This window comes from Parafrankia sp. BMG5.11 (assembly GCF_004337455.1).
The window spans coordinates 1-42,512 of sequence record NZ_SJXI01000109.1 but is presented as its reverse complement, the minus strand read 5'-3'; the positions used below and the strand labels follow the sequence as shown (position 1 = coordinate 42,512).

General features: G+C 69.5%; 36 protein-coding genes and 2 pseudogenes. 19 read left to right on the top strand and 19 right to left on the bottom strand.

Annotated elements, in window-relative coordinates:
• Window positions 1-145: CoA transferase (locus E0504_RS44850; RefSeq protein ID WP_207974618.1), on the bottom strand; the 145-nt coding region annotated here is incomplete at its 3' end.
• A 572-nt stretch (window positions 146-717) separates the two neighbouring features.
• On the opposite strand from E0504_RS44850, the gene E0504_RS44845 reads away from it, so the two are divergent.
• Both E0504_RS44845 and E0504_RS50955 read left to right on the top strand, forming a co-directional pair.
• Entirely contained in the window at window positions 718-1,521 is an 804-nt protein-coding gene (locus E0504_RS44845) for a TetR/AcrR family transcriptional regulator (protein WP_112108037.1), read from the top strand.
• Between the two features lie 449 nt (window positions 1,522-1,970).
• Window positions 1,971-2,168 (top strand): hypothetical protein, encoded by a 198-nt coding sequence (locus tag E0504_RS50955; protein WP_207974702.1) that lies wholly within the window; start codon window positions 1,971-1,973, stop codon window positions 2,166-2,168.
• Between the two features lie 436 nt (window positions 2,169-2,604).
• Here the strand turns inward: E0504_RS50955 and E0504_RS44835 are convergent, their stop codons facing one another.
• Window positions 2,605-3,366 (bottom strand): protein phosphatase 2C domain-containing protein, encoded by a 762-nt coding sequence (locus E0504_RS44835; protein WP_112108036.1) that lies wholly within the window; start codon window positions 3,364-3,366, stop codon window positions 2,605-2,607.
• A 274-nt stretch (window positions 3,367-3,640) separates the two neighbouring features.
• On the opposite strand from E0504_RS44835, the gene E0504_RS44830 reads away from it, so the two are divergent.
• Entirely contained in the window at window positions 3,641-5,320 is a 1,680-nt protein-coding gene (locus E0504_RS44830; protein ID WP_131627544.1) for a GGDEF domain-containing protein, read from the top strand.
• A 123-nt stretch (window positions 5,321-5,443) separates the two neighbouring features.
• On the opposite strand, the gene E0504_RS44825 is transcribed toward E0504_RS44830, so the two are convergent.
• Together E0504_RS44825 and E0504_RS53020 are read right to left on the bottom strand one after the other, a co-directional pair.
• Complete coding sequence (locus E0504_RS44825; RefSeq protein WP_112108976.1) at window positions 5,444-6,331, bottom strand: helix-turn-helix transcriptional regulator; 888 nt, start codon at window positions 6,329-6,331, stop codon at window positions 5,444-5,446.
• 64 nt (window positions 6,332-6,395) lie between these two features.
• A pseudogene (locus E0504_RS53020) lies at window positions 6,396-6,533 on the bottom strand (IS5/IS1182 family transposase); the annotation flags it as partial.
• 204 nt (window positions 6,534-6,737) lie between these two features.
• Here E0504_RS53020 and E0504_RS44815 point away from each other — a divergent pair.
• Together E0504_RS44815 and E0504_RS44810 are read left to right on the top strand one after the other, a co-directional pair.
• Window positions 6,738-7,154: a hypothetical protein gene (locus E0504_RS44815; protein ID WP_131627542.1), complete on the top strand. Its 417-nt coding sequence runs from the start codon at window positions 6,738-6,740 to the stop codon at window positions 7,152-7,154.
• Window positions 7,155-7,204: 50 nt separating this feature from the next.
• Window positions 7,205-8,569 carry a sorbosone dehydrogenase family protein gene (locus E0504_RS44810; protein WP_131627540.1) on the top strand — a complete coding sequence of 455 codons (1,365 nt, stop codon included), beginning with the start codon at window positions 7,205-7,207 and terminating at the stop codon, window positions 8,567-8,569.
• Window positions 8,570-8,632: 63 nt separating this feature from the next.
• Here the strand turns inward: E0504_RS44810 and E0504_RS44805 are convergent.
• Window positions 8,633-9,522: pseudogene (locus E0504_RS44805) on the bottom strand (SAM-dependent methyltransferase).
• A 219-nt stretch (window positions 9,523-9,741) separates the two neighbouring features.
• Between E0504_RS44805 and E0504_RS44800 the strand changes: the two are divergent.
• Together E0504_RS44800 and E0504_RS51670 are read left to right on the top strand one after the other, a co-directional pair.
• Window positions 9,742-14,283 carry an HAD-IC family P-type ATPase gene (locus E0504_RS44800; protein ID WP_131627538.1) on the top strand — a complete coding sequence of 1,514 codons (4,542 nt, stop codon included), beginning with the start codon at window positions 9,742-9,744 and terminating at the stop codon, window positions 14,281-14,283.
• 101 nt (window positions 14,284-14,384) lie between these two features.
• On the top strand, window positions 14,385-14,810 hold the full coding sequence (locus E0504_RS51670) for a hypothetical protein (RefSeq protein ID WP_198541182.1): 426 nt from the start codon (window positions 14,385-14,387) through the stop codon (window positions 14,808-14,810).
• Between the two features lie 31 nt (window positions 14,811-14,841).
• Here the strand turns inward: E0504_RS51670 and E0504_RS44790 are convergent, their stop codons facing one another.
• Genes E0504_RS44790 through E0504_RS44775 form a run of 4 tightly spaced genes read right to left on the bottom strand, consistent with a single transcriptional unit; the run spans window position 14,842 to window position 17,296 of the window.
• The gene (locus E0504_RS44790; RefSeq protein ID WP_112109274.1) at window positions 14,842-15,252 is read right to left on the bottom strand and encodes an arsenate reductase ArsC; all 411 of its coding nucleotides are present in this window, start codon (window positions 15,250-15,252) and stop codon (window positions 14,842-14,844) included.
• Window positions 15,253-15,312: 60 nt separating this feature from the next.
• The gene (locus tag E0504_RS53015) at window positions 15,313-15,999 is read right to left on the bottom strand and encodes an arsenate reductase ArsC (RefSeq protein WP_112109275.1); all 687 of its coding nucleotides are present in this window, start codon (window positions 15,997-15,999) and stop codon (window positions 15,313-15,315) included.
• Window positions 15,996-16,781 (bottom strand): MIP/aquaporin family protein, encoded by a 786-nt coding sequence (locus E0504_RS44780; RefSeq protein ID WP_235015058.1) that lies wholly within the window; start codon window positions 16,779-16,781, stop codon window positions 15,996-15,998. Before E0504_RS44780 ends, E0504_RS53015 begins: the two co-directional genes overlap by 4 nt.
• An 8-nt stretch (window positions 16,782-16,789) precedes the next feature.
• Complete coding sequence (locus E0504_RS44775; protein ID WP_112109276.1) at window positions 16,790-17,296, bottom strand: ArsI/CadI family heavy metal resistance metalloenzyme; 507 nt, start codon at window positions 17,294-17,296, stop codon at window positions 16,790-16,792.
• 95 nt (window positions 17,297-17,391) lie between these two features.
• On the opposite strand from E0504_RS44775, the gene E0504_RS44770 reads away from it, so the two are divergent.
• Window positions 17,392-17,790, top strand: a complete 399-nt coding sequence (locus tag E0504_RS44770; RefSeq protein ID WP_112109277.1) for a metalloregulator ArsR/SmtB family transcription factor — start codon at window positions 17,392-17,394, stop codon at window positions 17,788-17,790.
• A gap of 456 nt (window positions 17,791-18,246) precedes the next feature.
• On the opposite strand, the gene E0504_RS44755 is transcribed toward E0504_RS44770, so the two are convergent.
• From E0504_RS44755 to E0504_RS44745, 3 genes are all read right to left on the bottom strand, one after another.
• On the bottom strand, window positions 18,247-18,447 hold the full coding sequence (locus E0504_RS44755) for a DUF3073 family protein (RefSeq protein ID WP_112109278.1): 201 nt from the start codon (window positions 18,445-18,447) through the stop codon (window positions 18,247-18,249).
• A 539-nt stretch (window positions 18,448-18,986) separates the two neighbouring features.
• Window positions 18,987-20,210 carry a malic enzyme-like protein gene (locus E0504_RS44750; RefSeq protein WP_131627536.1) on the bottom strand — a complete coding sequence of 408 codons (1,224 nt, stop codon included), beginning with the start codon at window positions 20,208-20,210 and terminating at the stop codon, window positions 18,987-18,989.
• 40 nt (window positions 20,211-20,250) lie between these two features.
• Window positions 20,251-20,592, bottom strand: a complete 342-nt coding sequence (locus E0504_RS44745) for a helix-turn-helix transcriptional regulator (RefSeq protein ID WP_071060311.1) — start codon at window positions 20,590-20,592, stop codon at window positions 20,251-20,253.
• 175 nt (window positions 20,593-20,767) lie between these two features.
• Between E0504_RS44745 and E0504_RS53840 the strand changes: the two genes are divergently transcribed.
• The 5 genes from E0504_RS53840 (at window position 20,768) to E0504_RS44725 (ending at window position 27,386) form a co-directional block, all read left to right on the top strand.
• Window positions 20,768-20,896 (top strand): hypothetical protein, encoded by a 129-nt coding sequence (locus E0504_RS53840; RefSeq protein WP_255565713.1) that lies wholly within the window; start codon window positions 20,768-20,770, stop codon window positions 20,894-20,896.
• 312 nt (window positions 20,897-21,208) lie between these two features.
• The gene (locus E0504_RS44740; protein ID WP_112107079.1) at window positions 21,209-23,023 is read left to right on the top strand and encodes a phosphoenolpyruvate carboxykinase (GTP); all 1,815 of its coding nucleotides are present in this window, start codon (window positions 21,209-21,211) and stop codon (window positions 23,021-23,023) included.
• 298 nt (window positions 23,024-23,321) lie between these two features.
• A complete protein-coding gene (locus E0504_RS44735) occupies window positions 23,322-23,654 on the top strand; it encodes a helix-turn-helix transcriptional regulator (protein ID WP_020461889.1) in 333 nt (110 codons plus the stop codon).
• A gap of 326 nt (window positions 23,655-23,980) precedes the next feature.
• On the top strand, window positions 23,981-25,183 hold the full coding sequence (gene rpoD / locus E0504_RS44730; protein ID WP_131627534.1) for an RNA polymerase sigma factor RpoD: 1,203 nt from the start codon (window positions 23,981-23,983) through the stop codon (window positions 25,181-25,183).
• A 433-nt stretch (window positions 25,184-25,616) separates the two neighbouring features.
• Entirely contained in the window at window positions 25,617-27,386 is a 1,770-nt protein-coding gene (locus tag E0504_RS44725) for a SulP family inorganic anion transporter (RefSeq protein WP_112107080.1), read from the top strand.
• A gap of 161 nt (window positions 27,387-27,547) precedes the next feature.
• Here E0504_RS44725 and E0504_RS44720 read toward each other — a convergent pair whose 3' ends face one another.
• Complete coding sequence (locus E0504_RS44720; protein ID WP_112107081.1) at window positions 27,548-28,159, bottom strand: hypothetical protein; 612 nt, start codon at window positions 28,157-28,159, stop codon at window positions 27,548-27,550.
• Window positions 28,160-29,138: 979 nt separating this feature from the next.
• On the opposite strand from E0504_RS44720, the gene E0504_RS44710 reads away from it, so the two are divergent.
• Window positions 29,139-29,432: a hypothetical protein gene (locus E0504_RS44710; RefSeq protein ID WP_112107082.1), complete on the top strand. Its 294-nt coding sequence runs from the start codon at window positions 29,139-29,141 to the stop codon at window positions 29,430-29,432.
• 927 nt (window positions 29,433-30,359) lie between these two features.
• On the opposite strand, the gene E0504_RS44705 is transcribed toward E0504_RS44710, so the two are convergent.
• Window positions 30,360-31,064, bottom strand: a complete 705-nt coding sequence (locus E0504_RS44705; protein WP_112107083.1) for a TetR/AcrR family transcriptional regulator — start codon at window positions 31,062-31,064, stop codon at window positions 30,360-30,362.
• Window positions 31,065-31,192: 128 nt separating this feature from the next.
• On the opposite strand from E0504_RS44705, the gene E0504_RS44700 reads away from it, so the two are divergent.
• The 4 genes from E0504_RS44700 (at window position 31,193) to E0504_RS44685 (ending at window position 34,384) form a co-directional block, all read left to right on the top strand.
• On the top strand, window positions 31,193-31,870 hold the full coding sequence (locus tag E0504_RS44700; RefSeq protein ID WP_112107084.1) for an SDR family NAD(P)-dependent oxidoreductase: 678 nt from the start codon (window positions 31,193-31,195) through the stop codon (window positions 31,868-31,870).
• An 80-nt stretch (window positions 31,871-31,950) separates the two neighbouring features.
• On the top strand, window positions 31,951-32,322 hold the full coding sequence (locus E0504_RS44695; RefSeq protein WP_112107085.1) for a DoxX family protein: 372 nt from the start codon (window positions 31,951-31,953) through the stop codon (window positions 32,320-32,322).
• Between the two features lie 114 nt (window positions 32,323-32,436).
• Window positions 32,437-33,219, top strand: a complete 783-nt coding sequence (locus E0504_RS44690) for an SDR family oxidoreductase (protein WP_112107086.1) — start codon at window positions 32,437-32,439, stop codon at window positions 33,217-33,219.
• A 58-nt stretch (window positions 33,220-33,277) separates the two neighbouring features.
• The gene (locus E0504_RS44685) at window positions 33,278-34,384 is read left to right on the top strand and encodes an integrase core domain-containing protein (RefSeq protein ID WP_165938831.1); all 1,107 of its coding nucleotides are present in this window, start codon (window positions 33,278-33,280) and stop codon (window positions 34,382-34,384) included.
• 350 nt (window positions 34,385-34,734) lie between these two features.
• Here E0504_RS44685 and E0504_RS44675 read toward each other — a convergent pair whose 3' ends face one another.
• From E0504_RS44675 to E0504_RS44660, 4 genes are all read right to left on the bottom strand, one after another.
• Window positions 34,735-36,381: a GMC oxidoreductase gene (locus E0504_RS44675; RefSeq protein WP_131627530.1), complete on the bottom strand. Its 1,647-nt coding sequence runs from the start codon at window positions 36,379-36,381 to the stop codon at window positions 34,735-34,737.
• A 168-nt stretch (window positions 36,382-36,549) separates the two neighbouring features.
• The gene (locus E0504_RS44670; protein WP_112106890.1) at window positions 36,550-38,103 is read right to left on the bottom strand and encodes a HAMP domain-containing sensor histidine kinase; all 1,554 of its coding nucleotides are present in this window, start codon (window positions 38,101-38,103) and stop codon (window positions 36,550-36,552) included.
• Between the two features lie 6 nt (window positions 38,104-38,109).
• Window positions 38,110-38,793, bottom strand: a complete 684-nt coding sequence (locus E0504_RS44665; protein WP_112106889.1) for a response regulator transcription factor — start codon at window positions 38,791-38,793, stop codon at window positions 38,110-38,112.
• A gap of 88 nt (window positions 38,794-38,881) precedes the next feature.
• Window positions 38,882-41,080 (bottom strand): MMPL family transporter, encoded by a 2,199-nt coding sequence (locus E0504_RS44660; protein WP_112106888.1) that lies wholly within the window; start codon window positions 41,078-41,080, stop codon window positions 38,882-38,884.
• A 306-nt stretch (window positions 41,081-41,386) separates the two neighbouring features.
• Here E0504_RS44660 and E0504_RS44655 point away from each other — a divergent pair, with 306 nt between their 5' ends.
• Complete coding sequence (locus tag E0504_RS44655) at window positions 41,387-42,004, top strand: TetR/AcrR family transcriptional regulator (RefSeq protein ID WP_112106887.1); 618 nt, start codon at window positions 41,387-41,389, stop codon at window positions 42,002-42,004.
• 139 nt (window positions 42,005-42,143) lie between these two features.
• On the opposite strand, the gene E0504_RS51660 is transcribed toward E0504_RS44655, so the two are convergent.
• The coding region (locus E0504_RS51660; protein WP_207974701.1) for a MarR family winged helix-turn-helix transcriptional regulator at window positions 42,144-42,512 on the bottom strand (369 nt) is incomplete at its 5' end.

Below are 42,512 nucleotides of genomic sequence, written 5' to 3'. Positions count from 1 at the left end.
CCAGCGCGCGCATCGCGTCCCCACGCTCGACGTGCTCGATCTTGATGACGTCGGCACCCCAGTCGGACAGCAACGCGGACGCAGCGGGTACGAACGTGTGCTCAGCGACCTCGAGGATCCGTACACCCTGCATCACCGCGGTCATGAACACTCTCCTGCCTCATCGCCGGTGGCGGTCACCGGCCACATCGTGTACGCGGGGATCGGCGGATCACCTTTTCGCCTGGGTGGATTCCCTGCGCGCTGGTGGGCGCGCCGCGGGCGGCGGTGAGGAGCCCTGCCGGCCGGGGCGCCGGTGAAATCCACCGAGCTGGTTGGGCGCGGAATCTTCCCGGCGGGCTGCTTGAGATCAAGCTGAAGGTCGCCTGCCTGTTCGCCGGGCCGGGCGGAGAAGCCTTTCCGGTGATGTCCGGAGAACGCCGACAGCGCGGGCCAGATGGCGCGCGTCGGGAGAAGGCGTGACGTTTGCCGGTCAGCCGGGTGGGTGGTGGCGGGGGTGGGCCTGGTCATGCGACCGGCCAGGGTGCGGCGACGACGTCGGTCGCGGTACCCCGCCGCTCTCGTGGCCGGCGGTTGGGACCCATGTCGGTAGACACAAGTAGGTCCGCGCTGTAATCGTGGCCGCACACCCACTCCTTATGCGACTGGCGGTCGCTTGCCAGTGGATGAGTATGCGGGCGATGCTCGCATACCGTCAAGACGGAACTGGAGGGCCCTGTGACATCTTCACCACCCGTGGTGACCGATGGTCTCCGGTCGCCTGCTCACGACGACGGAGCCGCACCGGCCGAGGAGACGGCGGTACCCGCTGAGCCCGGATCCGCCCGCTGGTGGACGGAGCGCGCCCTGGTCGACCGTCGCCGCAGGCCGCGAGCCGGCGGACTGTCCACCGAACGCATCGTCGAGACGGCCCTGGAGATCCTCCGCGAGGAAGGGCTGGAAGCGCTGACCGTGCGCTCGGTCGCCGAACGGCTCGGCACCAGCAACGCCTCGCTTTACCGGCACATCGCCAGCCGCGACGAGCTGATCGCCCTCATCGCCGACCACGTGATGGGCGACATCCGACTCGATCGCACCGGCCGCGGCTGGCGCGCCGACATCGAGGCACTGATGTTCGAGATGCGCAGGGTCACCCTCAGCCAGCCGCTGCCCCCGTCGGCTGGGCGGAGCAAATCGGGATCCGGATCCGGGCCGAACATGCTGCGCCTCGTCGAATTCGCCCTCGCCCTGTACCGCGAGGCCGGACTGACCGACAGACAGGCGGTCTACACGACCATAACGATGATCGAGTTCGTTGGCGGTTCCACCAACATCCGACGCAGCCCCGCCGGTCGCGGCTCGAACGGAGTGGCCGGAGCAGCCGACCTGCGTCAACTTCTCGACGGACTACCCGCCGACGACTTCCCGGCGCTACGTACGGCCGGGAATCTCTACACCGCCGCCTCCGCCGACGACGTCTTCACCCACGGCATGACCCTCTTCCTCGACGGCGTCGCCAGCCAACTCCCCAGCAATCAATAACCGCACCGCAGATACCCGACCCCTGAGAGGCCAAGCTTGAACAGGGCGGCTGCGCCGACCCAGGGGATGCTGCGAGCTGCGTGGCGCTCGCCGTTCCAACAGTGTTGGTGCCGCCTTTTCGTCATGCCGTCAAATTTGTCATGGGCTTGGTGGGCTCGCTGAGCAGATCACGCCCGTACAACTCGCCGCGTCCGTGAACAGGTAACACCCCGCCGACTACCCTCAGTACAGGCCGAGGAACTGTGGATCAAGCGCTAAGAGGGCGCCTCGCGTGGCTTTGATAGATCTTTGAGGCCATGTTCGTCGACAACCTTCTGTCAGCAGCTCGAGGTGCTGGACGAACTGTCCGAGCTGCTGCTGGACGAGGAACTGTCGTAGCTACTGCTCGACGAACTACCGGAGCTGCTGTGGCTGTCGGAGCCGCCCCAGGAGTCCGAACCCGAGTGACAATGATCGTGATGACCGCCGTGAACATGATGGTTGTGGCCGTACTGGTCGCCGTGGCGGTGGCCGTAGTGGCCGTGGCTCCAACCGCCGTCGCCGTCGTCGGAACCGCCACTGCTTCCCCTCGGTTCGGCCCCGAGAACGGTGCCGAACCGAGGGGTGAAATCGCGACCCCGGCCGCCGAAGCCGAAACGTCCGGGTAGCGGCGGCGGGGCGCCCCCGCGGCCGTGCAACTCGTCGAGCCTCCACCGGGTCAGGCGCGGCAGGAGCAGGAGGATCGAAATCATCGTGACCGCCGTCACGCCAGCGATCATCGGCGCAAGCAGGAATCGCTTGTCCGCCGGGAGCATGAAGGAGACCGAAAGGGCCCCACCTATGAGAAGCACCGGGACCGCGTGCAGACCAGCTATCACACGTGACATGTCCTGAGTTGTAGCGCGGCCGATCAGCCTCCCACCGCGATCGACGCCGACCCGACAGGTGGGCGCGAGCCGGGGTTCGCGCCACCGAACCTGACCCCGGCCGGCGCACCTGCCAGGGCGCCCCGGCCCCGGCTCCCCGCCGGCGACGGGTCTGGAGCCGCGGACGAACATCGACCAACGGGCCGGGTCGCGATCTCGTGCCCGGATCAACACGCCTCTACCTGCGGAGCAGGATGGCGGTCGCGTCATCGTGGCGCTTCTCCTGGCGGCGTGCAGCCATCTCGGGTGCCTCGGCGCGCTCCGCCGCGCGGGTCCGGCGAATCAACTCGGCAGGCCCCGGCTTGTCCAGAAGATCCACCAGGCCCAGCCAGTCCAGCACGCCGAACTGTTCGACGAGCCGGGACGCGCCGTCCGACAGCAGGGCCGCGCGGTGGACCTCGTCAGCCGGCACCGAACCGGTGACGGCCTGATATGCGGCGTCAGGGTTGGTGGAAGCCACCCAGAACCCGCCCGGCTGGTTCCGGGAACGGGCCACCCCGTCTGCCGAGTAGTCCGGCAGGTGCGCTATCCGGTCGTCGATGATCGGGCGGATGGTTCCACCGAGGTCGAGGATCAGCGGCGAGTCGGCAAGGACGAGGTATTCGAACTCCTCGGATGTCCACCGTGCGATGACGGCGGTAGAGCTGGGACTGTTGGGGTTCGACAGGTCGCAGTCGGGGCCGTGCCGGCGGCAGGTTGCCTGGATGGACTCGGCAAGCAGGTCTGGGAGAGCTGGGAGAGTCTGCTGCGAGCCGAGTAGCCGTTGGGCGAGCTCCCCGGCGAGGGTGCTGGCGAGCCAGCGGACGTCGTGCACGCACCCGGAGACCACACCGGCACGGGCGGTCGCGCCGTCGAGGATGAACGCCCAGCCGTCGCCGACGGCGACCGCGTCCTCGTTGACCCGGCCGGGGGTGTGCTCGGTGGCGAAGGTCGCGCGCATCAGTCTGGGATCCTGAAATGGTTGAAGGGCTGGGCCATGTCACCTGCGATCACAGCGTGCATACCTCCACCAGCCGACCGCCGACAGCGTAGGCAGGACGTCAGCCTGCCAGCGACGCTGGCATCGCCGCAGCCCGCGGCGACTGCACCCCGCTACAGCCGCTTCGTCACGACATTCGCCGTGACGGAGCCCTCCTTGTTCAACCCACCCTAGCCGAATCGTCACTGTACGAATCTAAATGATTGCGATAAGCTTCCTTGCGGGGGTGTGGGTGATGCTCAAACTCCGCAATGTCGTCGTTTCTGCACATAGTCCGTGGCGTCTGACCGGTTCGGGTCGTACGCCACGAGTGTTGTGGTGCGCCATCATCGCCTCCCTGGCGCTGCTGGGGCTGGATGTTGCTTTCGCGGTGCTGCTGGACCTGCGCTCCGCCCGCGTCGCCACGGACCTCGTCTCCACCGCCGCCCAGTTCGCCGCCGCGGCCGCCTGCTTCTGGACCGCCCGGCGGGTACGCGGGGCGGAGCGCCGCTGGCGGGTGCTCGTCGGTCTCACCGCCGCCGGGGCGATGCTCGCCAGCCTCTCGATCGCACCGACGTTGCTGGCCGGAGACCTGCCCCACAGGCAAGGCATGTCCCCGGCGTATGCCGTCTTCCTCAGTTTCTACGGGGTGGCCCTGGCCGGGCTGCTGTCCCTGCCCACCGACCCGGTGGACAGCCGGGCCGGGAGTGCTGGCAGGCGGTGGTACGGCGCCCACCGCTGGCATGCGATCACCCTGCTGGACTGCCTGCTGATCGCCGGCTCGCTCGTCCTGCTGCAATGGGGGACGGTGCTCGCCCCGCTCGTCCAGACCGGCCCCGGTCTCAGGCCGTTCCGGTTCGCTTTGACCCATCAGGGTGCCGGTCTGATCCTCGCCACCGCGGTCGTGCTGATCGCCTGCTTCCGCCGACCCCGTGCCCCGGCGACGCTGGCGCTGCTGGGCACCGGCCTGCTGGCCTACGGACTCACCACCAACGTCATGGCCTACGTCGCCGCGGAGTACGGGTTCCACCTGCCACCCTGGGGCCTGATCGGGTTCGCTCTCGCCTTCCTGCTGGTCTTCCTCGCCGCGTTCGTCCCGGTCCCGACCCCCACGCCCCCCGAGGGCCCCGCTCCGCCCAGCCCGCGGGCGATGTGGGCCCACGCCGCGTTGCCCTACGCCGCGCTCACCGCCGCGGGCCTGCTGATCCTGGGCAAGCTGACCACCGGTGCCCGCCTCGACCGGTTCGAGACCTACGGCATGATCACACTGCTGGTGCTCGCCCTGCTCCGGCAGATGGTCACCCTCGCCGAGAACACCCGGCTACTCGCCGAGATCCGGGAACGCGAACGGCAACTGCACCACCAGGCGTTCCACGACCCGCTGACCGGCCTGGCGAACCGGACACTGTTCACCCGCCGGCTGCAACGAGCCCTCATCCAAGGCACCGACAGCGACACCACCCACACCCCCGCCGTCACCTCCGGCGAGGACACGGTGTCCGTCCTGTTCCTCGACCTTGACGGCTTCAAAAAGGTGAACGACACCTTCGGCCACGCCGCCGGCGACGAACTCCTCCAGATCAGCGCCGACCGGCTACGCGCGGAAACCCGCGCGATCGACACCGTCGCCCGCCTCGGCGGTGACGAGTTCGGCGTCATCCTCGACGGCGGCGGCCCCGACGACCCCCGCCGCATCGGCGAACGGCTCGCCACCGCCATCCAGGCCCCCTGCCTGCTGGCGGGGCGGCCCTACACCCCCCGCGCCAGCCTCGGCCTGGTCACCCTCGACAGCACCAGCACCAGCACCCGACCCGCCACCCCCGACATCCTGATCCACCAGGCCGACCTGGCCATGTACACCGCCAAACGCGCACAAACCGGCGGACTCGTCATCTACCAACCCGACCCGTCCACCCCCACGACCATCACCAACTGACCCATCACCGACCGCCACGACCGATCCACAGGTAGTCGGACACTCCGGCACCTGATCCTCCTCGCAGCGGGATCAGGCGCCGGTCGTCTGTCCGGCTCGAAGGGCACCGTCGTGGGTAACGTGTCAGTCTGCCTGTCCATGGGACCTGGCGCGGCTCGCACCGTCCTTCGCCGTTGCGGCCCAGGTGGCCAGCAGTTCGAGGCCGTCACCCGAGGGTGTTTCCGCCTCGGCGGTGTAGATCACGATAGCCAAGGTGTCCTCGCCGGGAAGTCCGAGAGCCTCGTGGGCGAGTTCGAGCTCGCCGATGGCGGGATGGCGGAAGCGTTTCGTGCCGTGACGGTGCACGAAGACGTCCTGCGCAGCCCACCAGGTGCGGAAGGGCTCGCTGCGCATGGAAAGCTCGCCGATGAGGTTCATCAGCTGCCTGTCATGAGGGTCCCTGGCTGCTGCGGTACGCAACGCACCGACGGACTCACGGGCCACCTTCTGCCATTCCGGGTAGAACGCCCGTGTGTACGGATCGAGGAACGCGAACCGCATAGAATTCACCGGCTGCGTCGCGGTGGTGAACACGGGCGAGTAGAGGGCCCGGCCCAGCGGGTTGGCGGCGAGGATGTCGAAGCGGTGGTTGCACAGGAGCGCGGGCACGCCGGTCATCGAGTCCAGGACGCGGCGGATGGCGGGCCGGATCTTCGGTACGCTCTCGCACCGGCGGGTGCGCGCCGCAGCCGGGCTGGCGGCGCGGGCCAGGTTGTACAGGTGCGCGCGTTCGACCTCGTCGAGCCGCAGCGCGCGGGCGACGGCGTCCAGGACGCTGTCGGAGACCCCGGAAAGGTTGCCGCGTTCCAGGCGGGTGTAGTACTCGACGCTGACGCCGGCGAGCACGGCGACCTCACCACGGCGCAGCCCGGCCACCCGGCGGTTCCCGTAGGCGGGAAGTCCGGCCTGACCGGGGCTGATCCTGGCCCGACGTGAGGTGAGGAACGCGCGGACCTCACTGCGGTTGTCCATCCCTCCAGGCTAAGTACCACCTCTGGTGGTTGGGGGTCTCTGCCATTACCCCCCTTGATGGTGACTCCCTCCCCGGGCGGCCATAAGCGATCCGGTCCCCACCGCGCTGGGCGACCAGGCGGACCAGCCGGCGGAACCGGGTCGGTTTCAACCCGGCGAATGGAAAGATCCACTGAGGGTCAGCAGCGGAGACGACCTGCACCCCAACATGATCCGCCAGGCAGCCCCGGGTCCCCGCACGAGGTTACGAAACAGCCTTTGGCCCGGCCTGCCAGGCTCTGACGGGGCCTCCCAGGGCTGTATCGAGCCGCCTAGCGTGGAATGGCGTGCACGCAACCACGTCGGCCCCTAGCCAGGTCCCAGCGTCAGCGTCGGCGCGCCGACGCCGCGGAAGGAGACCGATGCGATGAGAGTCCGCCTGCCCCCGGCCGTCGTCCCCCTCACCGCCACAGTCGGCTTTGCCCTGGCCACATGCAGCCCGTCCGCTCCCGACCCGGCCGCATCGCCGATTCCGCTATCGCAATCGCCTCCCGTAACGACATCCGCCAGGCCGGATAGCCTTGCGGCTCCCGTCGCGTCCACCACGCTCCTAACCGCCCTGGACACGCCCTGGACTGTTGTGTTCCTCGGCGGCACGCCCCTCATCATCGAGCGCGACGACGGCATCATTCCCGAAGTTCTCTACTACGGGGCCCCTCTCGTCGTGGAAACCGGGGAGTGCGCGCGGCACGCCGGCGAGTCCGGGCTGTTAGGCCTCGCCCTCGACGGGCAGAACCGGCTCTACGCCGACTTCACCAGCGCCGAGCGACCCCGACATCAATAAAGGTCATTTTCCGAATTCGCGGTGTGCTCTCCCTGGTCTGAAGGGGTCCTATGACGATCCGGCGCCTTCCGTTGCTCGCGATGGCTCTCGCCTTCCTTCTGGCCGCCTGCGGGTCGGACTCCCCCGCTCCCGCCGCAACCACTCCGAGTCAGGGTGACCCGGCGCCCTCCGCCGCCGTGTCGGGGCTGGTACCGGTGACCCTCGCCGTCCCGGAGGGAATGGACGCCGCCCCGCTGAACACGCAGCGGCAGGCGCTCGTGCCCCCCGGCTGGACACTGTCTGTGTTCGCACGGGTCCCCTCGGCCCGGCAGGCCGCATGGGCCCCGGACGGCACCCTGCTCGTCTCGGTGCCGGAGAACGGCACCGTCGTCCGGCTGGAGCCCGACGGGCGAGGCACCGCAACCGTGTCCGCGCTGCTGACCGGGCTGAACCAGCCGCATGGGCTCGCCTTCTCCGGCTCGGCCCTGTACGTAGCGCAGAGCGACCGGGTGAACGCCTTCGCCTACGCGGCGGGACAGGCGACGAACCCGCGTCCGGTTGTCACGGATCTACCCGATGCCAGGAGCCCGGACCTGCGAGGCAGATACGCCCATGCGTTGAAAAGTGTCGCCGTGAGTCAGGACGGATCGGTCTACGTGTCCGTCGGATCCACCGGCAACATCAGCGCTGACGATCTCACCGCGACGCCGCCGCGGGCCTCGATCCTGCGCGTGCCACCCGGCGGCGGGCCACCGGAGCCGTTCGCCGTGGGCGTCCGCAACGGCACCGCCCTCGCCGTCGCCCCCGACGGCGCGGTATGGACCGCGGTCAACAACCGGGACAACATCCAGTTCCCGTACGACCGCCCCTACGGCGACGATCCGGGGTCGGCGCGAGGGCAGGTGATCGACGAGTATGTGCGTGACCATCCCGTCGAGCCCTTCGCGAAACTCACCCCCGGGCGGAACCTGGGCTGGCCGTACTGCAACCCCGACGCCGACGTGGACCCCGGTGTCCGCGGCTCCCGCCAGGACTTCTCCGACGTCCCGTTCACCCGCGACGTCCAGACGAACCCGGACGGGCGGATGCTCGACTGCGCGACACTCCCCCCCGTGGAGCAGGCACTCCCCGGGCATTCCGCGCCGCTGGGCCTGTCGTTCGTCGACGGCGACCTGCCAGGCGACTACGCCTCCGGCGCGCTGGTGGGCATACACGGCTCGTGGAACGCGTCACCCCCACGCGCCCCGGAAGTGTCGTTCTTCCCCTGGCGCAACGGCGACCTGGGCGGGCAGCAGACCCTGGTCGGCGGGTTCCAGACTGCGGACGGCTCTCGGTGGGGCCGTCCGGTGGCCGCGGTCGCGGGACCGGACAGGGCCGTCTACATCACCGACGACCAGGCCGACGCCGTGTACCGGCTGGCTCCCCCGGCGCGCTGAACCAGCCGCAGCGTCATCTACCAGACCTGGCCGAAATGGGTCTCGTCGCTGGCCAGACAGCCCTTAGGGGACGCGGGCGATGGCGCCGTAGACGTTGACGCGGCTGTCGGCCAGTTCCTCAGGGACGTCCTTCTCGGCGTGCCAGCGGTGGACCGGCACGACACCCGGCTCGCCGAGGTCGAGGCCGGTGAGGGAGCCCTCGACCTCGACCCGGGAGCGTGGGGTCAGCGCGATCCCGCGTGCCTGGTAGACGGCCGAGACCCGCTCCGCCTCCTCCGGCGCGAAGTCCCCGGTGGCGTGGGTGAGCGCCACGTAGCTGCCCGGCGGGAGGATCTCCGTGTAGCGGCGGACCAGGCCGTACGGGTCGTCCGACTCAGGGAGAGCACGAGCGGCCGGTCGAGGTCGAGAGTCTCGGCCAGCTCGGGCGAGGCGAGGATCTTCTCCGGCTCGCGCAGGTCGGCGTCGAGGTAGGCGGTGCGGCCCTGCCGGGTACCGGTCAGCAGGGTGCGGGCGTGCGCGAGGACGATCGGATCGTTGTCGGCGTAGACGATCCGGGCGTCCGCGGCGGCCTCCTGCGCGACCTCGTGCAGGTTCGGGGAGGTCGGGATGCCGGTGCCGATGTCGAGGAACTGCCGCAGCCCCAGCTCCCTGACGAGTCTCCGGGTCGCGCGGTGCAGGAACGCCCGGTTCTCACGCGCCCCGGTCCGCATGTCCGGGAAGATGGCCAGCGTCTGCTCGGCGGCCTCCCGGTCAGCCGGGAAGTTGTCCTTGCCGCCCAGGAAACAGTCGTACACCCGAGCCGAGTGCGGAACATCGATCTTCAGATCGGCCGGGGTGAGCTGTTCTGTCACAGGCGTGAACCACGGCCTCGCACCGGACGCTCCGGCCTCGGCATCGGCCTCGGCATCGGCATCGGTCACCGTGCACAAACCCCCACGTTCCGGCGCAACCATCTGGAATCACCCTGACGGGCAGCCGGCCACCTTCCCCGCAAGACCACGGCAGACAGCGTGCGGCTCGCCGGGAGGCGTCGGGCTGTGAGGCGTCGGGCTGCACCCCTTGGCGGTGACGCGTGGTTAGCATCCACCCGGATTCGGGTAGCGGAATCTCAAGGGGATGCCCTCGCGGAACGGAGGGCTGACGTGGCATCGGCCTGACGAGGGGGTCCGCGGATGCGCCTTCCGGGCAGTCGATCGGTATGGCATCTGCCGGCCGCCGTCCTCCACACCCTCACCCCACCCCTGTTCGACCGGTTCGAACCGCGCACGGAACCCGGCCGGCGCGACCGCGTCGCCGGCCGAATGACGAGCTTCGAGGTAGGCGGAGCCTCCGGGCCGGAGGGCGAGACCCGCTGCCGGGCGCTGGAAGAGGCGCTCGGGCGTCACCCGGGGGTCGCCTGGGCTCGGGTGAACGCGCCGCTGAAGCGCGTCCTGATCGGCCTGGTCGATTCCGCGCCCACCGCGGACGAGCTGGCCACCGCCGTGAGGCAGGTGGAGGGGGTGACGGCCGAGCCGAGCGTTGACCTGCTGCCCGGCGGCTTCACCGGACCGGTCCGCCGGTCGGGGATGGCCCTGGCCGCCGACGCGGCGGCGCTGGCACTGGCGTCGGTGGGTCGGCTCAGCCGGTGGGCGTCGCTCCCCGCCGAGCTCGCCTCGCTGGTCACGCTCGTCGACACCCAGCCCCGGCTGCGCTGTCAGCTGGAACGGGTCCTTGGCCAGGACAATGCCGACCTCGCCCTCGCGGTGGCCAACGCGGCCGCCCTCGGCCTGACGCGGGGATATGTCAGCCTCGGTACCGACGTCGCCTACCGACTCCTGGCCCTCGACGCGGCACGCGCCCGCCGGGATGCGTTCGCGGCCGTGGCGGACGAACTGCTGGGCCGCCCCGAATGGGCCGGGGCGCGACCGGTGGTCGTCGAACGGCCGCGACCGCTGCCGGCCGGCCCGATCGAGCACTATGCGGATGTCGCCGTGCTCGGCGGGCTGGCGGCCGGTGCGGCCGCGGCCGGCCTCACCCGCACCCCGCGCCGGGCGGCCGCTCTCGCCCTCACTGCGCTGCCCCGCTCGACCCGGCTCGGCCGCGAGGGATTCGCCCTCCAGCTGACCCGCGTGCTCGCCCGACGCGGCGCGCAGGTGATGTCCCCGGCCGCACTGCGGTTGCTCGACCGCGTCGACACCGTCGTCGTCGATCACGACGTCCTGGTCAGCGGCCAGCACACCATCGGTGACATCGTGTCGTTGCCTGGCGCCGACCCGAGCGAGGTGGCCGTCCGCTCCCACGCGCTGTTTCGTCCCGCCGACACCACTGCCCGCGTGAGCCGGGACGGCTGGACGCTCGGCCCGGTGGAACGGTTGGCCATCCGGGGCCGCACCGGGGTGCGGGAGCGGCGCCGGCTGGCCGCGGCGGGGGCGGTGACCGTGCTCGGCCTCGCGCAGGGCACGAGGTTGATGGCGCTCGTCGGGCTGGTGCCCGAGCGTGTGGAGGCCAGCGAGCAGTTCCTGGCCGCCTGCCGCCGTTCCGGCTGCGCCGTGTTCGTGGCCGGCGGCCCGGAGGGTGGGCCGAGCGGGCGGACGCCCTGGGACGGGTGGGCCGGGTTCCGGCATGCCCCGGGGGGCACCCGGCTGGTGGCGACCGTCCGTGGTTTGCAGGCGGAGCGCGGCGGTGTACTCGTCGTGTCCCGGCAGCGGGCAGCGGTCGGCTGCGCGGACTGCGGGGTGGGCGTAGCCGGGCCGGACGGATCGCCGGCGTGGGGGGCTCATGTTCTGGTCGGCAACGACCTCCTCGCCGCGGGGCTCGTGGTCGAGGCTGCCGGTGTGGCGTCCCGGGTCAGCCGGCACGCGGTGCGCCTGGCGGAGCTGGGCACGGGGACCGCCGCCCTGGTCGCGCTGACCGGGGCCGGCGAGGCGCTGGCGGCCCGCGCTCAGCTCATGGTGACGGTTGCGGCCGCGGCCGCTCTGGGGGAAGGCGCCTGGGCGGCGCGTGAGCTGGGCCGCCGGCCGGCGCCTCCGACGATCCCGCATATCCCATGGCATGTGCTGCCGCCCGGGGCATGCCTGGACCGGCTCGGCAGCACCCGGCGAGGACTCTCCACCGGCCAGGTCGCCCAGCGGCAGGTCGGCGAGACGTCCGTGTCCGTGAACGCCCCCGGTCTGGCCCGGGCGTTCACCGCGGAACTGGCAAACCCGCTCACCCCGGTCCTGCTCGGCGGCGCCGCGCTGTCCGCCTCCACCGGATCGGTCCTCGACTCCGGGCTCGTCGTCAGCGTCGCGGTCGGCTCCGCGCTCATCGGGGCGGTGCAGCGGCTGCGCGCCGACCGGGCGCTGGCTCGTCTCTTCGCCGTCTCGGCCATCCCAGCTCTGGTGCGGCGGGACGGTGCGGACGTGGAGCTGACCGCGGACGATCTGGTGGCCGGGGATGTGCTCACGCTGGGGCCGGGCGACGTCGTCCCCGCCGACTGCCGCCTGCTGTCCACCGAGGCACTCGAGGTGGACGAGTCGTCGCTGACCGGCGAATCGCTCCCGGTGACGAAGTCGCCGAAGCCGGTCGCCGCCCGGGACCTGGCGGAGCGGACCTGCATGGTCTTCCAGGGCACGACCGTGGCCGCCGGGCGCGCCACCGCCCTGGTGGTGGCTACCGGCACCGCCACCGAGGCGGGGCGGGGCCTGGCCGCGGCCGCCGAGCCGGCGAGACCGGTGGGTGTGCAGGCCCGGCTCGCGGCGATCACGGACCTCACCGTCCCGGTCGCACTCGGCGCGGCCGGGACGTTGCTGCTGTCCGGGCTGGTACGTGGCCTCCCGATCCGGAACACGCTGAGTGCCGGAGTGGCGCTGGCCGTCGCGGCGGTCCCCGAGGGGCTGCCCTTCCTCGCCACGGCCGCCCAGCTCTCCTCCGCCCGACGGTTGGCCGGGCGGGGCGCGCTCGTACGCAACCCGCGCACCATCGAGACGCTCGGCCGGGTGGACGTGCTGTGCTTCGACAAGACCGGGACCCTCACCAAGGGGAAGATCCGGCTGACCGCGGTGTCGGACGGCTCCCGTTCCCGTCCGCTGGCGGACCTCGACGGGACCGGGCGTCAGGTGGTGGCCGTCGGCCTGCGCGCCACCCCGGACGACCAGCATCGCAAGCTGCCGCACCCGACCGACCGGGCGGTCGTGAAGGGCGCCGCCGCCGCGGGTGTGAGCCGGGCACCCGACGGGCGGGAATGGTCGCCGTTGACCGCCCTGCCGTTCGACCCGAGCCGCAGCTACCACGCCTGCCTGGGCCAGCTTGGCGCCGCCACGTTGCTCAGCGTCAAGGGAGCGCCCGAGGTGGTGCTGCCCCGCTGCACCCACCGCCGGACCGGCCGCCGCACCCAGCCGCTCGACGTCCGTGGCCAGGCACGTCTGGCTCGGGAACACCACCGCCTCGCCGCCGCGGGCTACCGGGTGCTTGCCGTCGCCGAGCGCCGCGTGGCGGCCGCGGGCCCCGCGGCGCGCCGGCAGCTGGCCGACGACGACGTCGCGGGCCTTGCGTTCCTCGGGTTCCTGGCGCTGTCCGACCCGGTCCGGGACACCGCGACCCCGTCCCTCGACCAGCTGCGCGCCGCGGGCGTGCAGATCATAATGATCACCGGCGACCATCCGAGCACCGCGCGGACGATCGCCGCGGAGCTCGGGGTGCTTGACGGCGATGCGCAGGTGGTGACCGGCGCGGAACTCGATGCCATGGCCGACGCGGAACTCGACGCCATGCTGCCGCGGGTGGCCGTCGTCGCCCGCGGCACACCGGCGCACAAGGTCCGGGTGATCGAGGCCTTCCAGCGGCTGGGCAGGACCGTCGCGATGACAGGTGACGGTGACAACGACGCGCCCGCCATCCGGCTCGCGGACGTGGGCATCGCGCTGGGTAAACGGGGGACCCCGGCGGCACGGGCCGCGGCCGACGTGATCATCACGGAGAACCGGCTGGACGCCATCCTCGCCGTGCTCGTCGAGGGCCGGTCGATGTGGGCCTCGGTCCGCAAGGCGCTGGGCATCTTCGTCGGCGGCAACCTCGGCGAGATCGCCTTCACCCTTCTCGGCTCGCTGGCCACGGGACGCTCACCGCTGTCCGCCCGGCAGTTGCTGCTCGTCAATCTGCTCACCGACCTCGCCCCCGGACTGGCGGTGGCGCTGCGCCCACCGGATCCGGAGGCGAGCGGCCGGCTCCTGGGCGAGGGGCCCGAACGGTCCCTGGGCAGTCCCCTCAACGCAGAGATCGCGGTGAGAGCGACCGCGACGACCCTGGCCGCCGCGGGTGCCTGGATCGCCGCCCGCCTCACCGGGCGGCGCCGGCGCGCCGACACGGTCGGGCTCGCGGCGCTCGTCGGCTCCCAGCTCGGCCAGACCCTGCTCGTTGGCGGGCGCAGTCGCATGGTGATCCTCAGCAGCCTGGTCTCGGCGGTCGTCCTGGCCGCCGTCGTGCAGGTGCCCGGGTTGAGCCACTTCTTCGGCTGCACCCCACTCGGCGCGGCCGGATGGACGATCGCCGTCGCCGCGTCCGCTGCCGCGACGCTGCTCTCGTTCCTGCTGCAGCGGCGTACCGAACGCCTGCTACAGCGGCGTACCGAACGGCCCGTCCCGGCTCGCGCCGACTTGACCCAGATCCTCCACGGCCTCGCCCGCGTTCCCCGGGCGGCGGTCCGGACAAGTGCGGCCGGCCCCGTCCCGGCACCGGCCGGTCGCGGAGCAGGATGACGCCGAGCGGGACATCGAGGGGAGCGGTCGATTTTGCCGAGCTCCCACCCGGGGGATGCTATTGCCGTCGTCCGAGGTGAGGAGGAACCATGATGAGCGGGATGAGTAGTCCGTCGCGGGCCCGCACGAGCGGCAGGCGGACGGCGAGCGGCAGGCGGACGCAGGACCAGGACGGCCAGCGGGCCGCACAGTCACCGGTCGAGCAGATGGGGGCGGACGCGAAGGAGCGGCACGAGACCCACTCGGCGATGCTGCGGCTGCCGTTCCTCAATGCGCGGTTCGAGATCCCCCACCCGTCGGGGGAACCGATGCACCTGGGCCCGATGACACTGCCATCACCGGGGAAGACCGCCTACTACGCGGGGCTGGGGCTGCTGGCCGTCACCGAAGTGATCGAATGGCCGGTCGTCGCCGCGATCGCGGCCGGTACCTATGTCGCCCAGCACACCGGCACCCCCCGGGGCGACCAACTCCGGGCCGAGCAGGCGCGCCACGGTCAGCGCGAGCCGGCGACCGTGTCGTCCTGACGCGGTCGCCGGGCTGACCGGGCACTCGGCGTCAGGTACCGGCGGGCAGGAGTTCGCCGATCAGCTTCTCGATGCGGGCACGGATGTCGTCGCGGATCGGGCGGACCGCGTCGATGCCCTGCCCGGCGGGGTCGTCGAGTTTCCAGTCCTCGTAGCGTTTGCCGGGGAAGATGGGGCACGCGTCGCCGCAGCCCATGGTGATGACCACGTCGGAGGCTTGGACGGCCTCGACGGTGAGGATCTTCGGGGTTTCGGCGGTGATGTCGATACCGACCTCGCTCATCGCGGCGACGGCGGTCGGGTTGATCTGCTCGGCGGGCATGGAGCCGGCGGAACGGACCTCGATCTTCCCGGCGGCGAGGTGGGTGAGCCAGCCGGCGGCCATCTGGGAACGGCCGGCATTGTGCACACAGACGAACAGCACCGAGGGCTTCTCGGACACGGACAGGTCCTTTCGCTACCAGGTGAGCCTGCGCGGCCGGGTCGGGCCGCGGCGTGAGGGTCAGCGGGGGGCGGGCAGGGTTAGGTCGGGGAGCATGCTGGCGATCAGCCCGCGGACCCGGTGGTCGATGTCGTCGCGAACGGCGGCGACCTGATCGGCCGGTGCGCTGTCAGGGTCGTCGATGGGCCAGTCCTCGTAGCGTTTGCCGGGGACATAGGGGCAGCGGTCCCCACAGCCCATGGTGATGACGACGTCGGCGGCGGCGAGGATGTCGTCGGTCAGCGGCTTGGGGAACTCCTCGTCCAGGCTCAGACCGATGTCCTTCATCGCCGCGATGACCTCGGGATGGATGTGCTCGCCGGGGTCGGAGCCGCCGGTACGGATGTGCAACGCGGACCCGGCGTAGTGACGGGTCAGCGCGGCGGCCATCTGTGAGCGGCCGGCGTTGCGGACGCAGACGAACAGCACTTCGGGGACCCGCTTGGCGATCAGTCCGCGGGTGGCGCCGAGGGCTTCGAGGCGTTCCCGGGTCAGTCGTTCCGCCAGTGTCGGGAGGAACAGGGTGACCCGGGCAGTGCGGGCGAGCTGGCGGTAGGAGTCGAGGAGCACCTCCTCGACCTCGCTCGCCGGGAAGGTGGTGTCGTAGTCGTAGGCGAGCCGGGCCGCACTCGCGGACAGCGCCCGTGCGGTCACCGGGTCCAGGCCCGGTAAGCCGCCGACGCCGGTAGAGCTGTCGAAATCGGTCATGAGACACCTCCAGGAAGACGTGGCTGGGAGGCACCGTTCGCCGCGGCGGCGGTGTCGGTGTGCGGGAGCAGGACCTGGGCGGCCTGCGCCGGGGTGGTCGGGGTCGGGGGGTAGAACAGCCGCACCAGCCCGTACCCGACCAGCCCTCCGACCGCCTGGACGGCGATGAACGCCGGTACGGAGGCGGGGGCGATCCCCGCGAAGGTGTCGGAGAACATCCGCCCGACGCTGATCGCCGGGTTCGCGAAACTGGTGGAGCTGGTGAACCAGTACGCCGCACCGATGTAGGCGCCGACCGCGGCCGGGGCCCGTTCACCCCGCTCGGAACGCACCAGCGCGAAGATCAGGAGGATGAGGCCGGCGGTCGCGACGACCTCGGCCAGCAGGTGTGACCCCGATGCCCGGTGATGCGTGGAGATCGACACCGCTGGCCGGTCGAACATCAGGTTCGCCAGCACCGCTCCCGCGATACAGCCGGCGATCTGGGCGGGCAGGTAGGCGGCGGCATCCCGCCACGACAACCCCCCGAACGCGGCATCGACCGCCGTGACCACGGGATTGAAGTGCGCTCCGGACACCGGCCCGACCATCAGGATGATCGCGTACAGGCCGGCGGCGGTCGCCGCGGCGTTCTCGACCAGTTGCAGACCGATCTGATCGGGGCTGAGCTGCTGCGCGGCGATCCCCGACCCGATGACCAGCGCGGCGAGCAGCATGCTGCCCACCGTTTCGGCGGCCAGCCGCCGCACCAGCGGCGGCTGACTCTCCCCGTTGTCCGTCACGTCCGGTGTCAGCGGGTAACGCCGGCGGGTGCCGGTTCGATCGTCACCGTGGGAGCGCACACCGGCCCGCAATCACACGCCGACCCGGGGCCGTCGCCCGGCTCGACGGTGCGCAGCTGCGTGCCGCTGTTCTCGGCGATGTCGGCGAGCACCGTGTAGATCTCCCACGGCGCGCCGTCCGGGTCATCGACCCACACCTTGTCCTGCAACGCATAGCAGCAGGCGGTGTTCTCCTCCACCGCCGTCACCAGCCCGGAGTCCTGCAGCCGGGTCGCGGCGGCGGACACCTCCTCCGACGTCTCGATCTCCACCCCTAGATGGTTCAGCGCCCCCGCCACCCCAGTGCCACGAGCGTCCGGGTTCTCGATCAGCACCAGCTTCAACGGCGGCACGTCCACGGCGAAGTTCGCGTACCCCGGCCGGCGCTTCGCCGGCTCCACCCCGAACAGCTTCGAGTAGAACTCCACCGCCGCGTCCACATCGGACACGTTCAACGCCAACTGCACCCTGGCCATCACAACCACCCTCACATCGACATCGGTCTATGCCTGTCGAGCCGAGGATGGACGTGCACATAGACGGCTGTCAATAGCTGAGGCATGCTGGAGGCATGGCGACCACCTCCCCACCGGCGGCCCTCCCCGTCACCGAGACCACGGGCGACCACTCGTCCAGCCTCGCGGAGACGATCGCCGCCTGCTGCACCCCGCTGGCCCGCGCACCGCTGTCCGCCGAGGAAGCCGACAGGCTGGTCGCCGTCCTCAAGGCCATCGCCGTCCCCGCCCGGCTACGACTTCTGTCGATGATCTACGCACGGGACGGCGGCGAAGCCTGCGTCTGCGAACTCACCGAACCCCTCGGCCTCACCCAACCCACCATCAGCCACCACCTCAAAGTCCTCGTCGACGCCGGCCTGATCACCCGCGACAAACGCGGCGTCTGGGCCTACTACCGCGCCGTACCCGAAGCACTCGCCGCCCTCGCCACCGTGTTCAGCCCACCCCAATAGCAGAGAACAGAACATCCCCACCGAACGGCGCGGCGCCACGGCGAACACTCACCGTGGGCAGCTATTCCCCTGCTGGTCTCGTGGGGCTCCAGAACCCCGATCTGGGCGGTGCCCTGCGCATTTGCCTGCCGGACGGGACCTGCGTCAGAAAGTCTGGATGATCATGGTGTGGTCCCTGCTCTACGCCCTGACACGCAACGCTCTCGGACTGAGTTGCTCCGGGTTCGTGGGGACACCACGAAGGAGGTAGAGCTCCTCGTCCTGCGACTCGGGTAGCGGTGTTGCGGCGGCAGGTTCACCGGCCGACGCCGGAACCGACGGATCTACGTGTTCTTCGTCGTCGAACACGCCACCCGCCGTGCCCATGTCCTCGGAGTCACGAGACACCCAACCGCGGCGTGGGTCGCCCAGCGGGCACGGAACCTTCTCAGGGATCCCGAGGAGCGTCGGTTGGGCTCAGCCGGTCGGCCTCCAGTTCCCGTCCGCCGGGTCGGGGTCCTGCGGGTCTGGGGGCGGGAGTTCGTCGCGGTCGTCGCGGTCCCGGGTGGGGGCGTCGCCGAGGTCTGACTGGAGTCGGTCGAGATCCAGGTTGAGGGAGGTGTATTTGAGTTTGCGGGCGACTTTCGTGTGTTTGGCTTTCGCTCGACCGCGTCCCATGGAACGACCCCTTCCGGCCATTGCGCACCCCCGCTGCGGTGCTCGTTGTGTGTGATGCCTTCTGAGAACACGAGGCGGCACGACTCCGCCACATTCTTCGGTATCGGCTTCATTACCCGAGGTAGTTCTGGATTCTGTGTGAGTGTGAGGGGTGACGCCGTTTCGCCAGGGTCCTCGACGCGATCTGCTGGATCCGGTCGCGACTTGACCGTCGTGGCGTCGATGGTGGGGAAGCCGAGCTGCCAGCGTGGCGAGGTTGTCGACCTTCTGTCACTCTTGACTTGGACGTCGCCGGGGAGGCTTGGCGGTGGCGTTGATACCGCGATACCTGCGCGTCCTTCGCAGGAGGCAGCGTGCTTGGCGGGAGGTTCGGATAGGCCGGCCGGCATTGACACAAGGTCGACATGACCCCATGTCCCCCACTCGGCCCGCCCGCCCGGCAGCGGCGGACATGCCGACCTCGCACATCGACGCACGCGCCCGACCTGTCCAGCTGTTTGACGCTCCGCTTGGCTTCGTCCCTGGCCCGTGGCCCGCGTCTACTCATGTGCGGTGAGGGCGTGGGTCGCGGCGGCGGCTATGGCGGGGGTGAGGCGGGGGTGGTCGAGGGGAGGCATCAGCTGTCCGGACGGGGTGTGCGCGGTCAGGGTGTGCACGGCGGCGACGCGAGCGGCCAGGGTGATGGGCTGCTGGGTGGTGACGGCTGCGGACAGCAGTCCGGGCAGGGCGTGTAGCGGCCGCGGGCCGGTGGTGGCTGCGGCGAGGGCCGGTGGTGTCTCCGGGCGGCTGTGGAGCACCGGGATACCGACGGGGGGAGCTGCCAGCCCGAGTAGATCGATGATCAGATCGATGTCGGGGGCGAGCCTGTGCAGGGGTTCGATGCCGTAGGCGACTGGGTCGTAGAGGGTCAGGTCGCCGATGCGCGCCGCGACCAGCAGGCCGGCGAGGTCTCCGCCACGAGGCGGATCGATCAGGACGACCCGGGCATGGTGGGGATCGATGGCGCGGGCTCGCAGGTGGGTGAGTGCTGCAGCGGCGACGCCGATGGCGAGGCCGTCGTTGACGGTGTCCAGCAGCAGGTAGGGCGCGGAGGTGAGGGCTGCGCGGACGGCGTTCACGTGTCGGATGTGAGTGTGGACTAGGACGGTGGCGGCGAAGCCTGGTGCGAGCAGCCCGATCGCGGTGGCGAGTTCAGCCGCGCCGGTGGCGGCGATCGGCAAGGGGAAGACGTCGAGTCCGGTGGCTTGATGCAGGTGGACGGCCTGGGATTCCAACGCGGGCAGGGCGGCCGCGGACGTGAGCTGCTCGAAATCGAGGACCGCGCTTGCATCGGTGAGCAGAGCTACTCGCCGTGCTCGGCCGGTGTATCGGTCGGTGTGCCGCGGATGTGCGGCCAGGTGGCGGATGATGCGGCGGTCCGCGTCGGCGTCCAACAGCGCCAGGTCGTGGCCGGTGCCGGTGGCGACGCCGACCCGCTGGGCGAGTTTGCCAGTGGCTGCCGCACGGAACGCGAGGTCCTCGGCGCCGAGGAGGTCAGCGCCGAGCCGGCCGCGCAGGGTGCGGGTGAGCCAGGTCAGAGTGCTGGACCCGTCGGCGTCGAGAATGATCCGGCGGGCACCGGTGGGGTCGGGTTCGTCGGCGTGGCACAGGACCGCACCGGGCGCGTCGGCGATGATCGCCTGCACCGTCACCAGCGCCGACCGCGGGACCCGGATCCGGATGCTGTACGCCGGGTTCGCCCTGGCCGATCCCGGCGTCAGCATCTCGCCTCCGCCGGCCGCCCATGGCCGGAGGTCGGACTGTTCATGCTGAGCTCGTCTCGGCCTTGTGCAGCTGGGCGAGTAGACCTTGCTGGCTGGTCAGCAACTCGGTGAGGATCCGCCGCGCGGCACGCATCAACTCGGCCACATCTCCGCCGGCCAGTGCGTACACCACCGTCGAGCCGTCCCGGGTCGCGGTCACGATCCCCGACCGGCGCAGCACCGCCAACTGCTGGGAGAGGTTCGAAGGTTCCACCTCGATCGCGGCCAGCAGTTCTCGCACCGGCGCCGGTCCGTCCGCCAGCAGCTCCAGCACTCTGATCCGGACCGGATGGCCCAACATGCGGAAGAACTCCGCCTTCGCCTGATACAGCGGTACCTGCACCAGCTCCACCGCCCTTCGCCGGACACCGCGTCACACCTCGATAGCCCACGGCGTACTCGACCCGGCGGACCCGGGGCCGACCCACCTCGCACGTGATCACGAGAGTCCCGCCAAGAGGGCACCGGGCGGGAAGATCCCGCCACGTCCGGAGCGCCCCGCACATGAGCTAAGCACAATGTCGCCAATTGACAAAGTCTTCAATTACTACATGATCGGCGGGAGCGAGGAGGGGCCCGCGCCGGCGATCGTGGGGCTGCCCGGTCTGTGGAGCGTCTTCGGGGCCGTGCCGCAGGCACCGGGATAGCAGGGGTGGCCCGTCGAGATCCTGCCCATCGCTACTCCCAGCTGCTGGAACAGGTCCGATACCTCCAACCCGACCCCGGGCACCAGCTCCTCGCCGGCCGCTCTCCAGCGCCCGGATGCCGTCGGGTGGCCAAGGGGCCGGAAGAACTCCGCCTTCAGCTGATACGGAGGCGTCGCGACACGCCTTGCCTGGGGCGCCCGCCGGCCGGCACGCGACGACATGTTGACGATCTTCGTCGTCGATAACCTGACAACTTCGTCAGATAGACGAGGTACAGTTCAACCATCTGACAGTCTGTCGAAGGAGTGGGAGATGCCCGTCACGATCCCGGGCCTACAGTCGACGCCGACGACACACCCGGCACTGTTGGAGTGGGTCGCCACGATCGCCGACCTCACCCGGCCCGACCGGGTTCACTGGTGCGACGGCAGCGACGCCGAGTACGACCAGCTCTGCGCGGAGCTGGTCGACAAGGGCACGTTCCTCCGTCTCGCCGAGGACAAGCGGCCCGGCAGCTACTACGCCGCGAGCGACCCCAGCGACGTCGCCCGCGTCGAGGACCGCACCTTCATCTGCTCGAGGAGCCGGGACGACGCCGGTCCGACGAACAACTGGACCGACCCGGACGAGATGCGCATCACCCTGCGGGGCCTGTTCGCGGGTTGCATGCGGGGCCGCACCATGTACGTCGTCCCGTTCTGTATGGGACCGCTGGGCTCACCGATCTCCGCACTCGGCGTCGAGATCACCGACTCGGCCTACGTCGCGGTCTCGATGCATGTAATGACCCGAATGGGTAGACCGGCCCTCGACCAGCTCGGACAGGACGGCTTCTTCGTCCCCGCCGTGCACAGCGTCGGCGCACCGCGCCAGCCCGGGCAACCCGACGTCGCCTGGCCCTGCAACGCCACCAAGTACATCGTCCACTTCCCCGAGACACGAGAAATCTGGAGCTACGGCTCCGGCTACGGCGGCAACGCCCTGCTCGGCAAGAAGTGCTACGCGCTACGGATCGCCTCGGTGATGGCCCGCGACGACGGCTGGCTCGCCGAGCACATGCTGATCCTCAAGCTCACCGGACCCGACGGGAAAATCCATTACATCGCGGCCGGCTTTCCGAGCGCCTGCGGCAAAACCAACCTCGCCATGCTCGTCCCGACCATCCCCGGTTGGAAGGTCGAGACCATCGGGGATGACATCGCCTGGATGCGCTTCGGAGACGACGGGCGGCTCTACGCCGTCAACCCCGAGGCCGGCTTCTTCGGCGTCGCGCCGGGCACCGGCCGGACGACCAACCCCAACGCCATCGACACGATCCACAGCAACACGATCTTTACGAATGTCGCGCGCACCGATGACGGAGACGTGTGGTGGGAAGGGCTGACCGAGAACCCCCCGGCACATCTCATCGACTGGCAGGGCCGCGACTGGACACCGCAGTCCGCGACGCCGGCCGCGCATCCCAACGCCCGTTTCACCGCCCCCGCCAGCCAATGCCCGACGATCGCTGCGGAATGGGCCGACCCGGCGGGCGTTCCGATCTCCGCGCTCCTGTTCGGTGGCCGTCGGGCCACCGCCGTTCCGCTGGTCGTCGAGTCCATTTCCTGGCAGCATGGTGTCTTCCTCGGTGCCACCGTCTCCTCCGAGACTACCGCTGCGGCGGCCGGGGCTGTCGGTGAGCTGCGCCGCGACCCGTTCGCCATGCTCCCGTTCTGCGGCTACAACATGGGCGACTACTTCACTCACTGGCTTGCCGTCGGCAGCCGTGCCGAGGCGCGGCTGCCGCGCATTTACCACGTCAACTGGTTCCGCAAACACCCCGACACCGGCGCGTACCTGTGGCCCGGCTACGGCGAGAACAGCCGGGTCCTCGCCTGGATCATCGGCCGACTCAACGGGACCGCGCAGGGCCGTGTGACACCGCTCGGCGTGGTCCCCCCACCCGAAGCGCTCAACGTCGACGGCCTGGACGTGACCGGAGACGACCTCAACCTGCTCCTGTCCGTTGACTGTGCCGCCTGGGAACACGAAACCGACACGATCCGTCGATACTTCACCGACCTCGGCCCCCGCATGCCCGACGCTCTCTGGGTCGAACTCGCGGCCCTCGCCGACAGGCTGCGCTGACACCACGTCCCACCCCTCACTCCCCATGAGCCAACGGGTTCGGCCGCCGCCACAGCCTGACAGCAATGCCGCCGACCGACGCTTCGTCCACGCCTCTGCCCCCGGCGCGCCTAGCTGGCTGTGTCCTGTCGGCAGCATTGGTTTGGCCACGTCGTCTTCCATCGACGGCTGTTAGAGAGCTGAACTACGCCGCTCCAATCTGATGAAGTTGTAAGGTTATTGAGTCGTGTGACGAGCTGTCGGACGGGCGTCGTGCCTGACGGACGGCTGGTAGTTGGAGGTTGGAGGGAGAGGTCGTATGGCGACGCCGCTGTACCAGCTGAAGGCGGAGTTCTTCCGGACCCTTGGCCACCCGGCGCGTATCCGGGCGTTGGAGCTGCTCAGCGAACGAGAGTGGTCGGTGAGCGAGCTGGTGCCCGAGATCGGGTTGGAGGCGTCGCATCTGTCCCAGCAGCTCGGGGTGCTGCGCCGCGCCGGGCTGGTGACAACCCGCAAGCAGGGCACGACCGTGTTCTACGCGGTGGCGTCACCGGAGATCGTGACATTGCTGGCGGTGGCCCGCTCAATCCTAACCGGCGTGCTACATGAGCAGGCCGACCTGCTGCGTGACCTACTCGCCACCGAGCCCTGAACATTCCGGCGGAGTCAACGACCACAGCAGATCACGACCATCGAAACGATAATCTCATCTCAAGAGGATCAAGAGGCTTTCGGTCACGACCCAGCCAACAACCAGTGCTTGGAATGACCGTCCACTTCTCACAGACATCGCTACATTTCGCCACGTGGAGAGGACCTGCTCGGTGGTCGACACTCTGAGCCCCTCGCGCCTTCCCGGACTCCGCAGGTGCCACGATCTGCGTTCTCGCTGCGGGCCCGTTCCCAGCGGCGAGTCAGAATATTGCTGGGTCTCCTGGAAAAATCTGCCGTCGACGCTGAGCATGGGTGCTGACTGACATGGGCCGGTCTTTCCGCGGACATGAAGATGCGCCGCCCACGGATCTGAGTGCCCCCGACGAAGCCGCGGAGGAAAAGGTCCGAGATCTCATCACCCGGGGTAAGGAGAACGGTTTCGTCACTCCGGAGGACGTTGTCGCTGCGCTACTCGCAGCGGAGCTGCCGCCAGAGAGCAGCGACGTTGTCCTACGGCTGCTCGCGGAGGACGGCATCGAGGTCCTCGATGAGGTGGGCGGGGACGCTTCAGACATGCCCAGCCGGCGTCGTGAGGGAGAGGAACTCGCGCTTGCGACGCCCCTCTCGGACCCGGTACGGATGTATCTCAAGGCCATCGGCCGGGTGCGATTGCTGACCGCAGAGGAAGAGGTCGACCTAGCGAAGCGGATCGAGGCGGGTCTGTTCGCCTCCGAGAAGCTCGCCGCCGTCCGAAGGACCTCCCCGCGGCTGCGTCGGGACTTGGAGGCGATCGAGCAGGACGGTCAGATCGCCAAGCGCAAGCTGGTGGAGGCGAACCTGCGCCTCGTGGTGTCCATCGCCAAGCGGTACGTCGGCCGGGGCATGCTGTTGCTGGACCTGATCCAGGAGGGCAACCTGGGCCTGATCCGGGCGGTGGAGAAGTTCGACTACACCAAGGGATACAAGTTCTCCACCTACGCCACCTGGTGGATTCGGCAGGCTGTCACAAGGGCCATCGCGGACCAAGGGCGCACCATCCGGATTCCGGTGCACATGGTCGAGACAATCAACAAGATCACCCGGATCCAGCGACAGCTATTGCAGGATCTGGGCCGGGAGCCGTCGCCGGAAGAGATCGCCACACAGGTGGACCTCGCCCCGCACAGGGTGGAGGAAGCTCTCAAAGTCGGACAGACACCGCTCGCCCTGGAGACCCCGATCGGCGAGGAGCAGGACTCCCAGCTCGGAGACTTCATCGAGGACAACGACGCGATTGTGCCGTTCGAAGCGGCAAGTTTCGTCCTCCTGCAGGAGCAAATCGACTCGGTCCTACACACGCTGTCCGAGCGGGAGAAGAAGGTCATCCAACTCCGGTTCGGTCTGACTGACGGCCAGCCCAGGACGTTGGAGCAGGTAGGCCGGGAATTCGGGGTGACCCGGGAACGGATCCGGCAGATAGAATCAAGAACCCTGGCGAAGCTAAGCCACCCGGCGCGTTCACAACGACTACGCGACTACCTGGTATAGCCCCGCTTCAGGCGAGACCGTAGTCACGGGGTCTGACGTCCGACTAAGGGCGAGGGCCCGCGCTGGTAGCCGGCGTCATCGACTGATGGGACGAGGTGGACTCCATCCGCCATTGACGGTACCGGAATCCGCGGCGCGCTGCTGCGGTCCGAGGAAACAGCGCATGCCAGGCCCCATCGGGCCGGCGGTCAGACGGCGACGGTCAGGAGTCTGCCGGCACCTCCAGGAGTAACCACCCAGAGACACGGATCGAGGTCGGTTCGGTCTTCTCCGCGCCGGTGGCACCGTCTCGCATCCATGGAATCACGAATTGAAGACATATTCGTCTTATCATCTCCCTCCCGGAAGGGGTGGAGATCCACACCCTGACGTTGATCGGATTGTTCATGTACCCGACCAACCCCGCCCGTCCCAGCGCCCTGGTCTTGCCACGATGAGTACCGCCTCCCTGCGGTGGGTGGCGTCGCTTGGTCGGCTCCTGCCCGGCCGAGCCGATGCGCTGGCCGTGCGCCGTCAACCGGCCCGCGATCTGATCGCGGGGATGACCGTCGCGGTGGTCGCACTACCCCTCGCGCTGGGGTTCGGTGTCTCCTCCGGCCTGGGCGCAGCCGCAGGACTCGCGACCGCCATCGTCGCGGGCGCCGTCGCGGCTGTCTTCGGCGGATCGAACCTGCAGGTGTCCGGCCCCACCGGGGCCATGACCGTGGTCCTCGTACCGATCGTGCACCAGCATGGTCCGGGCGGCGTCCTGACCGTCGGTCTGCTCGCTGGAATGATCCTGCTCGCGCTCGCCGTCCTGCGCGTCGGCCGCGCGATGCGTTACGTACCGGCTCCTGTGGTGGAGGGATTCACCGCGGGCATTGCCGCGGTGATCTTCCTTCAGCAGGTTCCCGCCGCGTTGGGAGTACAGCCACAGGACCGGGACGCGGTGACCGCCGTGGCCTGGGGAGCCATCACCGACTTCGCCCACCGGCCGCAGTGGACCGCGCTCGCACTCGCCGCCGCGGTCGTGGCGTTCATGCTGGTCGGCGCCCGGCTGCGGCCCACGGTGCCGTTCTCACTGGTGGCCGTGGCCCTCACCTCGATCCTGGTCACGGCGAGTGGGTGGGACGTCGCCACCCTGGGTGCGCTACCCGCGACCCTGCCCAGTCCCTCGCTCGGGTTCCTCGACATCGCCGCCATCCCGACCCTCGCGACGGCGGCGGTCGCGGTGGCCGCACTTGCCGCCTTGGAAAGCCTGCTCTCCGCCAGCGTCGCGGATGCGATGACCTCCGGCGAGCAGCACGACCCCGACCGGGAGCTGTTCGGCCAGGGCCTGGCAAACCTCGTCGTTCCGCTGTTCGGTGGAGTGCCCGCCACCGGCGCGATCGCCCGCACGGCCGTCAACGTCCGGTCCGGGGCATCCTCGCGCCTCGCGGCCCTCACCCACGCGGTGGTTCTCGCCGGGATCATGCTCGTGGCGGCGCCCCTCGTCGCACGTATCCCGCTGGCCGCGCTCGCCGGTGTCCTCCTCGCCACGGCCATGCGAATGGTGGAGGTCGCCTCGCTGCGTGCCCTCGGCCGCGCATCACGCTCCGACGCGGTCGTCATGATGCTGACCGCGGGAGCGACCATCGCTCTCGACCTCGTCGTCGCCGTCCTGCTCGGCCTCGTCGTCGCCGGAGCTCTCGCGCTGCGGCAGATCGCCCGCAGCGCGCGCCTGGAAGAGGTACCCCTGACCGCGGCCGATCACTACGACGCCGACCAGGCTCTGCTCGCCGACCACGCGCTGCTCACCGAGCACATCGTTGTCTACCGCATCGATGGACCCATGTTCTTCGCCGCCGCCCACCGCTTCCTTCCCGAACTCACCGCCATCGCGGACGTCAAGGTCCTCATCCTCCGGCTTTCCAAGGTCAGCGCGATCGATGCCACCGGCGCGATCGTCCTACGCGACATCATCGACCGTCTCGAACACCGCGGCATCACGGTCTATGTCTCGGGCCTGCGGCCCGAACACACAAGGACCCTGATTGCCATCGGCCTGCTCGACCGGCTAGAAAGACAAGGGCACGTGTTCGACTCCGCCGCGGCGGCCATCCAAACTGCCCGGGACCATCTTCACCACACCGACGCTCTCGCGGAAAAAGGAGGAACCGTAAATGCAACTGCCGGGTTTGTTGCGCCGGCGGATGCCACGGTCCTGGCGGGTCCCGAGGCATGATCGGGTGATGGCTCGCCGTACTGAGTCCGGCACCGCGGCGGCCGGACCGCCGCCCTGCGCGCCGGGCTGGCCGGCCGGCCACCAGCGGCCGGCTGCTGGCAGGCCCGCGGCCTGGACAAGCGGCTGCCGGGGCTAGGCGTCGACCTGGCTGCCTTGCCAGATCATCGACGGCCGGTCAGCGTCCGGGAGATATCGGCGACTGCCAGGCGGATCGGCCGCCAGATCGTGCGGTTGATCCAGCGGCACGGCTGGACGACGAGGAGGCGGAATGCGGCCGCGACCGCTCGCCAGCACCAGGCGATGGGGATGACGACCAGGATGCGTAGCACCGTGCTGATGGCCCGGACCACCGGGGCGAGGATCGTCCGCCAGCACCAGGCGAGTGGCACGACGACGAGCACCCGCAGTGCCGCCCGGACGCCCCGGAGGGTGGCCCGGACGAGCGCGGCGCACGCCCGCCAGGCCGGAACCACCAGCGTTCGGACGAACCAGCCGAGCGGACGGGCTATCAGCTGCTCGAAAAGAAACCCCAGTCCCCGCGCGAGCAGGAGGACTGCCTGCCAGACCGGGGTCAACAGCCAGCGGAGGAACGACCCGACCGCGCGGACCACCGGAGCGACGAGCCGCCGCCACATCCAGGTCAGCGCTCGTCCGATTGGCTCGATGACCAGCAGCCACAGGCCGCGGGCGATCAGCCGGGCGAGCTCGTAGAGCAGCCGGCATGGCAGGACGACGACGGCGGCGACCGCCCGCGCCGGCCAGACGACGAGCACCCGGACCGGCCAGGGAACCTGACCTGGCGGCTGCGGCTGCGGCTGCGGCGCCCGTTGATATGGAGCAGGCCCACCCGGCACAGGCGGCCGCGGCGGGCCCTGAAACGGGACAGGTCCATCCGGCACAGGAGGCTGGGACACACGCTGGTACGGGGCGGGGGCACCCGGCGCGGGTGGGCGCGGCGGCTCTGCCCTCGGTGGGAGACCCGCTCCAGACATCCCGCACCTCCTACCGACCGGTAATCGCTTGACTGTATGCCCTATACCAGCAGGTTTGGTAGGACTTGTCGCAGCGTTCGCGTCGATCCGATTATCAGTTGCGTGATAGTAGGTGATTGTTTGGATCGCTCGCTGCCATCCGGTGGGATCGACCGCCAGTCGGTGGCTCAGAGTCGTCCCGGCGTCGTCCCCGGCACGGTCATCCGGACAACAAGACGAGCCCCGTCATCTTCGACCCGTTGCACGACCTGGGCGAGCCAACCGTCTCCGGTGTCCGGACGGCCCACCTGTACAACAGTTTCGTCACAGGCGGGTTGATCACCGATATAGCCGAGTCGCACCACCTGTCCGAGTGAAGTTGGCCCGTTCCTGTTCACCCCTGGGCGCTTCGGGATAACGGTCCCAGGGAGGAGTGCAGGTGCCGAGATTACAGCCGCCGTACACGGAGGAGTTCCGCCGGCAGATGGTGGAGCGGCGCTGACGCCCTTATGTTCGTCAAGCTGCTGGGGTGGTTGGCGGTGTCGGCAGGGCGTGGTAGATCTCTCGTGTGACGTAACGTTTCAAGCAGCGAACGATCTCGCGGGGAGGGCATCTCTATGGCGTTGTCAAGCGACTCTGGCCTGTGGGGTGCCAGAACTCGACTATCGGCGTTGACCTGGGGTTTTAGGCGGCTCGTTCGTATTCGTTGATCAGGCCGCCGAGGACGGGTCGGCGTTTGACGTTCCTTGCATGTCAGGGCGTAGAGAAAGGAACCCGCACGATGACCGACCAGCCTGCCCGATCCGGGCCCCGTCCGGCGGTCCTCGTCCGCATCCGGGACAGTGGAGCCTCCCAGGTCGCGCTGTTCGCCGCTGAGCCGCCCGCCGACCGCCCGACGCCCCAGGGCACGTCAACGACCCGAGCCCGCACGTGCCAGGTCCCGGACGCCACCGACCCGGGCGGACACGTCGACACCCATCCCACCCCGCGATCGGCCCTGGCGGCCGTGAACGTCCGATCCCCGCGCCGCGATGGCCCGGGGTGGGACGGCGAATCGGCCGCCGTCAGCCGATGAACACCGTTCTGGCCACGTCCCTACCGCATCTCAAGGCAGCAGGCGGCACGACGGTAACGGAACGTCACCATCGCCGAGACGATGCCTCAACCGCGGGTCCCGGCCCTCGCGCCCTGAGGCGACGCCCCATTCATGATCGTCCCCTGCACAAACCCGCCGAATGTGCACCCAAACCCCTATTGATCTTGATGAGATGATCTATGACTTTGCAAAATCGCAGGTCAGGGGCTATCCGTCTGGAGCCGGCGAGGGGACTCGAACCCCTAACCGCTCGACTACAAGACGGAACGCTACGTGTCGGAACATGCCGGAAGAGCCGCGCAGTGCCGCAAAATCCCAGGTCAGGACGTTTTCGCTGTCGGGTAGTGCCGGCGAGTGTCGCGGCGTGCCGGAGCATCCGCGCACACAATGCGCACCCATGCCGGCGGATCTCGGCCATCGCCTGAGCGACGCTAACGCCTCACCAGCTCACGCCACTAGATGCTTCTCCCGTAGCGCTATGTAGTCGGTTGCGGGACAGGCAAGTCCGATCCGTGCCGTGACCTGCGGCGTAGAAGCCCTGCGCCACCAGAGCAGCTGCTGGGCTCGCCGGCTGATCACGGGGTGCCGCGTCATCGACGTCGAGTAGGCCCCTCGACTCGGGAACTGCGACAAGCCGCCAGCGTCGCGTGGCGCGAGGAGGACGTCGAACCCCGCAACCACGAATTACCAGTCGTCTCACGCTGCCCGCCGGTGCCGGAACGACGTGGTTGGCATCGTCCGATGGCGTCAGCCGCCCTGCGAGACCCCCGCGCGCGTGCGGGGACGACCCGGTGCCCGCGTAGCACCACGCCGAGTTGATGGGAAGATTGTCGGCGACTCCTGAACACTGGCCCCCTGTGGCGCTGAGACAAACGACTGATCACTCATCGTCTGTGCTTGACCACGTCAGCTGCCTTTTCCCGGTTCGGGTGAGGTGATGCCCTGGCTGGCGCGGAGCATGGCCTGGTAGAGGGCGGCTTCCCCGGGTGGGTCGGGCAGAGGGCCGCGGGCGGGGGCCTGGAAGGACTGGATCATCAGGGCGACGAGACGGCGCCAGGCGTCGGGCGCGGCGTCGCCGGTGGCGTTGACGACGCCGGCGTTGGCCATGAGCAGGAGGACCAGGTCCCGGCTGGTGAAGTCCTCGCGTAGGTGCCCGCTGTCCTGGGCGCGGGCGATGAGTTCGAGGAAGCCGTTGTACGCCTCGGCGCGGCGGGCTTCGAGAGCTTTGGCGGTGGGGAAGGTCATGGTCAGGATGTCGGCGAAGCCGCGGTCGGCGGCCTGCATCGCGCAGACCGTCTCGATGAACCCCGCGAATCCGTCCCACGGATCGGGGTGGTCCAGGGCCGCGGCGACCGCGTCGACGTAGGTGTCCATCCGGTCGGCGAAGACGGCGGCGACCAGTTCCTCCTTGCTGGGGAAGCGGCGGAAGATGGTGGCGATCCCCACCCCCGCCTCGCGGGCCACCGAGGCCATGGAGGCGTTCAGGCCGTCGCGTCCGAACACCTTCCGCGCGGCGGCGATGATCCGAGCCCGGTTGCGCTCGGCGTCGCTGCGCAACGGCTGGGCGGCGGGCTCGGCGGTGCCGTCGGTGTGCTGGGCCCCGGGGTTCATGCTCCCAGCCTAGCGAATCGGAATGGCCTATCCGGTTCTCGTGCTACAGTGGTCGAGCAAACCGGATAGGGCCATCCGGATCGCCGATTCGGATAGCCCTATCCATATAGCCTCTCGAAAGGTTCACCATGCCCGCCATCGCCATCGTCGGGGCCGGCCCCCAGCTGGGTCTGGCCATCGCCCGCACCTTCGGCTCCCACGGCCTCGACGTCGCCCTGATCGCCCGCAACCGCGCCAAGCTCGACGAGCTCGTCGGCAAGCTCGGCGCTGAGGGCATCACCGCCGCCGCGTTCCCCGCCGACGTACTTGACCGTGACGGGCTCACCCAGGCGTTCAAGGACGCCGCCGCGCAGTTCGGCGGGATCGATGTCCTGGAGTACTCCCCGGTAGGGACGCTTGGCTCCACCATCCTGACCAGTCCGTCCGAGACCGACCCGTCCCATGTGCAGCACGAGATGGGGTTCCAGCTGTACGGGGCCATCACCGCCACAAAGGCGGTGCTGCCCGCGATGCGTGAGGCCGGCGCGGGCACCCTGCTCTACACCACCGGGGCCGGCTCGATCGACCCCGTTCCGATGATCGCCAATGTCAACGCCGCCGCCGCGGCACTGCGTAACTGGGTGATCAACCTCCACAAGGAACTGGCCGGTACCGGCATCCAGGCCGCCCACGTCGGCATCGACGTGTCGATCGGCACCGCCGTCATCCCCGGCGCGCCGGTGGCCCAGCCCGAGGAGATCTCCCCCGTCTACTGGGAGCTGCACACCACCCACCGCGACGCGGCCGAGCGCGTCTTCAGCCGCTGACACCGCACCGGCTGCCCTGATCCGCCCCTCGTCGAACCCTGATCGCGCCGCGGCGTGATCTCCAGAGAAGGTCCCGCCCGATGAACGTGTTCCTGTGGATCGCGCAGGGCCTGCTGGCTGCGACGTTCGCGGCCGCCGGCGTCCTGAAGTCCACCCGGTCCCGCGAGCAGCTCATTCCCCAGCTGCCGTGGGTGAGCGATGTGTCGACCCCGGTGGTGCGTCTGATCGGTGCCGTCGAGTTCGCCGGCGCCCTCGGCCTGATCCTCCCGGGTGCCTTCGACATCGCCACCGTGCTCACCCCGCTGGCCGCCACCGGCCTCGCGGTCATCATGGTCCTGGCCATGGGTCTCCACGCCCGTCGCAAGGAGCCGGCGGCCATCGCGTTCAACGCGGTGCTGCTCATCCTCACGGCGGTCGTCATGTGGGGCCGATTCGGACCCCACGCCCTTTGACCCGCTCCCGCGCCGGGGCTCCGCCCCCGCCACGCGCCCGCGTGCCCGGCTGGCTCAACGATCGGGCGCTGCTGATGCCGCTCTTCCACTTCTCTCCTGCAAAGGATGTCTGACATGCAGATCGCCGGCTCCGTGGCCCTCGTCACCGGCGCCAGCCGCGGGCTGGGCCGCCACTTCGCCGCCCAGCTCCTGCAACATGGCGTGGCCAAGGTGTACGCCACCGCGCGCCGTCCCGACAGCGTCGACGTACCGGGGGCGGAGGTGCTCTCCCTCGACATCACCGACCCGGCCTCCATCGCCGCCGCGGCCAAGGCCGCCGGCGACGTGACCCTGCTGGTCAACAACGCCGGCGTCGCGACGTTCACCAACCTGACGACCAGCGACATGGACATGATCCGGCTGGAGATGGACACCCACTACTACGGCCTGCTGAACATGATCCGCGCCTTCGCCCCGATTCTGAGGGCAGGTGGGGGTGGGGCGATCGTGAACGTGCTGTCGGCAGGCGCCTGGGCCCCCAGCGAACACACCAGCTCCTACTGCGCGGCCAAAGCGGCCGCCTGGAGCCTGACCAACAGCGTCCGCCTCGAACTCGCCTCTCAGAACACGCAGGTCACCGGGCTCATCCTCGGCCCGACGGACACCGACATGGGTGCGGGTGTGGAAATGGACAAGAACGACCCGGCCGACGTCGTGCGCGCCACCCTCGACGGCATCGAGGCCGGCCACGCCGAGGTCATCGCCGACGCCCTGTCCGCCCAGGCCAAGGCCAACCTCGCCCTCGACCCCGCCCAGGTCTACCAGCCCACGTCGGGCCCAGGCGAAGCAGTCAATCGCCTTCGCGGGCATCGGGATCGCGCAACGGGCCGCCGTCCGACGATCTCCCGCGCACCGTGAACGACTGGCTTCGCGCTGCGGGGCTCCAGAACCCCGATTTGGGCGGTGACCTGTGCGTTTGCCTGCCGGACGGGGTCCGTGTCGGGCAGGCTGGACGGTCATGGTGTGGTCGCTGCTCCACGCCCTGACACGCAACGCTCTCGGACTGATGCTGCTCCACGTGCGCGGCGACACGGCAAAGGACGTGGAGCTCCTCGTCCTGCGACATCAGGTGGCGGTGCTGCGACGGCAGGTCCACCGTCCGACGCTGGAACCGGCGGATCGGCTGATCCTCGCAGCCCTGTCCCGGCTGCTGCCCCGGTCCAGCTGGGGTTCGTTCTTCGTCACCCCGGCCACCGTGCTGCGCTGGCACCGTGACCTCCTCGCACGCAAACGGACCTACCCGCGGAAGTCGCCCGGTCGGCCGCCGGTCCGCCGGGAGATCCGCGAGCTGGTCCTGCGCCTCGCACGGGAGAACCCGACCTGGGGCCACCGCAGGATCCAGGGAGAACTCGCCGGGCTGGGCTACCCGGTCGGAGTCGCCACCGTCTGGCGGATCCCGCACCGCGCCGGCATCGACCCCGCACCCCGCCGGGCCGACACCTCCTGGCGCACCTTCCTACGCACCCAAACCTCCGGCCTGCTGGCCTGCGACTTCTTCACGGTGGACACCGCGTCCCTGCAACGGATCTACGTGTTCTTCGTCGTCGACCACGCCACCCGCCACGTCCATGTTCTCGGGGTCACCAAGCATCCAACCGCGGCCTGGGTCACCCAGCAGGCACGAAACCTGCTGATGAATCTCGAGGAGCACCGCCACCGGTTCCAGTTCCTCATCCGTGACCGCGACGCGAAGTTCACGGCTTCCGTCGACGCTGCCTTTGCCGGAGCCGATATCGACGTGGTGCGCACACCCCCGCAAGCCCCGCAGGCGAACGCGATCGCGGAACGCTGGGCCGGCACCGCCCGCCGCGAATGCACCGACAGACTACTGGTCCTCTCCGAACGGCACCTGACCTCGGTCCTCACCAGCTACGCGGAGCATTTCAACACCCACCGCCCCCACCGCTCCCTCGGCCAGCACCCACCCGACCCGCCACCCGCAGTCGCCCCAACCCCGGGGTCCACCGTCCGTCGCACACGCATCCTCGACGGGCTGATCAACGAATACCGCAACGCCGCCTGACACCTCCCGGGGAAGACCGGATCAAACCGCAACAGGCCAGATCACAGGCCGAATCGGGATTCTGGAGCCCCACAGGGTCGGCCGACGAGCTGGCCTGCTTCGAAGACGGCGCCGGCGCAGACGAGGGCGACGAGGCAGGGTGCGTTGACCGCCCGCCAGCGGGTTTGGGCGGCAGTCGAACCCGTCGGCGTTGGAGTTGTGGAGCACGTCGCGGTCCCAGGCCTCTGAGGCGAACGTCATCTCCGTGATCTTCGTCGGGCTCATGCCCTGCGCGGACAGCGGGATCGGCTGCGCCCGCTGCCAGGTCACCGGCGACCCCGACGATCGCCGCACGATCCGCGGTCACGGCACTAGAACAGTTGTCCGATGTCCTGGCGGACGATCGTGGCCATGCTGTGTTCGGCCAGGGCGGCGATTGTCATGGACGGGTTGCAGGCGCCGGTGGAGCCTGGGATCCGTGCGCCGTCGAGTACGTAGAGGCCGCGGTGACCGAGGATCCGGCCGTACTGGTCGACGGCGGGTCCCATGGGAACTCCGCCCAGCGGGTGCCAGGTTGAGGGCGACGTCTCGTCGGTGTCGGTCATCGTTCCACCGCCCGCCGCGGCCAGCCGTTGCATGCGGGCGGCGATCAGCTGTTGCAGTGTGGCTTCGGCGGAATCGGGCCAGGTCAGCGTGGCGTCGTCCTTGTTCGGGTCGTAGGCCCAGCTGCCGGCTGCCTGAACGATCCCGAAGCCGACGACGGTCATCATCTTGACTCCGGGGAGCTGCACGGGCGATCCGGCATGGATAAGGGTGAACGGGATCGGGCTGAGCGGGTCGCGGCCACCCACGCAGGCCGGGCCGCCCTGCTGGGTTCCGATGTCGCCGTTCATTCCGGTCCAGGCATAGATGCGGTCCCCGTTGTTGCCCCACTGGGTGCCGACGGCGTCGGGCAGATCCGGTACGAGCTTCTTGGCACGTGCCTTGACCAGGAGCCGTGTCGTGCCGGCGGAGCCGGCGTTGAGGAACACCGCGTCCGCGACGATCCGTTTCCTCTCCTGGACGGCGCCGGCGGTATCGATCCGGTCGACGGCCAGCACCCAGCGCCTGTTCGGGTCGAGTGAGATGTCGCGGACGACGTGCAGCGGCTCCACCCGCACCCGGCCGGTCCCCTCCGCAGCGGCCAGGTAGGTAACGTCAATTGAGTGCTTGCCGCCGTTGTTGACTCCGAACGCCAGGTCGCTGGTGGTGTAGGTCGGCTGGTTCTCGCCCTTGAGCTCACCCCGGACGAAGCTCCAGTCGACGGGCAGGGGAACCCGGAACGGCTGCAGGCCCGCGTCCGGTGCGGTCGCCTGGAACAGCCGGGACGAGCGGTAGGGGTCGGTGTTCAGGATGTCGTCGGGGATCGTGGAGATCCCCAGCATGCTGGCGACGGTCGGGTAGGCCCACTGGTTCAGCTCGTCGTAGAGGCCGGCCGCCGCCGGCATGGAAACGGCGAAGTTCTCTCTGGTCGGCTGCAGTGTCATGCCGTGGTAGGTCAGCGAGCCGCCGCCGACTCCGGCCCCGCAGTTGATGTCCATCCCGGTCCCCGTCACGGTCTCGATCACCCCGGTGAACGGCTCCCAGGTCTTGTCGACACCCCGGATCGGACTGTGGTCCGTCAGCCAGGAGGAGCGGTTGTCTATGGTGCTGAAACGGCAGAACGTCGTCGCGTTGGGCCCGGTCGGCCAGCGGATGCCGCGTTCCAGGACCAGCGTCGGGACCCCGGCCTGGGCCAGCCTCAGCGCGGTCACGCCCCCGCCGAAGCCGGTGCCGACGACGACGGCACGTTCCCGCGTCTCGATCACGGAGGCCCCTGCGGCGGTGGCGGTCTGCCCCCGTGTGCCGTCGGCGCGGGCCATCAGGCCGCCGGCCGCGGTCGCACCGAGCGCGGCTGTACCGAAAGCGGCCGCTCCGAACATCTTCCGGCGGGTGAGCCCCGAGGCGGTGTTCTTGCTGGTGGAAGCGTTCTCGGACATCGTGACTCCAATGCAATCCGCTGTGGTGCATGCCGAGGTAAAAGTCTGCGAACAAGAACCCCTGAGGCGACGATCCGCTCGAGTTCGGCGCGCGACGCTGGTGTCCAGCGTTCTAAGGCGCACCCGTTGACGTTGTGGACCGGCCGCAGCCCGGGATCGGCGCACCGCTCACTGGCCAGCGTCGTCGACGGGGGAATGCGCACCCCAGGGTGAGGCCGGGCGAGCCGCAGGGTTCGCGTGGTGACTGGACTGCTCCGCACGAGCAGCATGCTCGCCGGCCAAGCTTGCGCCGTCTTGAGCGTTGGTTGCGGGTTTCCTGGGGGCGCCGGCTGTGGGCAGCTCAATGTGGACGGACGTCCCATGCTTCGGTGACGTGTTGAAGATGATCTTCCCGTCGTGGGCTGCGACGATCGCCGCTACGATCGGCAGGCCGAGTCCCGAGCCGGGACGGGGGCGGCTGGCGTCAGCTCGCCAGAACCGGTCGAACGCCCGTTCGGCATCCTTGGGGCGCATCCCCGGCCCGGTGTCGCTCACGTCAAGAAGCGCCGTGCCACCGGCCTCGTCCAGCCGCAGCGACACCGAGGTGGTGGACGGTGTGTGTATGAGGGCGTTCTGTAGGAGGTTGGCGACCACTTGGCGTAGCGCCGCCTCCTCCCCGCGGACGACGACCGGGCCGCACACACGGCACTGCAGGTCGCGGGACGGATATCGCTCAGACGCTTCGCGTTCGACGTCGCGAACCACCGTGGCGAGGTCGACGTGGCCGTGCTGGCCGAATCCGCTTTCGTCCAGCCGGGCGAGGAGCAGCAGGTCCTCCACGAGATCTGCCATACGGCGGCCCTCCCGCCCGATCCGGTGCATCGTCTCGTCGAGGTCAGCGCCCCCGCGCAGGTGTCCGTGGCCCCACAGCTCGGCGAGGCCGCGGATCACGGAGACGGGCGTGCGCAGTTCGTGCGAGGCGTCGGCGACGAAGCGCTGGAGTCGATCCTGGGTTCCCTGCTGCTCGTCCAACATGACGTTGAAGGCGCGAGCCAGATGACCGGCTTCCGATCGGGACGACCCCAGCGCGTCCACCCGCCGCGACCGCTCGCCCGCAGAGATCGCGTCGGCGACCTGTGCCACGCGGGTGATGGGGCGCAGGCCCAGCCGCTCCACCCAGTAGCCGGCGGCCACCAGCACGATCAGCACGCACGCGCCGACGGCGAACACCACCGAGCGAATCCGCCCGGTCGTGGCTTCCACTCGTGCCAACGACTGGGCTAGGAGCACATCCCGGTGACCCGTCCCGACGACGAAGACCGCTCGCCACCGTTGTGATCCGGATGTCGAGGCCACGGTTACCGCGCGCGGCGAGGTCGATGGCCGCGGTCCCGCGGCCGGTGCCATAGGCGCCTGCCCTGCGGCGCCGGTCGGCGCGAGTATCACCGTGCGGCGGTTCCCCGACAACACGGCCAGGTAGGTGTAGTTCAGACCGTTCTGAACGTTCCGGATAGCTGAGGCGGCACCGGGTGGAGCGCCCGCCGACCCGACAGGCGCGGAACGGTCGGGTAGCGGTCCCGCCACGTCGAGAGACACTGCCGCGGCGCGCGCCGCGCCGGTGAGCTGCTCGTCGATCTGGGCGACCTGGGCGGTCCACACGGACTGGATCAGCAGGTAGCCGGCAAGCCCGAGAACCCCGAGCACCACCCCGCCGGCCACCGCCAGCCGCAGTCTGAGCGTCACGGCACGTCATTCCTCGCTGAGGCGGTAGCCCACGCCACGCACGGTGTGGATGAGCCGCGGGGGCACCGTGTCAACCTTCCTTCGTAGCGAGGAAATGAACGTCTCCACGACCGTGGACTCACCATCGAAGCCGTAATCCCACACGTGGTCGAGAATCTGCCCCCGGGTCACCACCCGACCGGCGTTCCGCAGCAGAAACCGCAGCAGCTTGTACTCGGTCGGCGACAGCGCAATGGGTCGGCTCCCGATGGTGACCCGGTGAGCATCCTCGTGGACGCTTAGCTCACCGCATGTCAATAAGGATGGCTCCGCGCCCACACCGCGGCGGCGCAGGATCGCCCGGGTCCGGGCGACCAACTCCTCGGCACTGAACGGCTTGGGTAGGTAGTCATCGCCGCCGAGCGTGAGACCCCGCACCCGGTCCTCGAGGCTCCCGCGGGCTGACAGGAATATGACTGGCACGTCCACCCGGGCTGCGCGCATCCTCTCGCAGACTTCGAAACCATCAAGGTCGGGCAACATCACATCCATCACGACAAGGCTGATCGAGGTGTCGCCGCCGACGAGGCGTAGCGCATCGCGCCCGGTAGACACCTCGATCACCTCGAAGTCCGCCAGCCGCAGCGCCATGGCGACGACGTACGAGACGTTCTCCTCGTCTTCGACCACCACCACACGAGCATGCGCCATTCAGAAGACCTCGGTGTTTTCCGTGATCAGGGTCCGGTTGGAGCGGAAGACGGGGAATTTATCCGGCCGCTGTCGGCGGGTGGTGTGTTCAGGCGGGTGCATGTTCGTGGGTGGTATCGAGGGGGTCCGGTCCATCGTCGAGGAGGTGGCGTAGTTTCTCGCCTTCGACGTCGAGGTTGGGCAGGATCCGGTCAAGCCAGCGGGGTAGCCACCAGGCGGCACGGCCGAGCAGGGCCATCACCGCCGGGATGATGGTCATGCGCACGACCACCGCGTCGAAGAGCACGGCGACGCCGAGAGCGAAGCCGATGGACTTGACGATCGACTCGGGCGACAGGATGAACCCGGAGAAGACACTGATCATGATGAAGGCCGCGGCGGTGACGACCCGGGCCCCGTGACCGAACCCGGTGATCATGGCCTGGCGCGGGGTGCTGCCGTGCGAGTATTCCTCGCGCATCCGCGTGACGAGGAAGACCTGGTAGTCCATGGCGAGACCGAACACGATGCCGACCAGGATGATGGGCAGAAGGCTGATGATCGGCCCGGTCTGCTTGATGCCGAAGACGTCGGCGAGCCAGCCCCATTGGAACACCGTTACGACCGCGCCGAATGTGGCCGCGATGCTGAGCAGGAAGCCGAGGGTGGCTGTCACCGGCACGAGCAGGGACCGGAACACCAGCAGGAGCAGGACGAACGCCAGGCCGACCACGACGATCAGATAGGGCACGAGCGCGTCGCCGAGCTTCTTGGAGACGTCGATGTTGATGGCGGTCAGACCGGTGACACCGATGCTGGCGCCAGGCACCGTGCCGTCGATCTCCCGGATGGAGTGGACCAGTTCCTCGGTCGCGGCGGCGCTCGGTTCGCTTGTCGGGATGACGGTCAACAGCGCGGTGTCGCCCGCCGGATTGATGACCGCCGGGGTGACCGTGGCGACGTCGCGGAGGCCATGGATCGCCTGTGTCACCTGGTCCGCCGCCGCCTGCGCCGACCCGGCGCCCGCGTCGACGGTGACGGTCAGCGGCGCGTTGAAGCCAGGACCGAACGCGCCGGCCAGCAGGTCGTAGGCCTTGCGTTGGGTGGTGTCGGGTGCAGCGGCGCCGTCATCAGGCATGCCAAGTCGCAGGTCCAAGGCTGGGATCGCGATGACACCAAGGGTGATGACTCCGATGAGCAGCGCCACGACCGGGCGGCGGGCGATCGCCCCGGCCCGCCTCGCGCCGATGTTGGGCCCCGGCGTGGCACGGTCCGCCTCCAGGTCGCGGGCATGCAGCCCACGAGGCTTCCGGGAGATCCGCCGGCCGGCGAAGCCCAGCAGCGCCGGCAGCAGGGTCAGCGCGATGACCACGGCGACGGCCACGGTGAACGCGGCGGCCAACCCCATCTGGGTGATGAACGGAATGCCCGCGACCACCAGCGCCGCGAGCGCGATCACGACGGTCAGGCCGGCGAACACCACCGCGGAACCAGCGGTGCCGACCGCCAGACCGGCTGCCTCTTCCCGGTCGCGGCCGGCGGCGAGCTCGTGCCGGTACCGGGAGACGATGAACAGCGCGTAGTCGATACCCACCGCCAGGCCGATCATCAGGGCGAGTGTCGGCGTGGTCGACGACAGGTTCACGAACCCGCTCATCGTACTGATCGCGCCGATGCCGATCGCGATGCCGAGGATCGCGGTCAGCAGCGGCAGGCCGGCCGCCACCAGCGAGCCGAACGTGATGAACAGGACTACAGCGGCGACAGCGATCCCGACGACTTCGCCCGCGCCCTGCTCCGGCTTGACCCGCACCGCATCGCCGCCGACCTCGACGGTCAGGCCCTGGGCGCGAGCCTCGTCCACGACGGCGGTGAGCGCGTCGCGGGCCTGATCGGTGAGGTCCGCCGACGGCACCTGGTAGGTCGCGCTCGCGAAGGCCACGGTGCCGGCGGCGTTGACCGCGCCGGACTGGAACGGGTCGCTGACCGAGGCGACCTGTGGCACCTCCTTCAACTGCGCGATCGCCTGCTCGACCTCCGCCCGCACAGCACTGAGCTGCTGACCGTCCGACGCGGCGAACACGACCCGCGCCGTGGCGCCATCGGCGGACGCCTGCGGGAAACGCTCGTTGAGGAGGTCGATCGCCTGCTGCGACGGCGTACCCGGGATGCGGAACGTGTCGGAGGTCGACTCGGACAGGGTGGCGGCGCCGGCCAGCGCGGCGGCGAGGACCGCCACCCACACGGCGGTGACCAGCCACCGCCGGCGGAACGCGAACCGGCCAAGCCGATAGAGGAACGAGGCCATGTAGGGGCTCCTGTTCGAAGGTGCATGGGATCGCCCGGCCACAGGCGGCCGACGGCCACGGGCGTGGCGACCGGGTCCCGCTGGTTCCAGCGGTGCCGGATGACACCCGAGACGCTAGCCGTCCAGCAAGTGAAATGCTAGCTGATCGTAAAGTGCATCACTTGTCGAACGGCCAGGATCTTGCTTTACGAACGACTGGTTGATGTCCTAGCATCGACGAGTCGAGCGCTAGCTGGCCGGCAGGTTGCTAGCTTGTCAATCGGCAAGCTAGTCTGTGAGTCCGTAAGGATTCAGCGAGGAGTAACCGTGACCCCCGCCGCACTGAATGCACCCGGCGTGACCGACACCCGAGGGCGCATCATCGACACGGCGGTCCGCCTGTTCACCAGGCACAGCTACGCGGGCACCTCGCTGCAGATGATCGCGGACGAACTGAGCGTCACCAAGGCGGCCCTCTACTATCACTTCCACACCCGCGAGGAGCTACTCACCGCGGTAGTCGAGCCGGTGCTCGGACCATTGCGCACCATCATCGAGGCCGCCGAGGCGCAACGCACCCCCCACGCCCGCGCGGAGCACCTGCTCACCGGCTACGCCGCCCTCGCCGTGCGCAACCGCGCCGTGATCTCCGTGTTGGCCGCCGACCCCGGCGTGACCGACGTGCTACTCACCCAGCGCGACCTCGGCGACCTGATCAGCCGCCAGGTCCGTCTTCTCGCCGATGTCGACCGCGGTCCCAGCGGGCAGATCAAGGCCGCTATCGTGCTGGGCGGAATCGCCGTCGCGGTCGCACCGAGACTGATCGACCTGGACGACGATGTCCTGCTCCAGCACCTCGTCGAGGCGGGCCGCCGCACGCTGGGGCTACGCACGCCACGGCGGGCCACCCACAACGCGGCCCCCGGCCAGACCGGACCTTCCTGAGAGGGTGTTCTGTGCGGTTTCGCCGGGTTTCCGGTTGAGTTGATATCTGGTACGCGGGGTCGATCGTATTGCGTTCGGGGGCTGATGCGTTCTACTGGGTGTGGCCAGACGGCAGCCGCGCGGTCGCCTCAGGTAACCATCAGGTGTCGTCGCGGCGCGAGGACGTTGGCGTCCCGGTTCCGGCTGAGCCCCCGGGCGCGGGACGGCTAGTCTGCCCGGGGTCCTCGCCGAGGAGGGTGAGGAGTAGCTCGCGGAGCGAGCTAAGGCCGTCGGGGCTGAGCCGGGTAGACCATTCCTGCTCGACCGCCAACGCGGTGGCGCGCATCGCGCGTAGTGCCGCCAAGCCGTGGGCGGTGAGCCGGACAATTTTGGCCCGACCGTCGTGGGGGTCGGCGGCCCGCTCGACGTAGCCTGTGGGGCTCCAGAACCCCGATTTGGGCGGTGACCTGCACGTTTGCCTGCCGGACTGGGCCTGTGTCGGGCAGGCTGGATGGTCATGGTGTGGTCG

Coding starts and splice junctions, on each gene's coding strand:
- E0504_RS44740 (WP_112107079.1), top strand. CDS start 21,209: ATGCCCGTCACGATCCCGGGCCTACAGTCGACGCCGACGACACACCCG.
- E0504_RS44735 (WP_020461889.1), top strand. CDS start 23,322: ATGGCGACGCCGCTGTACCAGCTGAAGGCGGAGTTCTTCCGGACCCTT.
- E0504_RS44690 (WP_112107086.1), top strand. CDS start 32,437: ATGCAGATCGCCGGCTCCGTGGCCCTCGTCACCGGCGCCAGCCGCGGG.
- rpoD (WP_131627534.1), top strand. CDS start 23,981: ATGGGCCGGTCTTTCCGCGGACATGAAGATGCGCCGCCCACGGATCTG.
- E0504_RS44660 (WP_112106888.1), bottom strand. CDS start 41,080: ATGGCCTCGTTCCTCTATCGGCTTGGCCGGTTCGCGTTCCGCCGGCGG.
- E0504_RS44815 (WP_131627542.1), top strand. CDS start 6,738: ATGAGAGTCCGCCTGCCCCCGGCCGTCGTCCCCCTCACCGCCACAGTC.
- E0504_RS44705 (WP_112107083.1), bottom strand. CDS start 31,064: ATGAACCCCGGGGCCCAGCACACCGACGGCACCGCCGAGCCCGCCGCC.
- E0504_RS44665 (WP_112106889.1), bottom strand. CDS start 38,793: ATGGCGCATGCTCGTGTGGTGGTGGTCGAAGACGAGGAGAACGTCTCG.
- E0504_RS44830 (WP_131627544.1), top strand. CDS start 3,641: ATGCTCAAACTCCGCAATGTCGTCGTTTCTGCACATAGTCCGTGGCGT.
- E0504_RS53840 (WP_255565713.1), top strand. CDS start 20,768: ATGTCGCCAATTGACAAAGTCTTCAATTACTACATGATCGGCGGGAGC.
- E0504_RS44675 (WP_131627530.1), bottom strand. CDS start 36,381: ATGTCCGAGAACGCTTCCACCAGCAAGAACACCGCCTCGGGGCTCACC.
- E0504_RS44750 (WP_131627536.1), bottom strand. CDS start 20,210: ATGCTGACGCCGGGATCGGCCAGGGCGAACCCGGCGTACAGCATCCGG.
- E0504_RS44695 (WP_112107085.1), top strand. CDS start 31,951: ATGAACGTGTTCCTGTGGATCGCGCAGGGCCTGCTGGCTGCGACGTTC.
- E0504_RS44700 (WP_112107084.1), top strand. CDS start 31,193: ATGCCCGCCATCGCCATCGTCGGGGCCGGCCCCCAGCTGGGTCTGGCC.
- E0504_RS50955 (WP_207974702.1), top strand. CDS start 1,971: ATGATCGTGATGACCGCCGTGAACATGATGGTTGTGGCCGTACTGGTC.
- E0504_RS44775 (WP_112109276.1), bottom strand. CDS start 17,296: ATGGCCAGGGTGCAGTTGGCGTTGAACGTGTCCGATGTGGACGCGGCG.
- E0504_RS44710 (WP_112107082.1), top strand. CDS start 29,139: ATGACCGACCAGCCTGCCCGATCCGGGCCCCGTCCGGCGGTCCTCGTC.
- E0504_RS44800 (WP_131627538.1), top strand. CDS start 9,742: ATGCGCCTTCCGGGCAGTCGATCGGTATGGCATCTGCCGGCCGCCGTC.
- E0504_RS51670 (WP_198541182.1), top strand. CDS start 14,385: ATGAGTAGTCCGTCGCGGGCCCGCACGAGCGGCAGGCGGACGGCGAGC.
- E0504_RS44755 (WP_112109278.1), bottom strand. CDS start 18,447: ATGGGACGCGGTCGAGCGAAAGCCAAACACACGAAAGTCGCCCGCAAA.
- E0504_RS44825 (WP_112108976.1), bottom strand. CDS start 6,331: ATGGACAACCGCAGTGAGGTCCGCGCGTTCCTCACCTCACGTCGGGCC.
- E0504_RS44810 (WP_131627540.1), top strand. CDS start 7,205: ATGACGATCCGGCGCCTTCCGTTGCTCGCGATGGCTCTCGCCTTCCTT.
- E0504_RS44835 (WP_112108036.1), bottom strand. CDS start 3,366: ATGCGCGCGACCTTCGCCACCGAGCACACCCCCGGCCGGGTCAACGAG.
- E0504_RS44725 (WP_112107080.1), top strand. CDS start 25,617: ATGAGTACCGCCTCCCTGCGGTGGGTGGCGTCGCTTGGTCGGCTCCTG.
- E0504_RS53015 (WP_112109275.1), bottom strand. CDS start 15,999: ATGACCGATTTCGACAGCTCTACCGGCGTCGGCGGCTTACCGGGCCTG.
- E0504_RS44770 (WP_112109277.1), top strand. CDS start 17,392: ATGGCGACCACCTCCCCACCGGCGGCCCTCCCCGTCACCGAGACCACG.